Source organism: Trinickia diaoshuihuensis (assembly GCF_003390925.1).
Taxonomy (GTDB): Bacteria; Pseudomonadota; Gammaproteobacteria; order Burkholderiales; family Burkholderiaceae; genus Trinickia; species Trinickia diaoshuihuensis.
This window is the reverse complement of sequence record NZ_QUBS01000089.1, coordinates 173014-230684: the sequence shown is the minus strand read 5'-3', so window position 1 is coordinate 230684 and position 57671 is coordinate 173014. Positions and strand designations below refer to the sequence as shown.

Here is a 57671-nt window from a genome sequence, read left to right as displayed (position 1 = left end):
GCCCGCGCGGGCCCCTCGCTCGCTCCGGCCAAAGCCACGTCGCGCATGAACGCCCCCACCCAAAGTGACTGCATCGCATAGAAAACGCTTTGCGTCAGGCCCGAAAACGCCGCGAGCTTCCAGAACGCGCGGCTCGTCAGGACATGCCAGGTCCCCTTGAACTGATCGAGCACGCGCGCGTTCGAGCCCGCTTCGTGCTTCGAAGGCGCGCCCAACCAAATCGCGGCCGCGGCGGCCGCCGTCAGTACAGCGAGCCCGGCCGCCACGGAGCGCCAACCGGTCACCGACAACAGCCATGCCAGCGGCGCGCCCACGGCGACGCCGCCAAGCCCGCCCGCCGCCATGACGATACCGTTCACGAACGTGAGACGGCCGACGTCGAAATGCTGCGCCGTCGCTTTGAATGCGCCGCCGAGACAGGCCGATACGCCCACGCCGATCAAAAAGCGCCCGGCCATCATGGCGCCAAGGCCGTGCGCCGAACTGAAGCACAGCGCACCGGCCGCCGCAACGAGCATCACGCACGCGGTCACGCGCCGCGCACCGAACCGGTCGAGCATGACGCCGACGGGAATCTGCGCGCCCGCGAAGCCGAGGAAATACAAACTCGTCAGCGTGCCCAAATCGGCGGGCGAGGCGCCCAGGTCACGAATGATGAACGGCGCAAACCCGAGATTGACGCCTCGAAACAGGTACGAGACGAAATAGCCCAGGGAAAACACGGCGAGCAGCCGCAATTGAGTGGAGGTCATGGTCAGCGTCAAAGAACGGGAGTCGTCGTCGGGCTCCATTATTCGTGAGCGCGCGTGCGGGCGCCAACGAGAGATTTTGCACTCCACTGTGAGTAGAATTTGACGGGATGAGCTCCTCCCTGCCTCCCCTCCAAGCCCTGCGTGCCCTTGAAGCAGCCGCCCGCTGCCGCAGCTTCACTCGCGCCGCCGAGGAATTACATTTGACGCATAGCGCCGTCAGTCATCATTTGCGCGCCCTGGAGCAATCGCTCGGCGTCGAGCTCTTTCGCCGCGCGGGTGCGCGAATGATTCCCACGGCCGCGGGCGCCCGCTTGGCCGAGCGCGTACGCGTGAACCTCGACGATTTGCGCGATGCGCTCGATGCGGCCCGCCGCGGGGCGCACGGCGCAAACGGTGCGACGCGGCTCGCACTCAGCGCGATGTCGGATTTTCTGTCGGTATGGCTGATTCCGCGGCTCGGCGACTTTTACGACCGGCATCCGCTCATCGATCTGTCGCTGCGTATGCACGCCGACATCGCGCCGCCCGATCCCTATTCCGTCGATATCGGCATTTGGCACCGCCGCGTCGACGAGCCCGGTTTCGAGATCCGCAAGCTGCTCGACGATCAGGTGATCGCCGTCTGTAGCCCAACACTGCTCGCGCGCTACCCGAACTTCACGATAGAAGACCTGCCGGCGATGCCGCTGCTGCATTTCTCCCGCCGCTCTTGGCGTGACTTTTTCGAAGCAGCCGGGTTGCAGGCGACCGAGCCCGAACGCGGGCCCGTATTCGACGACGCGGGTATGCTGCTGCAAGCAACGCTGAGCGGACAAGGCGCGGCAACGGCGCGGCTACAGCTTGCGCAAGCCTACTTGGCGCGCGGCGAACTCGTGCAACTCGGGCATGTCCGCATTCCGGCTTCGCTCGACTACTTTTTCACGTGGCGCGCGGGCCATCCGCGCGAAGCGGAAATCGAACAGTTCTACCGGTGGGTCAAAGGCCAGCTCGGTCATTGAAGAACGGCTCGCCCCGCGGTTTATCGGCGGGCTGCTCACCGCTTCCTTCGAAATACGCTCCCATCATCGTCTCATTCAATTTTTTTAAAACATAATCTTGGATTTAAACGAACGATCGGCAAAACGAACCGACCATTTTGTTTAGCATTTCGTGTTGCACCGCTTCCGCGTTTTTCGGCCATCCATACCGCGTGACCGCTCGCCGACTGACGCGCCACGGCACGCCGAACATGCCGTTCTGTGCATCCTCGAATACCGCATCGCGCTTAGCTTCTTGCATGTACCGGATGCATTCCACCGCCGTACCGCGCCTTGCAAAATTCGATTTGGCCTCGTACGTTGTAGATCGCCGGGTCGGGACCGCGACAATGCTTATTACATTCGTAGTCGATTCGGCAATCTTTAGGATCGTCTCTCAGAAGTATTAGAACGATCGAGCATTAGAGGGTTCGGCAGTTGTTTCAAGCAGCACTGCACAACTGCGCGGCATTTCGAGAATCACGGGAATAAAGCTTGATACGCGCCGTCGTTCGCGACGCTGCGCGCGCGTTCGCTCGGCGCGTCTCGCGAGCCGTCCGGCTCGATGACCACCCCACTTTCCAGTAAGGTCACACATGAAATCGAACCGTAGCAAAACCGGCCGCCGGCGCGGCCTGCCGGGCCGCCTCGCCGGCCTGGGCGCTTTGACGTTCGGAACGCTGCTGGCGGCCGCTTGCGGCGGCGGCAACGACTCGGGTTCGTCCGCGCCTGTCGCCAACGCCGAACAGCACAGCGCGAAGGCAGCCGATGCGAATCAGCCCTTTACGGATCAGGTCGCTTACTCGATGAACGCCGGCGACAGCCTCGACCCGTCGCAGGTGAACGAAGGTGCGGCCGTCATGCACTACCAATGGAGTTCAGGGTCCACGACGGTCAACTACACGACCACCACGGGGCATTTGACCGCATCCGATGCGAACGGCAACCCCGAGGCGTCGATGTCGTACGTCGCTTATACGGCGCCGAGCACGAACGGCAAGCCACGCCCCGTCACCTTCTTCTATAACGGCGGGCCCGGCTCTTCGTCGGTCTGGCTGCGGCTCGGCTCGTTCGCCCCCACGCGCGTGGCCACGCCCGACCCGCTGCTGACGAATTGGCCCAACTTCCCGCTCGTGAACAATGCGCAAAGTCTGATCGCGACGACGGACATGGTCTTCATCGACCCGCCCGGGACGGGGCTATCGGAAGCCGTGTCGCCCAATACGAACCAATCGTTCTGGGGTTGCGATCAAGACGTGGGCGTCATGCGCGACTTCATTCGCCGCTATATCGCGGCGAACAATCTGAACGGCTCGCCGTTGTACCTGTACGGCGAATCGTACGGCACGCCGCGCACCGACATGCTCGCGCTTTCGCTCGAAACGGCTGGCGTGCCACTGACCGGCATCGTGCTGCAATCGGCGATCCTGAACTACTTCGCCGATGCGACCGAAGCGGTGGCCGTGACTCAATCGACGAGCGGCCTCGCGCTGGCGACCGATACGCTCGTGGGTTACTTCCCGGGCTACGCCGAAGTCGCGGCGTACTTCAACCAAGTCTCGCCCGCGCCCTCGAGCCAGGCGCAATACGCGCAACAGATGCAAAACTTCGTCACGTCGAAGTACAACAGCTTCGGCGCCTACTCTCAATCCTGGACGCTGAGCCAGATCGGCGACCCATACGGCCTCGGCTCGCCGAGGCTGCCGAGCCGATCGACGCTACAGTCGTGGGAATCGGGCTCGAGCCTCACGTATCAAGCGCTGAAGGGGTACTTCAGCACGACGCCGTTCCAGACGACGCTGTTGCCCGGCACGACGATCGGCCGGTATGACGGCCGGGTGTCGCTGCCGAACTCCGATTCGCGCCTGCAAAGCGATGGCGATCCCTCCGACATCCTGATCTCCCAGCCGTTTACGACGACACTGCAAACGCAGTTGCCCAACTACCTCGGATACAGCGCCCCCAATGCCACCTATATGCCGCTGAACGACAGCATCATCGGCTCATGGGACTTTACGCATGCGGGGCAAGCGTTGCCCGACACCATCCCCGACCTATTGGGCGCGCTGCAGTTGAACCCGAGTTTGAGGGTGCTTGCGATCAACGGCTATCACGATCTGGCCACGCCGTTCTTCAATACGGAGAAGCAGCTCGCGCGGCTGCAAACGGTACAGAACCTGAATGCGAATCTGCAAGTCACGTTCTATCAAGGCGGTCACATGGTCTATCTCGACGACACGGCGCGCGGACAATTGCAGTCCGATCTCGTGCATTACTACGGGGGCACGCCGATCCCCTCGGCGCTGACGCTGAGCACGTTGCCGCCGACATGGGCCGACGAGAGCCCGGCCGGCACACCGACCCTCATGGCTCAGTCGTCCAAGCGCTAACGCATGATCGCGGGCACTTTCCGTCACTCACCTTTTGCGAGTCAATCATGTCTCTGATCGAAATCGTACGGCACTCATGCGCGCTGATCGTACTCGGTGCGCTCGCCGCGAGCGCCCACGCGGCGGGATTCCAAGCCGTCGCGCCCGTTAAGCTGCAACAGCGCACGGGCGGCGTCGATGGTCCCTACTTCCCCAAAACGCGCGTAGCGGCCGTCGCACCGACGACCGGCAACGCGCTGCAACAGCAGGCGCAGCAGCGCATCGAAGCGCATCTCGGCGCTAACGGCGTGCTCGCGAACGGTGCCTCGGTCACGAAGACGCAAGCGGCCGGAAGCGGCCTCGGCTATATCGCGCTGCATTTCAAGGAAATCGACTCGGCGCATTCCGGCCGCGTTTCGATGGACGACGTTCGGCGCTATTTGCGGGCCAAGCAAACGCGGCAATGACGCCGTGATGCGGTAAGGGTTCGGACGCCGGCACGAAGCATTGCGTCGTGCCGGCGCGGCGCGCGAGCCCGTTACAAAGTATTTCCAAATATTTCGTCTGTATATTACAATTCGCCTTCGAAGGAAAAACGAAAGAAAACAACGTAGCCACGCACGGAGCCTTACATGAGTTCGGTTTCTTTACCGTCGGGTAACTCGAGTACGCAACCGTCGCCGATCCAACAGGCGGCGCAATCCATCCTAAGCGGCGCGACGGGCTCGACGCTCGACGTGAATACGCTCGTCGCCGCGCTCGTGACCGGCAACACCGCCGGCCGGGCCGCCGCGATCGCACGTCAGCAGCAAACCGATAACGCGATCCTCTCCTCCCTCGGCGCGGTCAAATCGGCCTTGTCCGCGTTGAAGACGTCGCTCGAAGGCTTGGCCGACGGCAGCATTTTTTCGCAGTTCGCGGCCACCACCACGGGCAAGGGCATCGTAGCAACCACGTCGACCGGTGCGGCGGCGGGCTCCTATTCCGTCTACGTCGAACAGTTGGCGAGCGCAAACCAGATCTCGTCGAAGCCGGTCGCGCACGATGCCACGCTCGGCACGGGCACGCTGACGATCGGCGTCGGCGATGCCTCGACGACGATCGATATCGACTCGAACAACAACACGCTCTCGGGCATTGCCGCGGCCATAAACGCGTCGGCGCACAATCCCGGCGTCACGGCGGCAGTGGTCAAGGGCAGCGACGGCGAACACCTCGTGCTCACCTCGAAACAAACGGGCGCCGCCAATACCGTCACGGTATCGGGTACGAACGGCCTGGATGCGGGGCTCGCCACGGCGAATTTCAAGCAAGTCACCACGGCGCAAGACGCGAAGCTCACCGTGAGCGGCAATCCCGTCCCGAGCGCGAGCAATGTCGTCAAAGACGCATTGGGCAATGTCACGCTCGCACTGAGTTCGGCCGCCGTCGGCACCACTCAGACGATCACGGTCGAATCCGACCCGTCGGCGATCACCAAGGCCGTGCAGGGTTTCGCCACCGCTTACAACGCCTGGGTCAGCACGCAAAAGCAGCTCTCGGCTTACGACGCGGCCAGCAACCAAGCCGCCCCCCTGCTCGGCGATTCGATGCTGAACGCCGCGGTGAACGGCTTGAGCCGCATCTTGGCGAGCGGTGTGACAGTCGATGGCAAGACCTACAGCCTAGGCCAGATCGGCCTCGATCTGAAGCACGACGGCACGCTCGACTTTTCGGCATCGAAGCTGCAATCGACGTTGACGTCGAACCCGGGCATCGTATCGTCCGTCTTTAACGCCAAAAACGGGATCGGCCAGCAACTCGACAAAATGCTGGGCGATTACACGCTGACCACCGTCGGGCAGGTCGATAAGCGCACGGCTTCGATCAATGAGGAGTTGAAGTCCCTGACGAAGCAACAAGGCGAGTTGGCCACCTATCAGCAAACGCTGACGGCGCAATACAACGCGCAGTTCACGGCGTTGAACCGGCTGCTCACGTCGCTGAACAACAGCAAGACCTATCTGAACGCGCTGTTCGGCGGCAACGGCGCCGCCGGCACGCTCAACAAGCGCGACTGAACGCCACGGCCCGCTCCGTGGGCCGCCTTCACTCCTGGACGAGAATCGTCACGCGGCGGTTGGCCGCACGAGCGGCCGTATCCTCGCCGAGCACGAGCGGCACGTTGTCCGCGCGGCCCATTGCGGCGAGCCTGTGCGGCTCGATGCCGTTTTCGACGAAGAAGCGCACGACGGCGCCCGCACGCGCGGCCGACAGCTCCCAATTCGACGCGTATTGCGCCGTTGAGATGGGGACGCTATCGCTATGGCCTTCGACTAGGATGTTTTTTGCCGAATGAGCGGCCAGCACTTCGGCGACGCGCTCCAGCACGTCGATCGAACCGGGCAGCAACCGCGCATCGCCCGAATTGAACAGAATCTTCGCGTTGATCGCTATTTCCACGCCCTGCGGCGATTGCGCGACCGTAATGGCATGCTGCTCGCTGAGCGGCTCCAATTGCGCGATCAGCGCCGCTTGCGCGGCCTTGCGGCGCGCATCGGTCATGGCCTGCGTGGCGCTCGCGGCCTGCGTCCGCGTGCTGGCCACCTGTGCTTCCAACGCCTTCGTCTGCAAATCGCGGTCTTTCGCCAATTCGAGAACGTACAGCGCCAGGAAAAACACCATCAGCGTGGTGATCAAGTCCGCGTAGGAAATGAGCCAACGCTCCGAGTGCTCCTCGGCTGCATCGTGCGCGTCGTATCCCGTCTCACCGGCACCGGCGCGCTTGCCGTCCGTCAACGTGCTCATCGGCATTCGCTCCAATCAGTATCCGACATCGTCCGCGAGCGAGCCCATCAAGCCAGCGACTCGGCCGCGCGTTCGCGCACTTCGGCGGCAAGCCGCGTCTCGATCGTCTGCGGCGATTCCTTGCGGGAGATGGCAAGCAAGCCATCCATGTAGAGCCGGCGAAAGCGCAATTCGCTATCGACTTGCGCCTTGATCTTGCCGTACAGCGGCAAGAAGACTAGGTTCGCCAGCGCAAGGCCGTAGAGCGTTGCCGTGAAGGCCGTCGCAATGCCGCTGCCCAATTGCGCCGGCTCCAGCACGTGCCCCGTCACATGAATCAACCCGAGCACGGCGCCAAGAATGCCGAACGTCGGCGCGTAGCCACCGGCCTGCTGCCAAATGCGCGCCGCCGCCATCCGGTTGCGCTCGTAGGCCGCGATCTCGCGATGCAGAGCGTCCTCGAGCACGGCCGTCGATACGCCGTTGGCGAGCAATTCCAAGCCGCGTTTCGCGAATGCGCTGATGCCGGTGGCATCGATCGATTCGAATGCGAGCATCCCGTTCAGCTTGGCCTGGTCGCCCCATTCGAGCAGCGTCGACAAACTATCGCGATCGACTTGCCTGGCCTTCATGAAAGCCAGGTGCAGTTGCTTGATGCCGTCGAAAAAACGCGCCCAAGTATTCTGAATCATGACGGCGCTCAACGTGCCGCCCAGCACGATCACGAACGCCTCACCTTGCAGCAGAGTCGAGAAATGCCCGCCTTCGAGCCAAAATCCCACGCCGATGGCGGCTGCGCCGAATAGCGCGCCGATGACGGTCAGCAGATCCATAAACGGTCTCCAAACGAAATTCTTTTGCGAGCTGGTCTTCGCGGCTCGCGTTTATGCTTCGCGCGTCATGCGGGCCGGCTCTCGGCCCCCCGCCGCTTTCAGATCGCGAATCGTTTGGATGAAGCGCTGCTCGATGTCTTCCACTTCGGCTTGATCGAGCTTCAGATCGCGCCGCATGACCCACGACACTTCGTTCTTTCGCGCTTCGGTCATGACCGAGAACAGCTTATCGACGATGGCCTGATCGCCCGTCGAGGCGGCAAGCTTGGCCAAATCGTAGGTATCGGTCCCGCTGACCGCGTCGAATAGCGTGCGGTGATCGACGAATTCGATGTCCTCGAGCGATTTGACCTCGCCGCCGCGCGCGCGTTTGGTGAAGTAGCTCACGCCTTTTTCCTCGACGTAGTGCAGCACCTTCGTCTTGCGAAAGGCGAACACGTCCTCGGCGATCTCGTCGTGCGACAGTTTGTTCAGCAGCGTCTTGCGCTCGACGCCGATCAGCGCTTCGAGATCGGCAAGTTCGATCAGTTCGAGTTCGCTGTTGATCGCGATGTCGAGATCCTGATCGGCCACCTGTTGAGCACGCTCAGTAATACGCGCCGGATCGAACGTCACCACTTGACGGTTCGATGCCGCATCGCCGCCAAAGCGCGAATTGCCGCTCAAGTGCTCCGCGCGACCCGTGCCCAGCGAAACGAGGTTCAGCTTTTCCATGCGGCCGAGCATCGTCATGACGTGCGGCCGCGAGTGACCCGCGATCGCGCGGCATTTCTTGACGACCTCGGGCAGCGGCACCGCTACTTCGTCGGAGCCGCCGCGACGCATGCGGCCGTCCATCGAGTCTGCATTGTCCACGTTCGCCATCAAGGCAAGCACATGCGCGTACGAGACCACGCCCGGCAAGAAGTCCGCGTGCGTATACGTGGCGAGCAAGTCGTCTTTTTTGCGGCTGCGGCGGATCGTCGTGCGCACGATGTGGCGCAAGAGCGGCGACGCGCGCTCGAGCTCCTCCTCCACCATGCTCGCGTGTACGACCGTCAACTGGCAAAACGACAGCGCCTTCGCCGTGTGCGCACGCGGCTCTGCTTGAAGCAGCACCGCCTCGCCGAAAAACTCGCCCTTGCCGATCGTCGCGAGCACGACCTTCTTGTCGTCGCAGCGCGTCGACAGTTCGACCTTGCCCTCGGTAATGACGTAAAGGACGGCCTCCCCGGCAAAACCTTCGGAATAGATGACTTCACCGGGCGCGGCCGTACGCGTCCACGACGATCGTTGCTGATTCAAGGTAGTTCCCCGTAGCGATTCTTGTTTGCTCTCGGCCGTGTTACCCAACGGGCGAGACAGCGAGCCGCAACCTTCGGCCCATGCCCACGTTTACGACCCTCGCGTCACTATTCTTTAGATTCCGACACCGCTTCGCGCGCTCTTTTTGGATCAGGTAAACGCGCATCGACGCGAGCGCCGCGCAGGTGCAATGATCTGACAGATGCGCGCTCGACCGCCGCAGCGGCCGAGCGCATTCGTTGATGCAGGTCAAAGATTCAGTGGTGCGCGTGCGCCCGCGCCGCGCGCGTACGCGCCGCTTTCTTCGCGGCAGCCGAGCGCGCGCCAGCGCCCTTCGTGTGCGCAGCCTTTTTCGCGGCGGCCGAGCGGCTCGCCGCGGGGCGCTTGGCCGCGGCCGACTTGGCCTGCTTCGATACCGCCTCGTGCGAGGCGCCGCGTCCGCTCTCGCGCTTGAGCACAGCCGTCGTGGTGCGCGAGCGCTTCGCCTTCGTCTCTTTGCTCGGTGACGGGTCGGCCTTGCCCTGCCCCGCGGCTGCATCCTTCTGCGCTTTCTTGCGGGTGGCGTCGCTGGTCGCTCCCTTCTTCGGCGGTTTCAGATCGACGCCGGCACGCCGTGCCTTCGACAGGCCGATTGCGACGGCCTGTTTCGCGGACCGTACGCCGTGCTTGCCCGCGCGCACGTGATCGATTTCCTCTTTGACGAATTCCCCCGCCTGCGTCGACGGGGACTTCCCGGCTCGCTTATCGGCTTGTGCGCGCGCGAGCGTTTTGCGTTCGGGCATGGGGAACCTCCTATGGACAAGTTTCCAGAAGCAAGCTTGCCGCTTGCATGACCTGATTTGTGCAATGGCCATGCCAGCGCGGCTCATCCGGCAAGGCGGCGGTCCCGATAAAAAGCCGCCCGGGCGCTTATCGCGCGCGGGCGGCCTGGCGGCCAACGATGCGTCCCTTTACTGCTGACGCTGAAGCTGACGCTGCTGCAAGTACTGTTTGACGTCGCTCATGGTGACGCGCCCGCTATGGCTCGTATCGATTTCGTTGAAGTGGTTCGCGATGAAGCCGAGCCCGTTCGCTTGCGCCTGCGACTTCGTGATTGCCGCGCCGTTGCTGAGCACGGTGTTCGCGCCCAGGCGCGCATCGAGTCGCGCTTGCGCCTGCCGCTGGAGATCGCTGCCGGTCGAGGGCATGACGGCCGTTGCACGCTTGCTTGGGAAATATGGACCGTCCACGCCGCCGCCGCGGTGGGGCAATTGGACGGGCGCGACCGACTGCAGTGTCGCGGCGTGCGCCGCGCCGGCCAGGACGCCAAGCGCGATCCAAGGGGTAAGGCGTTTTAGCATATCGATAGGTGACATGATCCGCTCACAAGTAAAAGGTAGCCGAAGTCACTAGCGTTCGCCAGTTACTGAGCCGTGCTTTGCGCCGCGGCCAGCGTCGGCGTGCCTGCCGGGGCTTCGTCTTGCCACGGCGGCGGCAGCATCCACAACCCTAGCGCCGTGGGCGCGGGCCGGCCGGCGTAGAAATCAAGCAGATCGGACTTCATTTTCGGACGCCCGTGATCGTCGAGATAGATCATGTGTCCGCCCGGGTAGAACGTCACCTGCAAGTTCGGATTCAAGCCTTGCACGGTCTGCAAACGCGCGAGTTGCTTCTCGGTATTGAAGAACGGCGTGGCCAAATCGTGATACCCGTTCAGCGCCATCACCTTCAACTGCGGGTTGAGCTCGATCGCCGCCAACAAGTCGGGAATCGTATCGGGCAGCGGCTGGCCGTCATGCGAGAAGTCCCAGACGTTGATGATGTTGTCGTTCAGCGGCAAGTAGGTTGCATTCGGCGCCGTATAGCCGAGGTAGGTCGGCATCTGCACCGCGAGCGCCGTCGTGAACGGCTGCGAGATGAGGATGTCCGACGGGTCGCCGTCCGTTTGCAGCCTCGGATCGGAGTTCGGCAGCGAGACACGACCGTCGTAGCGGCCGATCGTCGTTCCCGGCAATAGCGCGATGTTGAAATAGTCCGTACTGAAATAGCCGCTCAACGCCTGCATCGACAAACCGGATGCCCACGTCCACGAGGCCAGCGTCGGCGCGCTCGGCAAGATGGGCGGGCCAAGGAAGTCGGGCACGCCCAACTGGCTCAGCACCCACGACTGCGCGTACTTCTTGAACGCGTGATAGTGCGTGGAGGCGAACAACTCCGACTGGAATGCGAACAGCGCGGGGTCGGGCTGCACGCTCGGTATCGCCAACTGATTGAAGTAAGCGGCGACCGCCGCGTAGCCCGGGTAATAGCCGCTCAATGTATCGGTATCGAGCTTCAGCGCGTTCATATCGATCGTGTTGCCGCTCAAAATCGCCACGGCTTCGATCGCATCGGCGAAGTAGTTCAAGATCGACGACTGCAGCATGATGCCCGTCAACGGAACGCCGGCCGATTCGAGTGAAAGCGCCAGCATATCCGTGCGCGGCGTGCCGTACGATTCGCCGTACAAGTACAGCGGCGCGTTCGTGCGATGGTTGACCGCGATGTAGCGACGGATGAAGTCGCGCATGACGCCGACGTCGGGATCGCTACCCCAGAACTTCTGATTCGTGTTGGGCGCGATCGCCTCCGACAGACCCGTACCCGGCGGATCGATGAAGACCATGTCGGTCGTGTCGATCAAGCTTTGCTCGTTATTGACGAGCGGGAAGTTCGGCCAATTGGTCATCAACGGGTCGGGCGTAGCCACGCGCGTGGGCGCGAACGAGCCGAGCCGCAGCCAGATCGAGGACGATCCGGGACCGCCGTTGTAGAAGAACGTGACGGGTCTCGGCTTGCCGTCCTTGCTCGGCGCCGTATAGGCGACGTAGGACATCGTCGCCTCGGCATTGCCGCCGAGATCGGAGGCCGTCAGGTGACCCGTCGTGGTGGTGTAGTAGACCGTCTTTTTGCCCGACGTCCACGTGTGATGCATGACCGCTGCTTTCTCCGAGACGAGCGACGGATCGAGACTGTCGGTCGCGTTGCCCGAATAGGCGACCGGATCCGTGTAAGGCTGATCGGTCGAGCAGTTTTGCATTTGCGCGTCTTGCGCGTTCGCGACGGGAGACGCTTGCGCCGCCGCCTGCTGCGCATTGGCGCTCGTCACCGCTGACGAGCCGCCGTCGCCGCCGCCGCAGCCGGCCAGCGCCAGCACCGCCGCGGCGATCGAACCGAGCCACAGACCGCCGCGCGTTTGACGCGGCAGCGCCCGGATACCACTCCTATCTCGCTTCTTCATTGTTGTCCTTGGTAGTTGAGTTGCCGTTTCTCGATGACCGCGCCATGGCAAGCCCACCTATTTACGGCGCGCAATGCACGGCGACGGTCGACATTCAGCCCTCTTCTCGATCACGACCAAGAGCCTGACTATCGAACCGCAGAAATAATTACCGCGTTAAACGAACTAACTATGGAGCTTTTTTACTACCGGATTGCGGAAGGGTAATTCGAATGAAAATGTGCCGAAGGCATCGGCGGTAAGAAGCTATTCGCGAATAATAGGCTTGTCAAGGCGCAGCGCACGAAGGGGCCCTTTGATGCCTATACCGCGCGCCTGCACGCTACGTATCGTGGCGGGAACTTTTTTTGTCTTCTCCCCTGTCCGCCAATAGATTGCATGGAGCGACAATTCGTAAGCCAATTGTCAATTAAAACATAAAGGTCGTTCTATTTTATCTTCGGGCGAATGCATCGTTAATTCTGGGCAATCCATAAAATCGCGCCAACGATAAGCGAGGGAAATCGCGGACAAGACGAGGCACGTGCGTTGCGCGTTGCACCTATCGTCAGTACCCCTACTAGAGAGGCCACCATCATGCCCCAACACCCGAACGAGAGTGCCGCATCGCCGAGCCGCGAACGCAACCCTTCGAACCCGCCGCATTCGCCCGGCAGCGGCACGCCGCTGCATACGATCCCGGATGAGCAGGCCGAACGCGTCGTGCCGCGCGACCCGAGGGAAACGCAAGCCCATGAGCCCGGCGCGTCAAGCAAGCCGGGGGGCTCGCCCTACCCGCCTGAAATGGACACGCCCGACCAATCGGGTAAACGCCCCACACCGATTTGATTCGTGGCACGCCGCATCGCCCCTTCTCGGCGTCGCAATAGGTTGGCCTCAGCCTAGCGCGGCGACGCCCTCTTGAACGGAGCGCGCGTCGGTGGGACGCACGACACGCGCAAGCTCGACACCGTCTCGCAAGAAAATCAGCGTGGGCCAAAGCTTGACTTTGAACGAGCGACCGAGAGGCCGCCCCGGGCCGTCCTCGATTTTCATATGCACGAGCGGCGCGGCGCCCGCGAGTCCTTGCGCGATATGCGGCTGCGCACCTTGGCAGTACCCGCACCAATCCGTCCCGAATTCGAGCACCGTGGCGCCCTTTAGCGTATCGACCTCGGCGCGGGTCGGCGCCGTCTTGGCATAACCGTTCTGTTGCGTCATGAGTTCCGCCTCCAACGAAGCAATTCGGACGGGACATGGCGGCCCCGCCATCTTTCGAGCAGGCATTGTGCCGCACAGTGGCGGCATGGCGCTTGCGGCTCGCTCCCCAGTTCACACAGTCGACGTTGGACCTTTCTTTACTGGAGCTGTAGATGAAACTGAAAGATAAACGCGCGCTCATCACGGGCGCCGATTCAGGAATCGGGCAAGCGATCGCCGAAATCTTCGCGCAACACGGCGCCGACGTCGCCATCGTCTACCACACCGACCGCGACGGCGCGGAGCAAACGCGCCGGCGAGTGGAGGCGGCGGGCCGGCGCGCGCTCGTCATACAAGGCGACGTGGGCGATCCGGCCAGTGTCCGGCGCTGTTTCGACGATGCCGTGCGTGAATTGGGCGGCCTCGATATCCTCGTCAACAATGCGGGCGTCGGCGCAAGTTCGGCTCCAGTGGCCGAAATCGAAGACGCGGAGCTCGAGCGCGTGCTGCGCACCGATTTGATGGGCCCGCTTTATTGCTGCCGCGCGTTCGTCAAACTGCGCAAGCAGCACGGCGGCGGCGGACGCATCGTCAACATTTCCTCGGTCGCCCAGCATTTGCCGACGCCGGGCAGCGCGCCCTACGGCATGGCCAAAGCGGGCGTCGGCTCGCTCACGCGCAGTCTCTCGCGCGAAGTGGCCGAAGACAAAATCAACGTCAACAATATCGCCCCGGGATTGATTCAGACGCCGATGACGCAGAGCCGGCTCGACGATCCCGGCAAGCGCGACCAGTCGTTCTCGGTCATTCCGTGGCATCGCGCCGGGCAGCCCGAGGAAATCGCGCGCGTCGCGCTGTTTCTTGCATCCGACGACGGCGATTACGTGACGGGACAAACATGGACGATCGACGGCGGTCTCAGTATGCAATGGGGCGGCGCATGACTCGTCGCCGGGGCACGCGCGATGCTCGATCGAGAGCGGACGCGTCGCGCTTTTTGCGCGGCGCGATCGAACGCGGTTGACCGGAGATCCCTATGAAGAGCTTATTGAACAGCGTCGCCACGCTGGCCGCCGGCGCGGCCGTCATGTATTACCTCGATCCGCAAATGGGCCGCCGGCGCCGCGCGACACTGCGCGACAAACTCCATTCGGGCCAGCGCCAGGCGGCCAGCTTCGCCGGCACCCAGGCGAAGCGCACGGCCGATCAGGCGCGCGGCCTCTATGCGAAGGCGCACGCTCAATCGTCACGGATATTCGACGGGGGTGGCGAGCCGGTCGACGACACCGTCCTCGCCGAACGCGTGCGCGCCCAACTGGGTCGGCTGACGAGCCGCCCCGGCGCCATCGACGTAACCGCGAGCGGCGGCTGCATCGGACTTTCCGGGCACGTGCTGGCGGCCGAGCACACGCCGCTCGTCCAAACCATCAGCGCGATCTCCGGCGTGAGCGAAGTCGACGACCGGCTCGTAGTCCACGATCAGCCCGGCAACGTGCCCGAGCTTCAAGGCGGTGCGCCGCACCCCGCTTAAACGCGCAACGCTGACTCATTTCACTGCCTATCGCCCGCAAGGAGTCTTTCATGCGTTTATTCGCCAGCGATCCGACCACGCCGATCCCGGATCAACCCAGCGTTCCCGATGCGCCCAGCCCGGGCGCACCGGACGACGTACCCGATATCGGCACGCCCGAGCCGGAACCCGACCAGCAGCCGGGCCCAATCGGCGACTGAATCGGCGACTGATAGGCCGCTTGGCCCGCGCTTACGGTCCGTGATGCGTAAAGAACGTGTCGCGCTCCAGCACGACGAGCGCGGCACGCTTATGCGGGAAATCGAACTCCTTGAGCGTATAGCCGCCGAGCCGATGCATGTAAGCAATGTGACGGTCGTTGTCGATGCGCGGCTCGCCGACGATCCGCTGCGTGCGGGGATCGTCGAGAAATAGGTAGTGCAACACGCTGTTGAACCACGCATACAACTTCCCAGGCCCGTGCGCGTCGCGTTCGCCGACGAGCAGATGCAGCCCGCGGTCGAAGTCGTGTGCGTCGTAGAACGGCGCGATGCGATCCTCCTTGGCCCAATACGCCTCGAAATAGGCGAACGGCCGATCGTCGAAAGCGCCGATCAGCGGATGCACGTGCGCATCGGCGCATTGCGCTGCGAGATAAGCCGCATGCTCCTCGCGCGTCCCGCGCAAATCCCAGAACCGAGCGACGCGATCGGCGTTCATCCAACGGTGAAACCGCTCCGTATCCTCGTCGACATCGACGGAACGAAGCGTAAACGTCGAGCCGAGCGCGGGCAGGTATCGCCGATAGACGACGCCCGTGGGTTTCGGCGGACGCGCGGGATGACGCCGCCCTCCCTCCACCACATAACGAAGCGCGGCCCCGCCCGAGGACGGAGCCGTCAGCCACGGTGACGGATGCTGCCAGAACGTCGCGCGCGACACGCACAAGCGTAGCGTATGGCCATCGCGCGTAACCCGGTCGGCCACGCCGTCGCGTACGGCCCGCGTCGCAAACGCGGCGAGCCGTGAATCGACGGTTGCGCTCGTATCGGCATCCGCGGCCGAGTACGTCAACGCAACCGTGGCCGTCTTCCGCTCGCGCTCGGCGCCGAACCACTCGGCCAAGCTCGGCAGCAATGCGGCCGGGTCGCCGGACGCCGGGTACGGTAGGCGGATGAGGTCCGCGCGCTCGTGCGCGGCGTCGGGCATCGCTGCCGGCTCGTTCATCGGATATCCTCCGTTCGTCACCAGTCGTAGCGTGCCGTCGCGACGACGGTACGGCCGTTGCCGTAAAAGCAAGCGGCGTCGCTTTGGCACCCGGTCACGTATCTCCGGTCGAAAAGATTCGTCGCATTGACCGCGAAGCGCCAATTGCGCACGTCGTAATGGATCGCCGCATCGATCAGCGCATAAGCCGGCACTTGCAGCGAATTATCGAATCCGCCCGCCGCGGCGCTCGTGTAGCGCACGCCGGCTCCCAATCCCAAACCGGCGAGCGGCCCCGTATGCCAGGTCCAATCGCCCCACACCGACGCCGTCTCGCGCGGCAACGGAATCGCCACGGGCCACTTGTCGAGCGAGGCATCGTTGGCCTCGACGTTCTTGACATCCTGATAGGCATACGCGGCGGCCACGGTCAGATCGCGCGTGACGTTGCCCACGGCGCTCAGTTCGATACCGCGCGAGCGCACGCGGCCCGTCTGCACGCTGTTCACGTGCGAGGGGTCGTTCGGATCGGGCGTGAGGACGTTGGTTTGGTCGATCTGGTAGATGGCCGCGGTCAGCATCAAGTTTTTCGCCGTCGGCTTCCAGCGCAGCCCCGCTTCGATCTGTTTGCCGCGCGTCGGCGCGAACGGCGTGCCGCCCGCGGTGACGCCGATGACGGGATTGAACGAGGTCGCGTAGCTCACGTACGGCGACAAGCCGTAATCGCCGAGATAGACGAAGCCCACCCGGCCGGAAAATGCCGTGTTGCGCTGGCTCTGGACCGTGCCCGCTACAACGTTTTGCGTACGCGTGCGGCTGATGTCCTCGCGGCCGCCGATCGTCGCCACCACGCGCGGCGTCAGTTTGATCTGGTCTTGCGCGTATATGCCGATGCTATCGAGCGTCGTACGCACGTCGGTGGGCCCGAACGACGTCGGCCCCGAGAAGATCGCCGTCGTCACCGGCGTGTAGACCGGATGATAGAGGTTCAAGCTCGGCGCCAACGCCACCTGTTCGCTATCGGTCGACAACTGCCGGCTATACGAGAATCCGAACAGGACCGTGTGCGCGATCGAGCCCGTATGGAAATAGGCCTGCGCGTTGTTCTCCCAGTCGAAGCGCGTGTAGTTGGGCTGAAAGAGTCCCGCATAGCGCGTGAGCGTAGCCTGGGTCGGATCCGTCGGGTCGAGGCCGCCGCCGTAGGTACCCTCGTTGTTCAGCGACAAGTGGGCATAGCGTGCGGTTTGGCGCAGCGTCCAAACAGCGTCGAGCCGTTTCTCGAACGCATAGCCGATCGACCACTGACGCTTGTCGTAGCGCGCGAACGAGGGATCGCCCGTATAAAGGTCGCGCGAGATCTGGCCGTTCGGGTTGGTCAGAATCGTGCCGGCGGCCGGCAAGAAATTGTCGGAAACATCGGTGCTGTCGTGCAAGTAAGTCGCGGAAACCGTGAGCGACGTGTCTGCATCGGGCCGCCATTGCACCGACGGCGCAAGCATCAGGCGTTGATCGGCCTGGGGACCGGTCGTCATGTTGCCGTCGCGCCCCACGCCGACGAAGCGGTACGTCAGCGCGCCGTCTTTCGTCAGCTTGCCGCCGAGGTCCAGGCCGATCTCTTTGCGCGCGTCGTTGCCCACTTGCACCTCGATCTCGTGGATCGGCTCGGCGGTGGGTTGTTTGGTCCGGATATCGACGAGCGCGCCGGGATCGCCCTGGCCATATAGGACCGAGGTCGGCCCGCGCAGCACCGTCACACTTTCGATCTGGTAGGGATCGACGCGCCAAGCGGCGAGATTGAGCGTATTGGGGGCGGCCAAGCCGTCGATATAGGGATTCGGCGAGAACCCGCGCAGCGCCGTATACCAATCCGACCGCGTGCTCGCGCCGTATGACGAAAAACCGGGCACATAGCGCAGCGCCTCGTTGACCGACAGCGCGCCTTGCGACTCGATTTGCGCCGAGGTCACCACATTGACCGTTTGCGGGATTTCGTCGAGCGGCGTGTCCGTCTTGGTCCCTGTGCTCGTGCGGCGGGCGACGAAACCGCGCACGCTGTCTTGCGCGCTCGATCCTTGCACGCGCACCGTCGGCAATGCGCCCCCCGCCTGCACGCTCGTGCTCGTGCTCGCGGCATGCTCGTCTTGTCCCTGGGCCGACTGCGCGTGCGCATAGCCCTGTACCCCCGCCCATAATGCGGCACTCGCGGCCACCGCAATCGCTCGCCGTTCCTTGCCGTCGAACCACTCCATCGATAACTCCGTTTTTTTCACTGTTTTATGCCGCACGGCAGCCTCGCCGCCACGGCGATCGATTACAGAGCGACAGCCGCCAGACTGTCGCTCGCCCCGTTGTGCGCTTGCGCGCGAATGGCATCGGCCCGCGGTGGCTGCGGTGCCCGTTGCAGCAGCGAAGCGGCGATTTCGTCGGCCCGGCAAGCGAGTACCGACAGCAGCGTGTCGCTGAGTCCGTGGGTGTCTTCGCAGCATCCTTGCAGATAGATGTGCGGCTGAAAGTGCCCGCCCGTCTGCAAGCGGTAGTCGCGCGTCACATCGCAGCGAGCCGGCGAAACGCCGAGCGCATCGGTCAGACCTTCGAGCAAGGCCAGGTGGCCGTCACGCCGGTATCCGGTGGCCAGCACGACGGCGTCGAAGCGTTCGACGCAGCGCTGCGCGCCCTCGCCCGCACGCACGTGCAATTCGATCCCGCTTTCGCGCGCGTTCGTCTCGATCCGCCCGGCCGAGTCGATCGACGCATTCGCGATCAGTCGATGTCGCACATCGGCACGCACGCGCTGCATATAGAAAAGCTCGTAGATCGATTCGATCAGCGGCCGGTCGACCACCGAGTAGTTCGTGCTCCGAAACGTTTCCAACGTGGCTCGCCGCCGATCGTCCGGCTGTGCATAAATGACGTCGGTAAAGGACGGATTGAAGATCTCGTTGACGAACGGGCTGTCGTCGGCGGGCCGCAGCGCGGGACCGCGCATGATCAACGTCGCGTCCACGTTCGGGAAGCGTCGCGTCAAATCGACGAACACCTCCGCGGCGCTCTGGCCGCCGCCGATCACGGCCACGCGCCTGCGTGCCGATCCGTCGCCGATCAACGCGCCGATCGAGGACAGATACGCCGACGAATGTACGAGCGCCGGATCGCGCCGGGCAGCGAGGGACGCGAACGGCGCCGGCACAGCGGGCGCGCCGCCGATACCGATCGACAGCGCGCGTGCGGCCCGCTCGCGGACGCGACCGGCGGCGTCGAGCGAACGCACGCGCACATGCGTCACGACACGGCGGTCTCGCGTATCGAAGACCGGTTCAATGGAGGTCACGTCCTCTCCGTAACCGACCAAATCATCGAAGCCGCGCGCGACCCAACGCAAATAATCGTGAAACTCGATGCGCGTCGGATAAAACTGCTTGAGATTGACGAAGTCCTGCAAGCGCCCCTGTTCGAACAAATAGTTCACGAAGGTGAAGCGGCTCGTCGGATCGCGCAGCATCGCAAGATCTTTCAGAAAGGAAATCTGCATGCGGCTATCGTCGAGCAGCATGCCGCGATGCCAGCCGAATTCCGGCTGGCGTTCGAGGTACGTCGTGCGCAGCAACCCGGCGGCATCGCTTTGCGCCAAGCGCACGGCCAAAGCGAGATTGGATGGGCCGAAGCCGACGCCGATCAGGTCGTACGCATCGTCTCGTGTCGTCATGACGATTCTCCTAGTCAAAATATGTGTCCGTCAGATGGGGCGCGCATCGAAGAACGACTCGCGGATCGTGCGCATCAGCAATGCACGCTTATGCGGAAAATCGAACGGCCGCAGCGCGGCGAAGCCATGCTCGCGCAGATAAGCGATCATGCGAACGTTGTCGTGGCGCGGCTCGCACACGACCGCTTGCGTGCGTGGATCGTCGAGAAAGAGGTAATGCAGGAGCGAAGGCAGCCAGGCGGCCACGCAATGCGCGCCGCGCCAGCGCGTTTGACCGACGAGCATATGCACGCCGCGATCGTGCTCGCCGGGCTCCGCGAACGGCGAGATCCGGTCCTCCTTCGCCCAGTAAGCCTCGAAGTAGCCGAACGGCTCATCGTCGAAGGCACCGATCAACGGGTGCACGTGGGGTGCCGCCAATTGCCGCTCGAGGTACGCGCGATGGGCGTGGAGCCCGCCCGCCTCGCCCCAAAACGCGTTCACGCGAGGCTCGTTCAGCCACTGATGCAGCACCGGCAGGTCGGATTCGATCGATGCCGTGCGCAACGTGAAGCGGTGGCCGAACCTGGGAAGCTCGCGCGTGTAGACGATGCCGTCTCGGTACGGCGGGCGGCGCGGATGGCGGATCATGCCGGTCATCTCGTAGCTGAGTGCCGCGGGGGGCAGCCGGGCCGCACCCGTCAACCACAGATCGGGTTGCTGCGCCCACGTCTCGCGCAGACACTTGCCGCCCATAGTCAATACGCCGCAACGGCGCAACGAATCTAGCGCGCGACGGCCGATATGGGCTGTGTCCACGCTGATGGCGCGGCAAGAACGATCGGCTGCGAATGCCACGCCGAATGCGGCGAGCAAGGCTGCATGCCGCAACTCGCCATGCGCGGTGCTTGCCCACGTGAGATCGACTAACCCGCGCCCAGGCATCCAACGCGCGTGCAACACGAGCGTATCGGCAGCGCCATTGCCTCCCATTGCGCCGGCTCGATGCACGGCGACTGCTTCGTCCGCGCCCGAGGCAACGAGCGCGGGGATGCCCTCCATCCCCGCGTACGCTATCGACAAGTTTGTTTCGGTCAACGTATCGTTTTCGCTCATGGGTGTTCCATTTCAATCGAACCCGCCCGCGCGGCCGCGACGGATTCAAACACGCACGCGGCCGGCGTATCGGCCAACTGTTCGATCGCACGCAAATAGGCGCGCGAAAGCCGGCGCGCGAATGACTCGTCGATCCGCTCATGCGCAAACGAGAAGGCGCCGCGCAAATCGCCTTGCGCGTCCTCCGCGATATCGAGTTCGAGTTCGAACAGCATGCGGCGGCGCACGTCGTTGAATGGCGCGACCTGGAGGCCGCCCCATTGCGTCGGCTCAGCCGCGGCTCGCACATAGTTGAACAGCACCGCCAGCAACGGATGGCCATCGCCGTTTTTGTCACGTGCGGCGCCTAGGATCGCGGTGAGCGGCGCCGCCATATGTTCGTAGGCGTCGAGCGTCGCATCGCGCACCGCCGCCACGACGTCGAGCAGGGTCGCCTCGCGCGCGATCCGTGTGCGCACGATCAGCGTTTCGACGAACAGGCCCATGGCCGTCCGGCTGTGGGCATTGCGGTTCGATGCCAGGACCCCCACGGGTTGATCGCGCACCGCGAGCTCGCGCGCCAAAGCGATGTTCAGCACCGCATGCATGAGCATGGGCAGCGTTGCATTGACGGCTTGCGCGCGGGTTCTCAGCGCGTCCCCCACGCCGCGATCGAGGGCGAAGGCGATACGCGTGGCACCCCAACCCGGCGTCGATGCCTGCGCGGGGCGTGGCGCGCGCCTCGGCAACGGCAACGGAGCGGCGTCGAGTAACTGCGCTCGCCAATAGCGCGCGTCGCGTTCGATCGGTGCCTGAGGGACGAGCGGCGGGGCCGGTACGGCCGATGCGGTGAGCGCTTTCGAAGCAGCGTCCTCCACGGATACCGCGTCGAGTTCGTTCATATAAGCCCGGCGCAATCCGTCGAGCCAAAGGGAGATCGATTGTCCGTCGGCCACCGCGTGATGCACGACGAGCGATAAAACGTGCTCGTCCTCGCCAAGACGGATCAAACGAGCCCGCCAGAGCGGCGCGCCGGTCATTGGGAACGGGCGCAGCGCCTCTTCGTCGGTCGCATGCCGCGCGAGGCGGAGCCGGTCCGGCTCGTCCGCTCGCCCATACAAATCGTCAAACGCGAGCTCGACTGAATTCGAAGCCGATACGACCCGCCGCGGCTGCGCCCCATCGACGATGCCCATCCGCAGTGCGGCGGTGCGTTGCGCCATGCTTTGCAGGGCGCGCTGCAAGGCCGGCCGATCGAGCGGCCCGGTAAGGCGCATTGCAAGCGCGATATGGTGGGAAGCCGTCGTCGGCGCCGCCCGCCAGAGAAACCAAAGTGCCATCTGCGCATTCGAGAGGCGATCGTCCGCGGAGCCCGGCTCGGCCGTATCGGGTTCGGCCTGCCGATGGTGCGATGGCGCCTCTTTCACGCGCCGCGCGTAGGCCGCGAGCGTCGGCGCTTCGAACAGCGCGCGCAGCGGTACCTCCCGGCCCAGCCGTTCGGCCACGCGTGCGGCGACCGCGACGGCTTTCAGCGAATGGCCGCCGGCGGCGAAGAACTCGTCGTTGCGCCCGATGCGATCCGTACCGAGCACGTCGCACCAGATCTGCGCAAGGGCCGTTTCGATGCCGGGCGCAGGCGGCTCGAAGCCGCGTGCGCGTGCCGCCGGCGACGGCAATGCGGCTCGGTCGACCTTGCCGTTCGGGGTGCGCGGCAGGCGCTCCATGACGACGATGTGCGAGGGCACCATGTAATCGGGAACAACGCCGCGTAAGTAGGCGCACAGCGCCTCGCCCTCGATCGCCGGGGCGATCTCGTAGGGTTCGACATACGCCAGGAGCGCCGCATCGGCCCCCGCGCCGCGCACGAGTGCGACCGCATCGCGCACGCTCGCGTGCCCGATCAGCTTCGACTCGATCTCGCCGAGTTCGATGCGCAGTCCGCGCAGCTTCACCTGATGGTCGATCCGACCGAGGAACTCGATGGCGCCGTCGCGCCGGCGGCGCACGAGATCTCCGGTGCGGTATAGACGCGCGCCCGGTTCGCCGTAAGGATCAGGAACGAATCGCTCGGCCGTCAACGCCGCGCGGGCGTGATAGCCCCGTGCAACGCCGAAGCCGCCGAGATAGAGCTCGCCGGCCGCGCCGGCCGGCAACGGCCGCATCCCCTCGTCGAGCACGTGGGCCGTGCGCGCGCCCACGGGCGTGCCGACCGGCAGATAGGCCGACGCCTCGGCGACGGGCGCATCCGCGGCGCCGTCGAGCATCCATAGCAACGGCGTGACCACGGTTTCGGTCGGACCGTAGCCGTTGACGATGCGCACGCCCGGAAACGCCGCGCGCAAGGCAGCGCATGCTTCGAGCGAAGTCGCCTCGCCGCCGACGGTCAACGACCGCAGCGAGGGAGGCGCCCCGTGGCGCGCGGCCCACGCCGCCAGTTGCAACGCATAGCCGGGCACGAACGCGGCGACCGTAATGGACTCGCGTTCAATGACCGCGAGCGTCTCCTGGGCGGACCATAACGCGTCGTCGCTTAGGCGCACCGGTGTGCCCGCCGCGAGCGGCGCCATCCAGCATTCGTGCGCGCCGTCGAAGTTGATCGAGGCGAAATGCAGGACGCGATCGTCATCGCGCATGCCGTACTGTTCGGCAATCGCCGCGCAGTGCATCGCGATCGCACCGTGCTCGACGACCACGCCTTTCGGCACACCGGTGGAGCCCGACGTATAGATCACGTAGGCGGTTTGCCGCGGATGCGGCATCATGCATACCGGCCGATCGCTCTCGTGCCGTGCGTGCTCCTGCCTGTCCGCATCCAATGTCCAAACGCGCACATGCTCGCGCAACGGGAGCGCGCCGGCATGCGCGCGCTGCGTGATCACGAAATCGATTCGCGCATCATCGATGACATGGGCCGTGCGCTCGATCGGATGCGAAGGATCGAGCGGAACGAACGCCCCGCCCGCTTTCAAAATCGCGAGCAGCGCGACGATCAACTGCACGGATCGGCCCAGTGCGATGCCCACGCGCACCTCGGGCCCGACACCGGCCTGCACCAATTGCCGCGCAAGCGCATCGGCGCGCGCCTCGAGTTCGGAGCGCGTCAGACTCATGAACGAATCCGAGACGGCGCACGCCGCCGGCTGCTCGCTAGCCAGCGCCGCAATGCGTGCGTGGATCGGCACGAACGCCGAAACGCGCGTATCGATCGCGGGCGTCGCGCCGTGGCAGGCGTCGATCTCGCGCCAATCGTCGTCCGTTAGCCATTCGATATCGCCGATCGCCACCGACGGCGCGGTTAGCGCATTCGTCAAACACTGCACGTACCGTGCGGCTAAGCGGGCCACCGTCTGCGCGTCGAAGAGGTCTTGCGCGTACACGAATGCCGCGTCGAATGCGCCGTCCTCTCGGGCCTCGAACCCTACCGCCAGGTCGAATTTCGCAAAGCACGAATCGGTGGGTAACGGCGTCGCCTGCGCGCGGCCGAAACGCGGCAGCGGCTGGGCCACGGCGTAGGTCGCCATCATTTGAAACAGCGGGTGATGGCTCGCATCGCGTGCCACGCCCAATGCATCGATGACCTGATCGAGCGGCACGTCTTCATGCGACTGCGCATCGACCAGCGCTTGCTGGACTTGATCGACAAGCGCATCGAAACGCGCACGCGGCGCCACGTCGGCCGACACGACGACGGTATTGACGAAACACCCGATCAAACCGATCGTTTCCACGCGGGATCGATTAGCGGCGGGCACGCCGATCTGAATCCGACGCTCGGAACTCGCGCGCGCCGCCAGCGCGTGCAGCGCGGCAAGCAGGACGGCAAACGGCGTCGCCTGGCGGGCCGCGGCCAGCGAGCGCACGCGCTCGCCTAACGCAGCATCGAGCACGAAATGGTGGCGCGCGCCGCGCGCGTCGCGCTGCTTAGGCCGCGAGCGAGTACCGGGGAGCGAAAGCACGCCCGCCGCCGGATCGAGGCGCTGCCGCCAAAACGCCAGTTGCCGCTCGCCCTCTCCCGCTTCGAGCCAGAGTTTTTGCCACTGAGCATAATCGGCGTATCGAACCGGTAACGGCACGAGCGCCGGCAAATTCGAGGCATCGGCGCTCGACGCCGCGAATGCGTCGTACAGCACCGACAACTCGCCCAGCGCAACGTCGATCGACCAGCCGTCGGCCACAATGTGGTGGATCGTCAGGACGAGCCAATGCAGGCGCGGCGACAGCGCGATCAAATGCGCGCGAAGCAGCGGGCCATGTGCAAGGTCGAACGGCTCGGCCTCTTCGGCGCGAGCGATCTCGGCCGCCGCCTGCTCCGCCGTACGAAACGCCTCGTCATCGCCTCTCGCGTCGCTCATGCGCCAAGGACACGGGGCGCTCGCGGCGACGTACTGTTCGAGACCGCCATCCGCCGATTCGACGAAGCTCGTACGCAACGCATCATGGCGTGCGACCAATGCATCGAATGCACGCCGCAACGCACCGGCGTCGAGTTCGCCGGTGAGCTCGAGCCGCAATGCGATGTGATAGGCCGCGGGCTCGTCGATCAATCGCGCGTGTAGCCAGATTCGTGTCTGTGCGTACGATGCGCCGGACACAGGCGGCGCGATGCCCGAGGGAATCGGCAGCAAGCGAAAGTCAATACCGGCGTCGCTCAGCTTGCCGACGAAACGCGCCCGCTGCGCCGCCGGCAGCCGAGCGAATCGCTCGGCGAGCGAGACTAGATCGGCGCTCGAAGGCATAGACCGCGGCGCTAAGGGATTGGTAGAGATGGAGTTCGTCATTAGTTCGCCTCGAGTTCATCGAGCAACGCGCCGATCGCCTGCACGGCGTCGCCATGCCCGCGCGTTGCTTGCGCGGCTAACTCGGCGTCGATCAGCGCGGCGCAACGCGCGAGCGTGCGCGCTTCGAACAACGTGCGCAGCGGCAAGGCCACGGACCATCGACGATTCGTCCGCGCATGCGCGGCCGCCGCCAATAGCGAATGGCCACCACGCAAGAAGAAATCGTCGTCGCGGCCGATGCGCTCGGCGCGCAGGACTTGCCCCCAGATGGCGGCCAACTCGCGCTCGGTCTCGCTGGCCGGCGCGGCAAATACGGCGTCCGCCACCGATGCGGGCGCGGGCAGCGCGGCCCGGTCGCATTTGCCGTTCGGCGTCACCGGGAGTGCGTCGAGTTCGATCAAACGCGCCGGCACCATGTAGGCCGGCAACTGAGCTTGCAGCCGCGCCAATAGTTCGCCTTGGTCGAGCCGCACCGACCGCGCGCGCGCGACATAGGCGATCAGTTGCTCGTCGCGCACGATGACGACGACATCGTCGATGCCCGGCTGCGTACGCAATACCGCTTCGATTTCGCCCGGCTCGATACGCTGTCCGCGCAGCTTGACTTGGCTGTCGATCCGCCCCAGATACTCGAGCGCACCGTCGGCCCGGCGCGTCACGAGATCGCCCGTGCGATACAGGCGCCCGCCGGCCGCGAACGGATCGGGAACGAAACGCTCGGCCGTCAGCGATGGCCTGCGGTAGTAACCGCGCGCGAGGCCCACGCCGCCGAGGTACAGCTCGCCGATCGCACCGACGGGCACCGGCTGCAACGCCGCGTCGAGCACGTGCAGTTGCGTATTGGCGATCGGCATCCCGATCGGTACGCTCACCGCATCCGCGACCGAGAGCGCGTCCCATGTCCAATGAGACACATCGATGGCGGCCTCGGTCGGTCCGTAGAGGTTATGGATCGCAGCTTGCGGCATCAGCGCGGTTGCCTTGACGGCGAGTTCGCCCGCCAGCGCTTCGCCGCTCGAGACGATCCGAACGAGCGAGCCGCATCGCGACGCCGCGCCGAACGATTCCAGATACCCGAGAAAGGCGGCCAGCATCGACGGCACGAAGTGGATCGTCGTCACACCGAGCGCTTCGATCTCGTCGACGAGGCGTGCGGGTTCGCGATGCGAGCCGGGCGCCGCTAGCGCCAACGTCGCGCCGGCCGAAAGCGGCCAGAGGAACTCCCACACCGAGACGTCGAAACCGAACGGCGTTTTTTGCAGCACGACGTCGCTGGAAGTCAGCGCATAGGCGTCCTGCATCCAGGCGATTCGATTCGCGAGCGCGGCGTGCGTATTGCCCGCGCCCTTCGGACGACCGGTCGAGCCCGACGTGTAGATGAGATACGCGAGCCGCGCTGTCGCTGCCTCGTGCGCGTCTCGTCGATCGCCGGTGGATGCCGCCGCGAGCGATTCCGCTTGCCGAGAGTGCGGCCATGTTTCGAGTTGATCGATGCAATGCACGACCGTACCGCTGCCCGCCGCGGCGGGACTCACACGGTCGAGCAACCCGCGCTGCGTGACGATGCACGCGGGCCGTGCATCTTCAAGCATGTAGGCGATGCGCGCGGCCGGATAGTCCGGGTCGATCGGCAACCAAGCGGCGCCGGCTTTCATGACGCCGAGCAGCGCGACGACCGTTTCGGCCGAGCGATTCAGGCATAGCGCGATCGGTGCATCGAGCGTCGCTCCGGCCTCGCGCAACGACACCGCCACGCGATCCGCGCGCGCGTCGAGTTCCGCGTAGGTCATACGCCGTGGGCCGGCATCGCCCGGCATGTGCTCGGCGCGCCAAAGCAATGCGGTCGCGTCCGGCTGCAATGCCGCCTGGCGCTCGAACTGACGATGCAGCGGTGCCCGTTGCGGTTCGAGCCATTCGCGTGACGTCGCGTTCCAACGCGCGAGTTGTGCGATGTCGCCGCGCGTGGCGATGGATACGCTCCCAAGCGGCGCGCCCGCATCGGCGATAAAGGACGTTAGGCATCGCATCAACGCGCGATGCAGCGCTTGGACGCGCTCGTCCGTCAGCTTGGCACGGTCGAATCCATAGTCGATCGATAGCTGCTCGCCGGCTTGCACGACGAGCGTCACGGCGAAGTCCGTCGCGTCGACGTTGCGCAGCTCCGAAAAACGCAGCGCGTCGTCATCGCGTCGCGCCCAGGCTTCATCGACGGGATAGTTTTCGAACACGATCAGCGTATCGAACAACGCGGCGGCGTTGCGGCCGGCCCAGCGTTGAATCTCGAACAAGGGCGTGTGCGCATGTTCGGCGCAGGCGGCGCTCTCGCGCTGCAACGCCGCAAGCCAATCGGCGATAGCGACGTTCGGCGAGGGCGTCGCAACGACCGGGAGCGTATTGATGAACAAGCCGAGGACGGCGTCCACCTCATGCAACGCGTCCGGCCGGCCCGCCACCGTCGCGCCGAACGCGACCGTATGCTGGTGCGTCATGCGCTGAAGCGTCACGGCCCACGCGCCTTGCAGCACCGTGTTCACCGTCACGTGCAGACGCCGGGCGCAAGCGACGAGCGCTTCTGTCGTGGCGGCGTCCAATCGCGCATGCCACCTGCCATACGCGCTCCGGACACGCGCACTCGGCACAGGCGCCACGAGCGTCGGGCCCTCCAAACGCGCCAGGCGTTCGAGCCAGAACGCACGGTCGCCCTCCTCGTCGCGCGCGCCGAGCCAAGCAATGAAGTCGCGATAGCGCGTGCCTTGCCGCGCACGGAAGACGGGTGCCTGCTGTCCTTGCGCGTACTCGTTCAGTACTTCGGCGAACAGCCTCGCCGTGCTCCATCCGTCGAGCAGCAGATGATGGCGCGTCCAAACGAGCCGCCACGTCCGCTCCGATAGGCGTATCAGCGTGAGCCGCATGAGCGGCGCTTCGGACAAGACGAAGCCGCGAGCGCGGTCCGCCATCAGCCACTGCTCGACATCGGCTTCGCGCGTATTGCACGTATCGCGCCAATCGAGCGCTGCGACCGGCAGCACCGCGCGGCGGTGCACGACCTGTAACGGCGGGTCGATGTCCGCCAAGAAGCTCGTGCGCAAAATGTCATGCCGAGCGATCGCGCGTTCGAACGCCGCGGTGAGCCGCTCGAGGTCGGGTGCATCGAGCGTCGCCACGAGCTGATTGACATAAATCGCTTGCTCGGGAGCCAGCAACGACTGAAACAAGATACCCTGCTGCATCGGCGAGAGCGGATAGATATCGTCGACGGTACGCCAATCGAGACGCGCCGCATCGATCGCCGCCTGCGTAAGTCCCGCGCGCCGAGCGAGGGGGAAATCGCCCGGCGTCGCACCGCCGCCTTCGGCCGCTACACGAGCGCGGCAAGCCTGAGCGAGCGATGCCAGCGCATCTTCGAAACGCCGGACCAACGCGGCGATGCGCTCGTCGTCGAACACCTCCGCGCTATAGACCCAGTGCACACGCAGCACACGCGCCTCGTCGACGAAGGCGTGGACGGCCAGCGCATTGGTCATGGGGCCGGCCGGATCGCGCTCGCAACCGACGCCGCCGAAGCGCGCGGAAAAGCTCTCGCCGCGCATGGCCTCGAAGCGGCCCAGGTAGTTGAACGTCACGCGTGGCTTGGGCAGCGCCGCCAATTGCGCGCGCGTCGCTTCGTCGCCAAGATAGCGCAGCACGCCGAAACCCAACCCGCGGTTCGGCACCGCACGCATCGTGTCCTTAACGGCGGTCAGCGTTTCGACCAATGTGGAACCGATCGGCAGTGCCACCGGATAGTGACTCGTCAACCATCCGAGCGTGCGGCTTGCATCGACGTCGTCGAACAACGCCTCGCGGCCGTGGCCCTCGAGTTCGACCAAGCAAACACCATTCGCCCCATCCGCGCCGTCGCCGCCGAGCGCATCGGCCAACGCCGCGAGCAGCAAGTCTTGCGTCTGCGTGCGCCAAGCGAGGTTGGCGTCGGTCAACAGCGACTGGGTCAGTTGCGGCGTCAAGGCCCGAACGATCGTCCGCGCGGTGGCGTTCGCGGGCGGCGCGGCCTGCACCGACCGCCCCACGAACGCCCCACCCGTGCCGGCCACGGCGAGCCAGTATGACCGCTCTTGCTCGAAGGTCGAGGCAGCCTGCCGCAAGCGCGCGGCCCAGGACGGTGCGGTGGCCGAAGCAGGTGCCGGCAATCTCGGGGCGATGCCCGTGAGGGCGGCCTCGTACGCGGTTTGCAAATCCTCGAGGACGATGCGCCACGAGACGCCGTCGACGATCAAATGATGGAGCGCAACGAACACACGCGCCGTGCCGTCCGGCAACGTCGCTACGAGCGCACGCGCGAGCGGACCGCGCGTCAGGTCTATCGTCCGTTGGAGTGCGTCGAAACGCGCCAGCGCGTCGTCGCGGTCGCGCGCGTCTTGTACCGAAAGCGGCAATAGCTCGAAGGCCCGATCGCCGCACATGGCATGCCACCCGCCGTCCTTTCGAGTGGACTTGGCGAACCGCAACCGAAACACGTCATGGTGCGTCAACACAATGCCGAGCGCCTCGGCAAAAGCGTCGACGTCGAACATCCCCTGGGGCTCCAACTCGATGGCCTGATTCCAATGATGGGGGTTCGGCACATCGAGCGCGAAGAATCGATGCTGCGCGGGCGTGAGCGCCACGCTTTGCGCGGACGCACTCCCGTCGGCCGGTCGCTGCGCGTTCGCGTCGAGACCGCCGGTCTCGCGCGCGGCCACCTCCGCCAGTCGCGCAAGCGTCGGATGGTCGAAGAGTTGCTTCGGCGTAAAGCGGATCCCCGCTTTGCGCGAACGCGCGATGACCTGCAACGCGACGATCGAATCGCCGCCCAGCGAGAAGAAATTCTCGTCGCGTCCCACGCGATCGAGACGCAGGACATCTTTCCACACTTGTGCGAGCGCGTTCTCGAGGCCGTCCCGCGGCTCATCGACCGAGTGTGCGCGGGCGAGATCCGCGGTCTTCGCGAGGTCGCGCAAGCGCGCCCGATCGGCCTTGCCGTTGGCCGTCACCGGCAACGTATCCAGCACGACGACCGATGCGGGAACCATATAGTCGGGCAAGCGTTCGGCCAAGCGCGCGCGCAGTTGCGCGCCGTCGGGCCCGCCGCGTTGCAGCCGCGCCACGCGATCGAGCGTCGCGAACGAGACCAGGCGCATGCCGCGCTCGTCTTGCACGGCCAGCGTTTCCGCTTGTACGACCGTTTCGATTGCCGCGAGCGCCGCGCTGACTTCGCCGGGCTCGACGCGATAGCCGCGAATCTTGACCTGATCGTCGAGACGGCCGGCCCATTCGATGACGCCGTCCGCCCGAATCCGCGCACGATCGCCGGTACGGTACAGCCGCTCGCCCGCGGGACCGGCCGGATCCGGCACGAACCGCTCGGCCGTGGCCGCGGGACGCGAAACATAACCGCGCGCGAGTCCGGGACCGCCAAGGAACAATTCACCGTAACCGCCCACGGGTACCGGGGCGCCCAGCGAATCGAGCACGCAAGCCCGGACATTGGGCAGCGGGCGTCCCGTCGCGACGAACACGCGCGCGGGCTCAGCCTCGCGCGCCCGGAATTCGAACGTGAGCGCGCCGACCGACGCTTCGGTAGGCCCGTAATGATTGACGATGCGGCATGTGCTCTTGAGTTCCGCGATCCGCATCGCCAGTGCTTGCGGCAACGGCTCGCCGCCGAGGACGAGCGCATGAGCCGGAAGTACGTCGGCCGGATGCGTTGCTTCCAGCAACGCACGCAAGTGGCTCGGCACGATTTTGAGTACTCCGACATTGCGGCTACGCATAGCCTGCGCGAAACGGTCGGGATCGAATGCACAGCCCGGCGAGAGCAAATGCAAAGTACGTCCCGCGCACAGCGCGCCGAACAGGGTCGTATGCCCCAGGTCGGCGGCGACGGTCGATGTCATCGCCATGCTCGCGCCGGGCGCGAACTCGAGCGTGGCGAGCATGCCTTGCGCGTAGTCCGCAAGGGCGCGGTGCGAGACGATCACGCCCTTCGGTGCTCCGGTGGATCCCGACGTAAAGATCAGGTAAGCCGCTTGATCCGCGTGGCGCGCAACGACACCGGTAAGGCTCCGCGGCGCCTCTTGAACTTGCGTCGATTCGAGTTCCGATAGGCGCGTCGATGCGACCGATAAGCCGTGCCACGAAGGTGCGGGGTCGGCAACGATCAAGCACCGAGGCGAACAAGCGGCCAGGCACTGCGCCACGCGCGATACCGGGGCCGCCGGATCGAGCGGCACGGCCGTCGCGCCGGCCTTCATCACGCCCAGCAGCGAGACGACGAAATCCACCGATCGCTCGATGCCGAGCGCGACCGCGCATTCGGCGCCGATGCCGCGTGCGCGCAAAGCGTGCGCCACGTTCGACGAAACGGCATCGAGCGCGGCGAACGTCAGTTCGCGCGCGTCGTCCGAAACGGCCACCCGGTCGGGCGTGCGCGCGGCATGATGAGAGAATGCTTCGAGGACGTCCGAAAATTCAAACACCTCCGAGCGCCCCAGCGCGACGGCAGCCGAAGGCTCGCGATGGCTGGCCAGCTCGCAGACGGCAGCCGAAGGCTCGCGCACCGCGTGTTCGACGAGCGCTGCGAAACTCTCGAGCCAGCCTCGGCCCGTATCGTCGTCGATGCAATCGGTCGCCCACGCGGCCACGAATTCGATGCCGAGCGGATCGTCGGTGAAATCCACCGCGAAGTCGAAGCGCGCCGCGCCGTCGGGCCCGGGGGTCAAGCGCGCCGTCGCGCCCGGCAAGTCCACACGCTCGCCGTACAAGAATTGCTGAGCGAACTTCACACGCAGCCATTCCGCCCCGCGTCGAACCGGCGGCGCGACCGCGTCCAGCACTTCATCGAACGGCACGTCGCTATGTTCGTAGGCGCCGAGCGTCGCCTCTCGCACTTGAGCGAGCAGCGCCGAAAATGCCGCTTGCGGCGCTACGCGAGCCCGCACTGCCACGGTGTTCACGAACAGCCCGACCAGCGCCGCCAAATCGCTTTCGCGCCGAGTCGCCACGGGCGCCGCCACCACGACATCGGTCGTGCCCGTCAGTCGATAGAGCCATGCATGCAACGCCGCGAGCAGCACGATAAAAACGGAGCTATGCGTTTCGCGCGCGAGCGAGCGGATCGTACGGGAGACGGTGGGACTCAATCGCCGAGTCGCCCGCATGCCACGCAGCGTTCGCTCGGCCGGCACCGCGCGATCGACCGGCAACGCCAGGGCGCCGGGCGCTTCGGCCAACGCGCCTCGCCAATACGCGAGTTGATTCTCCCGCGCCCCTTCGTCGAGCCAGCGCATCTGCCGGCGCGCGAATTCGGCATAACGCAACGGCAACGCGGGCCATGCCGGCTCGCGCCCCTCGCGCACCGCGGTATACGCCTCGGCGAGTTCGTCGAACGCGATGCGCGAGGACCAGCCGTCGCCGATCGCATGGTGCAGCGTCAACATCAGACAATGGCGCTGCTCGTCCACAGTGACGAGCGCGGCCCGCAACAGCGGGCCGCCCGAAAGGTCGAACGGCGCCTCGGCCCATTGCCGGGCTAATTGGCCGGCGCGCGCCTCGCGCTCGGCGGGATCGACGGCGCGCAGATCGAACGACTCGAGCGGCAGTTGCACGTTCGCGTGAACCCGCTGTACGACGTTGCCCTCGTCGTCCTCGGCAAGCGTCGTGCGCCATGCGTCGTGCCGCCGCACGAGGGCGGCCAGCGCGCGCGAGAGCGCTTGCGCATCCACCCGCCCTTCGACGTGCCAGTGCGCGGCGATGTGATAGGCGTGAGCGGCGTCGCCGATCCGTGCCACTACCCAGAAGCGGCGCTGCGCGAGCGACGCCGGATACTGCGCGTAGGGTGCTTGAATATCGATGACTCGGCTGTCTCCGCTTGCTTCGCCGTTGCCGGCTCGTTCATCCGGAACCAACCGCTCCCCCTTTAGCGCGTCGCCTGCGCGCGAAGCCACGAGCGCAGCCACCTGCTCGAGCGGGTTATCGTCGAATAGCACGCCAAGCGGCACATGCACGCCCCACTCGGCGCGTATCGCGCTTTGCATTTGCATGACGCCGATCGAATCGCCGCCACGCAGGAAGAATCGATCGTCCAACCCGATCGCCGGCCCGCCCACGATGGCGTGCCAGATCCGCGCCAGCGCGCAAGCCGTCGCGTCGCTCGGCGCGCGATGCGGGGCGGCCGGGGACCGAGCGCCCGCGAGTGCGAGCAGTGCTTGCCGATCGAGCTTGCCGCTCAGCGCACGCGGGAGCGCATCGAGCACGAGCATGCGCGCGGGAATCCACGCTTGCGGGATGTGCCGCGCGAGATGATCGCGCAATTGCGTTTCGTCGATCGCCGTACCGGCCGAAACGAATGCGAGCAGGCGCACGCCGCCGTTCGACTTGTCCGCCAGGACAGCCGCGTCACGAACCTCGGCATGCGCGAGCAATGCTTGTTCGATCTCGCCCGGCTCGACCCGTATGCCACGTACTTGCACCTGATCGTCGAGACGGCCGAGATAATCGAATGCGCCGTCATCGCGCAGACGCGCCAGATCGCCGGTGCGATAGACGCGCGCACCGGCGTTGCCATGCGCATCGGGGATAAAACGTTCGGCCGTCAACGCGGGCCGCCCGTGATAGCCGCGCGCCAAGCAGGCGCCACCTAGTAGCAATTCGCCGGCCGCCCCTTCGCCGTCGCCGCGTACCGACAAACGCGCCGAGCGCGGCCCGATCGTGCGCCCGATCGGCAACGCCGCCGCGCCGCCTCGCTCGAGGACGTCGCTCGGCTCGACCGGCCATAGCATCGGTGAGATCACCGTTTCCGTCGGCCCGTAGCCGTTGATGAATCGGACGCCGGGGAACGCGGCTCGTACCCGTTCGAACCGGTCGCTTGCCATCGCCTCGCCGCCGAATGCGAGCACGCGCAGCGCGGGCGGCGCGCCGCCCTCCACCGCCGCCCGCGCAACCTCTTGTAAATACGCCGGCGGAAACGCGGCGATCGCCACGCCTTCGCGCTCAATCAGCCGCAGTGCGGCGCGGGGTTCGAGCGGACCGGCCCCCGTGACGACGATGCTCGCGCCGGCCGCCAACGGCGCCAGCCAATACTCGTGCGCGAGATCGAAGCCCACCGCCGCGAAATGCAAGACCCGATCCGTTTCATGCATCGGATAGGCACGGACAACCGCATCGCAGTGCGCCGCGAGCGGACCGTGTTCGACGACGACCGCCTTCGGCGTGCCGGTCGAACCCGACGTGTAAATCAGGTAAGCGGCGGCTTGCGGATGAGTAGGTTCGAGATCGAGCGGCACCACGCTCGTATCGAGCGCCGCGTCGACATCGACGCAGACGAGCCCCGCTAACGCCGGCGCTCGACCACGCGCGCTCACGAGGGCGATGCGAGCGCCGGCATCGCGCGCCATCCATTCGAGGCGCGCGGCCGGCAGGCTCGGATCGAGCGGCACAAAGGCACCGCCCGCTTTGAGCACGGCCAGCAAAGCGACGATGAGATCGCACGAGCGCTCGATACACACGCCCACGCGCGTTTCGATCCCGACGCCATGCCTGCGCAAGACGGCAGCCAGGCGCGCGGCGCGCAAGTCGAGTTCGCCGCGGGTAAGCCGGACCGTCTCCGGTTCGAACGACGCGAGCGCGGGCGCATCGGGTTCGAGGCGCGCGAGGCGTTGCAAGCGATGGTGCAATGCGGTCGGGAAAGTCGTCATGGGCATCGGATCCCTCTATTGGTCCATTGCGCCGCTGCGAGCCGCGGATATCGACGAACCGATGGGAATCGTCGCGCACGGCGTTTTGCGGCAGCTTCAACCCAATGACGTTTCTCGATCGAAAATTTTTAGAGGCAATGCACTGCTCACCCGTCGATCTCGACGCCTGTGCTCGAACCCGCTAAAACTTTCGAACGCTCAATCGTCTATCGATGGACACCCTGCGCGTGACGTCTTCGTCCCAACTTGCTAGCCATCGATGACTACCCATTCCATTTCGCCGACCCTCGCGGCCCCGCCTTCGTCGCGGCCCGCCACGCAACTGCTGCTGACGTTGCTGCGCCGATCGCGCGGAACGTTCGCCTTCGCGCTGCTCGCCTCCGTCGCCAACGGCGCGGCAAGTGTGCTGCTCGTCGCGACGCTCGAACGCGCGCTCGCCTCGTCCGCCTCCGCTACGCAGCGCCTGGCCTTGGCCTTCGCCGCTTGCGCCTGCGCCGCGCTTGCCTCGCGCATTGCGTCGGGGATGCTCTTCGCCCGTTTATCGCAGGACACGATCGGCCATCTTCGCGCCCATGTCGCCGGGCATGTGGCCCGCGCCGAGTTGCGCGAGTTGGAGCGGATCGGCGCGGCGCCCGTCCAATCGATCCTGACCGACGACGCCACGAACGTCTCGATGCTCTTCTTCGCGTTGCCCAACGTGGTGATGCACGGTTCGATCGTCGCCGGCTGCCTCGCTTACCTCGCCTACTTATCCTGGCCGGTCTGTCTACTCGCGCTCGGCGCGATCGCGATCGGCTCGCTCGGCTACCGCTTCGGCGACGCACGGGCACTGGCCGCGCTCGAAACGGCCGGCCATGCGCAAGATCGACTGTTCGATCATTTGGGTGCGTTATTCGCGGGCGCGAAGGAATTGCGGTTGCATCGCGAACGGGGCCGTCGCTTTCTCGACGAAAAATTAGGCAAGGCCATCGACGAGGTCCGTCACGCGCGGCGCCGCGCTTTCACGGCCTATGCGGCCGGGGTCGGCTGGATCATCTTCTTGTTCTACGTGTTCCTCGGGATCGCGGCCTTCATGCCTGCGTTCGGCGCGCATGCCGATGTCCGCGAGGCGGCCAGCTACGTCATCGTGTTTCTGTTCATGCTGGTGCCGCTCGACGGCCTGCTGAACAACATCCCCACGCTGAACGCCGCTCGGCTCTCGCTCGCACGCATCGAAGGCGTATTGGCAGGCTTCGACTCGGCGCACCGGCCCGCCGAAGACGCGCTCGCCATTGACGGCTTGGCCGCTTCAGCGTCCTTCCAGCGCTTGGCGCTGCGCAACGTGACCCATTCCTATCTGCATGAGCGCGAGGAGCGGCTGTTTCGCCTCGGTCCGATCGACTTGACTTTCACGCCGGGCGAGATCGTGTTCATCGTCGGCGGCAACGGGAGCGGCAAGACAACGCTCGCCAAGCTTATCGCGGGTTTATACGAACCCGAGACCGGCATCATCGAAGTCGACGGCGGCCGTGTCGATGCGGCTGCGCGAGCCGCTTATCGGGAGCGCTTCTCGGCCGTCTTCAACGACTTTCATTTGTTCGATACGCTGCTCGGCATCGCCGATCGCGACGATGCGCGCGACGCCGAGGTCGATGCCCGGGCCAACGCATTGCTGGCGAAGCTCGCGCTCGATCACAAGGTCCGCGTCGAGCGCGGCGCGTTTTCGACACGCGCGCTCTCGACCGGACAACGCAAACGGCTCGCGCTCGTGGTGGCCTACCTCGAAGACCGGCCGTTCTATCTATTCGACGAATGGGCCGCCGATCAAGACCCGTCATTCAAGGCGGTGTTCTACGAACAGTTGCTGCCTGAATTGAGGGCACGCGGGAAAACGGTCGTCGTCGTCACACACGACGACCGCTATTTCGGTCACGCCGACCGCATCGTCAAGCTCGAGAACGGCACCATCGTCAGCGAGACTCGGCCTTGACGGGCGAGCCCGCGGGGGCCGGCAGTGCCGATAATGCGTCGGTCAGCATGTTCGCGAGTCGCAATGCCGACATCGGCCCGCCGAAACCCCAGACATTGCGTTCGATGAGCCCTACGCGGCCGCTGCGTCGCGCGGGTACGTAACGCCATACGGGCGAGGCCAGCTTCTCGGCAAGCGTCGTCTCGGGCCCCGTCGCGCTGACGAGCAAAACGCTCGAATCGGCGCGGCCCAGCAAGTCTTCGGAGTTGACGTAGCGCGTGCCCTCGCGCGTCGTCTCGGCGGGCCACAGATCGATCCCGAGTTCGCGCGCCACACCGCCCGCCATGCTGTTGCCCGTATAGGCCCAGTAGCGATCGGCCAGTCCGAGTTCTTGCAGCAGGACAAACGACTCGCCGCTTCGTCCCGCGGCCGCCAAGCGTTGGCGGTCGCGCGCCAAGCCCTCGTCGAGTGCTCGCTCGAGCGCCTGCGCACGCGCCGCGCGCTGGGTGAGGCAGCCGATCGTGTCGAAGATCCGGCGCGACCATTGGAGTTGGCTGGCCTGCGCGCCGGCCAGCGGCGCATCCGGGTTGAAACGGAACAAGACAGTGGGCGCGATCGATTGCAATGCGTCGAAGATCGAAGCATGCCGGAATCCCACGCCGATGATGAGATCGGGCGCAAGCGCAGCGATCGCTTCAAGGCTCGGCTCTTGCCGCGTGCCGACGTCGGGTACGGTGCTCAAACGCTTGGCGTCGTAGCCGATCCAGGCCGGGTAGTAGGCCGTATCGACCATCCCCACCGGCGTGACATCGAGCGCGGCCAGATCTTCCGCGAACATGAATTCGAGGACGACGATTCGCATGGGCCGCGCGGGCAGCGAGCGGCTTGCCTGCGCGATCGTCGGATTATCGGCGATGGCCCCGCATATCCCGCGAGTCGATGGCGCATCGTTTGGGCCGACGGCGACCCGCTGCGTTCCGTGTTGGACCGACACGTTCGCGAAGGTCGCGAGCTTGGCCGCGCTCGCCGCGTCAGGCAAGCCGAACCCCAAGCAAGCGAGCGCGGCTGCCATGACGCGCAAGCGAAGCCGCACTCGCCGCCTGTGCCGTGCATTCAATCGGCCGCCGCCTGCTCGGCAATCTGTTCGTCGTTCATCGTCAACAACAAGGGGCAACTTCCGCACAGTTGTCGTTCTCCAGGGATCTCATAGCGCAAACAGCAAACGCGGCGTGCGCGAAACGGTGTGGGTAAGAGTGCGGACCGAGGCGTCATCGCGCGCACGCTACCATGCAGCGGATGACGTTCTGAGGCGAACATCCACTGCGCATCGAGCGCTGCCTGTTCGCTCGCTTCGTCGCTCCGATACGCATCGAGCAGCGCGTCGAGTAGATTTCCCGCGTTGCTCCACAACACGCGCGGCGCCATCGGCACAAGAGCGCTGAGAATCTCCACGACGATTTGCAGATGCTCATACACGAACGAGCGATACCGGCGCGCGGGGTCGGTTGTCGGCGCGTCAAGCGCGTCGCGCGGCAAGTACAACGCGTCCGGCATGCCGTCGCATAGTGCGACCGAGCAGCGCTCGGCCGCCATCCCGAGCGGGCGTCCCAACGTCAATGCGGCCGCGATCGCCGCGGGCGCCGCCAACCGAAAATAGAACTTGCTCCATTGAGACAATAGCGCTCGCCCATGAAGCGACGGCTCGCCGCCATATCGCCGCACCATCGCGTCGAGCATCCGATCGCGCTCCGCGGCCAACTGATCCACGCGCACATAGACGAGCTTGTCGTCGCGATGACGGGCGGTCTCGGCCCCGCCGATCCATACGCGCTCCAGCAGCGGCAATAGCGGCGAGCCTTCGACGAGCGCCGCGAAAGCTTGCGGCTCGGCCGCACTCATCGCCCCGCTCCCGCGCGTTCGCGCCGTGCTTGCACGACCAGTAAAACCAGCAGATAGGGCGCGCCGATCATCGCGGTCAGTGCGCCCGCTGGCACCTCGCGTGGGGCGACGATAGTGCGCGCGCCGATGTCCGCGGCGGCCGTGATCAGCCCGCCGAGCGCAACGGCCAACAAAAGCCGCGAGCGATGAGAACGCGCGCCGAGCAGTGACGCCGCATGCGGCGCCATCAAACCGACGAATCCGATGGGCCCCACGACCGCCACCGCCGCGCAGGCGAGCAGCGTCGCGCAAACGAGCGCACCCATGCGCAGCCACGACGTCGGCACCCCGAGCGCCGCCGCTTGGTCGTCGCCTAACGCGAGAAGATCGAGCGGCCGTGCGAGCAGAGCGGCAAAGACGATGGCCAACACGCCCCATGGCAACAACGAGAGCGCATCGGTGAGCCCACGCCCGTAGGTTCCACCGGCAAGCCAAACGACGAAACGCGCCGGCTGCAGGCTGGCTTGGGCGATCAGCCACTGCGCGAGCGTCGTGGCGAGCGTGCCGAGGACGAGCCCCGACAACGCGACCGGAAGCGGCGCGTAACGCGTGCGCCGATTGAGCGCGAGGACGAGCGCAAGTGTTGCCATCGCGCCCGTCAGCGAGGCGGCGAACGTGCCGAGGTGTCCGATACGGTCGTCGAGGGCCATGGCGATGAGCACCGCGAGCGACGCGCCCTGCGTCACGCCGAGCACCTCGGGCCCCGCGAGCGGATTGCGCACGACGCTTTGCATAAGGACGCCGCTCGCGGCAAGCAGCGCGCCCGCGAGCAGCGCGCATGCGGCGCGGGGCAGCCTCAACAGGAGCAGCGTGCGCGCGAACGCGTCATGCCCGGCGACGCCGGCCCACCATCGGGCCGGCGCCAAGAAGACCGGACCGCTCGCACCGGCCACCGCGAGCACGGCTACGCCGAGCAGCATCAGTGCAAGCAGAGCAAGCGGTATCGGGATGGGAGGAATGCGCCGCGCCCAGCGCTCGATGAACGCCGGCGCGATGAGTGCGCCGCCCTGCGCCGCGCCCACGCCGGGCGGCCGGCCCAGCCCGTCGCGCACGATCAAGGCGAGCATGAGAGGCGCGCCGACGAGCGCGACGGCGACCCCGGTTGAAAGCGTACCGTCCAAATCGAGCGCAAGCACGGCCGCGTCGGTCACCGATACGAGGAGCGCACCGGCCAAAGCCGAGCATAGCGACAGCCGCGCGACGCGCACCGCGCGCAGACCGGGCCAGCGCCGCACGAGGTTCGGCGCGACGAGACCGACGTACGCCATCGGCCCGGCGATGGCGACGGCCACGCTCGTGCAACCCACCGCCGCGACAAGCGCGCCGAACCGTACCGCATCGACGCGTACACCCAGCATCGTTGCGGTACGTTCGCCGAGCGATAAGACATCGAGCGAGCGCACGACTGGCGGCAACACCGCGAGCGGTAGCGCGAGCCAAACCAGTGCGGACATGAGCCCCTGTGCGCCGGGCTGATAAAGACTCCCGCTGGACCACAGCGCGACGCCGGCGATACTTTGCTCCGACCATGCGAGCGCGAGCGTCGTCATCGCCGAAAACAGCAGCGCGCAGACGCTGCCCGCCAGCAAGAGCCGCAGCGCAGTGGCACGCCAGCCCCCCGCCGCAACCGCGACCACGCCGGCAGCTACGAGTCCCGCGCCGAACAGCACGAGCGGCGTCGCGATGCCCGCCAAGGCGGGCCAGAGCATGACGAGCAGCAGCCCGAATTGGGCCCCGCCCGTCACGCCGAGGACGTCGGGCGAGGCGAGGTCGTTGCGGGCGAGCGCTTGGAACACCGCTCCGGCCAAGCCGAACGATGCGCCGGCTGCCAGGGCGGCGAGCACTCGGGGCCCGTGCAGTTCGAACAACATCACGCGCGCGAGCGCCAAGGCATCGCCGGGCACGCCACCCGCAGTGCGCGGCGTGACGCCGGCCGTCCAATAGCGCGCGAGATCGGGCGCCAGCCGAACGATACTGACGACGACAAGCAGCGCGGCGAGCGACAACATCGCTATATAGGCGCGCTCGTCCGGCGCGCGGGGGGCTCCGACCGCGACGGCACGAAACGGCGTTCGCGCGTTCATACCGCCATCTCCGCTCTCGCCGCGGCGTGCGCGGGAACGCACAGCGGCACGCCCGTTTGCGGGTGCTCGAGGCGCAACATCGGCACGTCGAAAGCCGCTTCGAGATACGCCGGCTGCATGATCGCGTCGGGCGCGCCCTGCGCGACGATACGGCCCGCGCGCATGAGAACGATTTCGTCGCTGAACGCCGCGGCTTGATTCAAATCATGCAAGACCCATACGATCGTCAAACCGCGTTCGCGGTTCAGACGCCGCAATTGGCCGAGCACCTCGAGTTGATGGCGGATATCGAGGTAAGTCGTCGGCTCGTCGAGCAAGACGATGGGCGCGCCTTGTGCGAGCGCCATCGCAATCCACGCGCGTTGCCGTTCGCCCCCCGACAGCGCCGCGAGATCGCGTGCACCGTACTCCTCCAGCCCCGTCGCGACCAACGCCTCGTCCACGGCGGCCGTATCTTCGCGCGTGGGCCCGCGCAGCCACTTTGCGTACGCGAACCGGCCGTACGCCACGAGTTCGCGCACCGTCAACCCCGCGGGTACCTCGTTGAACTGAGACAGCATCGCGAGCGTACGCGCCAGATCGCGGCGCCGGTACGATCCGAGCGGCTTGCCCGCGACCTCGACGTGGCCGCCGAGCGCGGCCTGCAATCCGGCGAGCGTACGCAGCAGCGTGCTTTTGCCGCAACCGTTGGGCCCGCATAGCGCCGTCACGCGACGCTCGGGCAGCGCAATATCGAGTCCCTCGACGACGGCCCGCCCGCCATAGCCCGCGCTCAGCGCGCGCGCCGCGATGGCCGCGCGCGTCATGCGCCGGCCCCCACGGAAGCCGCCGCAGAAATCGGGCTTGCGAGCGCGCGAACCGCGTGCGCCGCCGCGGCATGCTCGGCCTCGCTCGCGCGATGATTGCGCGCCATGGCGACGACGACCTTGCGCGGCCCGGCAAATGGCGTACGCGCATGGGCGCACAGCATGTTGTCGAGCATGAGGACATCGCCTTCGGCCCAAGGGAATACGATCAGCTTCTCGTCCAACACCGCACGGATCTGCGCGAGCGCATCGGATTCGAGCGGCGCACCGTCGCCGTAAAAGACGTTGCGCGGCACGTTCTCGACGCCGACGGTTTCGATCAACGCCTCCTGCACGGGCACATCTAGCGCCGACAAGTGAAACAGGTGCGCCTGATTGAACCAGACGAGCTCGCCCGTATGCGGATGAACCGCCACGGCTTGGCATCGCTCGCGCGTGCGCAGGAGCCATTGTCCGTCCGTGTCCTCGCGCCATTCGCATTCGATCCCGCGCTGATCGCACACGCGTTGCACACTAGCTCGATCGTCGGTCCCGAACGCACGTTGCCATGGCAGATCGACGCCCTGCCCGAAATTGCGGACGTACAACAGCTCGCGCCGCGCGAACCGCTCCACGAGCGCGGGATCGAGCGCGCGCAAGATGGCCCGGCTATCGGCAATCGGAGTCTCGCCGCCGGCGCGTGCCGCCGTGACGCAATGAAACCAGATCCTGAGCGGCCACTCGCGCGTGTAAGACTGCTCGTTGTGCAGCGGGATCGCGCGGTGCGACGGGTATTCGGTAGACGTGTAGACCGCGCCGTGCACGCGGCTGCGCGGCGTCGAGGCGAAGGAATAATCGACGAGCGGCGCGCCGAACGACGCGGCGAAGTACTCGAAACCGTCGACCGAAGGCGGGCCGAAGCCGGTCAAATGGACGGCGCCGGTACGCTCGAGGCATGCGCCGATCGCATCGCGCAGCACGCCGGCCGCGCTGTCGAGCGATAAGGAACCGGGCTCGCGCGGCGAAATGAGAGTCGGCAATCCGGGCTCGATCCGCAAATCGCCGATGCTAGGAACGCTTGATGTCATAAACCCTCCCCGATGGGGCTCAGGTCCGCGCTCATGCTTCGTGCGCGGCCGCATCCATATGCCGGCGCAGGCTGGCCGGCCGCATATCGGTCCAGACGGTCTCGATATAGGCGAGACAAGCGGCCTTGGGGCCGCGCACGCCGACCTCGCGCCAACCGGCCGGCACGGGCCGGAACGTCGGCCAAATGGAGTACTGCTCTTCATCGTTGATGACGACCGAGTATTCGATATCGTCGTCGTTCGCGGGAGTGGACGAATTCATGGCTTTTCGCGCTTCAGGAAACGTTGAGGGAGAGAACCGGGCGAAACCACCTCGCACCGAACCGGCACGAACGGGTGCGCCCATTCAATTGACGTTCGACGCCCGTCTTTTTTTAGACGCCGCTGGACGATTGCCGATGCCCTCGACGCAATCGGCGCAGTGCCGTGCCGCATCGCGGACCATGAAATGCACCAAGGTTTGCGACACGCCGAGCGCGCGCGCCGTTTCCTGCAACGTCTCCTCGCGCAGGCGGACTCGCTCGAAGGCACAGCGCGTACGCTCGGGCAGTTGCGAGAGTGCATTGAACGCGCTGCGTAGCGCGTCGCGCGTCAAGAGCGCCGCTTCGGGCGAAGGCTCGGGGGACGCGACGTCGAGGCCCTCTTCCTCGCAGGCATACCAAACGTTTTCGAGCGACTGCCGCCGGCACGCATCGATCGAGGCGTTGCGCACCATACGCATGACGTAGGCGAGCGGCTGACGAATTTCGTCCTGATTGCGAAATCCCGCCAGCTTGATGAAAACGTCATGGACGACATCCTCGGCGCGGCTGACGCATCCCACGAACGAGCGGGCGAATTGGATCAGCGAAGCGCGGTGCGAGACGAGCGCATCGAGCAGCGCTCCCTTGCATCGCACCGCCGCAGGGCACGCATCGCAGCCCTCTTCGGCCGAGCGAAGGGCGCTCGCTCGAGTGCCGGCAGGCCAGTTGAGGTGCGTCTCGGCCCATGCGTTGGACATCGGTTCCTCCATTGGTCGTCTGGTTGAATGGTCGGAACTTTAACGTAAACGCGAATCATTCTCAATATTATTCAAATCTACTTTGCCGCGCGATGCTGCTTGCTCCTCGTCAAAAAACACTGTATAAATTTACCTGTTCATTTATACAGTACAGGCTCTGTATGGAACGGCTCATCCGACTGGCGAATGATGACGACCGGCAAGCGCTTCAATGGCTCACGACTCATGCGGGCCAGGTGCGCGTGGCCGACGCGGCGCGGCACCTAGCGCACTCGGGCCGCCCGGTCTACGTGTCCGCGTTGTGCCGCTATTTGGGGGTGTGGCCGCCGGCGCCGCGCTCGCCGGTTCGCGCGACCCAAGACTGTGCGCTGGCCGACCGGCATCTGGCGCAGATACGGCGTATCCTCGCCGGCGCCAAGCGAGCGAGCGCCCCGGCTGTCGAACCCGGCTGAATCCTCAGCGCGACGGCGATTGTGGAAAAACGAGGATCAGCACGATCCGAAGAAAGGTCCAAGCGAAGGCGAGCGCGATAAAGACCGCGGCAGCCGCGATGCGCGGCGTCCAATGCAACTGCCATGGCCCACGCCAAGACCAAGCGGCGTGCCGCACGCGAATGCGAACCCACCGCACCGCTCCGACACATGATTCGATCAGCGCGGCCTTGCGCAACGTGTCCGACATACGCGCCTCGCAATAAGCTATTCGCGCTGATTATTCGCAGCGCATTTCGCAAAATCAAGAATGTGATCGCCATCGGCGCGCAATTCGCAGCGCGTTTTGCGAATGCTATCGCTTCGATCCCAAACTCGAAGAAGCAGCGCGGACGCCAACGCGAGCGAGCGCACCGGAGCCGGCTTCGTGCACTAAGCTCTTCACAATAGTTTTGATCGGGGCCGTGCGGCGGCCCATAAGATTCAAGCAGCGCGGGGCCGCCGGCGCGGCGTTGCCTCCTCCCCTCTTATTCACATAATTTGGAGTCCTAACTATGCGGGCATTGCAACGCTATGTCGCCGAGTTGGTCGGCACTTTTTGGCTAGTCTTGTGCGGCTGTGGCAGTGCGCTCATCGCGGCGAACTTTCATGCGTCCGCCGATAGCGGCGGTATTGGGCTCGTAGGCGTGTCGCTCGCATTCGGTCTTGCGGTGGCGACGATGATTTACGCGATCGGTCCCGTCTCGGGCGGCCATATGAATCCGGCCGTCACCATCGGGCTGACCGTGGCGGGACGCTTCGAGACCAAGCACGTCGTGCCCTACGTGGCCGCGCAAGTGATCGGCGCGACCGCCGCCGCCTTCGTGCTCAAGTTCATCGTGAGCGGCGCGCCCGGTTTCGATGCCGCCGCGAGCGGATTCGCATCGAACGGCTTCGGCGAACATTCGCCCGGTCACTATACGATGCAGGCGGCCTTCCTATGCGAAGCGGTGATGACCGCGTTTTTCGTCTTCGTCGTGCTGGGGGCCACCGACAAGCGCGCCCCAGCCGGTTTCGCCGGGCTCGTCATCGGCCTGTGCCTTACCCTCATTCACCTCGTGACGATTCCCGTCACCGGCACTTCGGTCAATGCCGCCCGCTCGACGGGCCCCGCGCTCGTCGCCGGCGGCGCGGCGCTCGATCAACTTTGGCTGTTCTGGCTGGCGCCGGTGGTGGGCGCCGTCGTCGCGGCCGTAATCTATCCGCTCATCGTCAGCGAATCCGATACAACACCGCGCGCCCGGAGTGCGGCACTCGGCAGCGACGAGCAAGGCGTCGCCGCACGCGGAGATTGACAGTCGCGCGCCGATACGCCATCCTTAGCCGCATGAACTGCCGCCAACTGCCCATCGCCATCATTATTCCCGCCATTCCGAGAATGGTGGGTTAGCGCGCATAAGCAGCAGTCACGAAAACCCGCCCAATAGGCGGGTTTTTTTATTTCCGCCTTGGGCTTCCTTGCCATACCACGCGACACAAGGAGCCTGACATGCAGACCTCGCTCGACCCGCACGCCGTCGATTGCACACAAAGCCCGGGCACGCCGGCCGACTACCTGCAAATGATTTTGACCGCCCGCGTCTACGACGTCGCGCGGCAAACCGACCTGCAGCATGCCCCGCGTCTATCGGCCCGGCTCGGCAACGCGCTGTATCTCAAGCGCGAGGACCAGCAAAGCGTGTTCTCCTTCAAGCTGCGCGGCGCCTACAACAAGATGGCGCACCTCTCGCGCGAAGCGCTGGAGCGCGGCGTGATTACGGCGTCGGCCGGCAATCACGCACAAGGCGTCGCGCTATCGGCGGCCAAGCTCGGCGTGCGCGCGGTCATCGTCGTGCCGGAAACAGCGCCGCGCGTGAAGGTCGACGCCGTGCGCGCCCATGGCGGGCCGACGGTCGAAGTGGTGCTCGCCGGCGAATCGTATAGCGAGGCCTACGCGCACGGGCGGCGCCTGCAGCATCAGCAAGATCTCACGTTCATCCCCGCCTTCGACGATCCGTACGTCATCGCGGGACAAGGCACCGTTGCGATGGAGATCGCTCGGCAACACCAAGGACCCATCCACGCGATCTTCGTGCCGATCGGCGGCGGCAGTCTCGCCGCCGGCGTCGCCGCTTACATGAAGGCCGTGCGGCCCGACGTGCGTATCGTCGGCGTCCAAACCGAGGATTCGTGCGCCATGGCGCAATCGCTGGCCGCCGGACGGCGCGTCGAACTCGACGAGGTGGGACTATTCTCCGACGGCACCGCGGTCAAACTCGTCGGCGAGGAAACCTTCCGCCTGTGCAGCGCCTATCTCGACGAAGTCATCACAGTCGATACCGACGCGCTGTGCGCGGCAATCAAGGATGTCTTCCAAGACACGCGCAGCTTGCTCGAGCCGGCCGGCGCGATGGCCGTTGCGGGCGCGAAGCGTTATGCGCAACGCACCGGCATCGCCGGCGAAACGCTCGTCGCGCTGACCTCGGGCGCCAATATGAATTTCGATCGCATGCGTTTCGTGGCCGAGCGGGCCGAAGTGGGCGAAGCGCGCGAAGCCCTGTTCGCCGTCACCCTGCCCGAGCGCCACGGCAGCTTCAAGCGCTTTTGCGAGCTCGTCGGCGAGCGGCAAGTCACCGAGTTCAACTATCGCATCGCCCATGCCGACCGCGCCCATTTGTTCGTCGGCGTGCAGACCGAGCACCGCGGCGAATCGGCGCGCCTTGCCGGCGCCTTCGAGGCCGGCGGCTTCCCGACGGTCGATTTGACCGGCGACGAGCTCGCCAAACAACACGTGCGTTATATGGTCGGGGGCCGCTCGCCGCTTGCGCGCGAGGAGCGGCTCTTTCGCTTCGAGTTTCCCGAGCGGCCGGGCGCGCTAATGAAGTTCCTCTCGTCGATGGCGCCGCACTGGAACATTAGCCTGTTTCACTATCGCAACCAGGGCGCCGATCAAAGCTCGATCCTCGTCGGGATGCAGGCGCCGGCCGAACAGCGCGATGAGTTCGCGCGTTTTCTGTCCTCGCTCGGCTATCCGCATCGAGAAGAAACGGAAAACCGTGCATACCGCATGTTCCTTTCCTGAAGGGCTAACGCAATGGCTCGCGTAGAAAATCGACGAACGCGCGCAATTTCAGCGGCTGATAGTCCCGCTTCGGGAAGTAGATATAAAACCGGATCGGCGGCGGCGCGTACGCTTCGAGGACCGGCACGAGCCGCCGCGCGGCCAGATCGTCCGCGATCGCCGCCTCGAATTGCTGTGCGAGGCCGAGCCCCGCCCGCGCCGATTCCCGGCACAGGTCGTCGTCGATGAATACGAGCCGGCCTTTGACATCGAGCTGCAACGCCTTGCCGCGTTCGCTGAACTGCCACGGGTAGATGCGCCCCGAGCCGGGCAGGCGGAAACGAATGCAATCGTGCCGGGCAAGATCGGCCAAGGTCTTGGGGACACCATGACGCTCGAGGTATGACGGCGCGCCGACCACCGCTCGGCGCAGTCCGCGATCGAGCGGCAAGGCGATCATGTCTTGCGCGAGATGGCGTCCGGGACGAATCCCCGCATCGAAGCCGCCGCCCACCACGTCGGCCAGCGTATCGTCCGTGTAGAGCTCGAGGTCGACACGCGGATAACGCGCGAGAAACTCGGGCAGACGCGGCTTCACGAACAGCGTATTGGCGAGCCGCGAGAGGTTGATCCTTAGCAGCCCCGACGGCTGGGCATCGCCTTCGCGCAGCCGCTGCATTGCGGCTTCGATGCGGGCCAGCGACGGATCGACGTGCTCGAGCAAAAAGCGCCCCGCTTCGCTGAGCGAGACGGTGCGGCTCGTTCGATTGAACAGCGCGACGCCCAGGCGAGCTTCGAGCGCATGGACGCTTTGCGATACGGCCGACGCGCTGATGCCGAGCCGGTCGGCCGCCGCGCGGAAGCTGCCCGCCTCCGCCACCGCGCGAAACGCAGTGAGCCCGCCGAGCGGCTCGGGTTTTATCGTTAAGTTTTTCTTCATGGCGCATCAACCATAACAGACTTTTTCTTACGCTGTGGAAGCGCTAGATTGACGGACGTCTCGACCTTTTTTGAAAGGCCCGCTCATGTCATCAGTCTCTGCCTTGGATCACCCCACCGCCGCTCCTGACGCCTCGCAAGCCGGCATCATCGATCGCCCCGCGATGGTCTCGCGGCTCGACGATGCGCTCGATGCAGCCATCGACGAGCGCCGCATCGTGGGCGGCGTCGTGCTCGTTGCCCACCGCGGCGAACCCGTTTATGCGCGCGCGGCCGGATTCGCCGATCGAGAAGCGGGACTACCGATGCAAATCGATAGCCGCTTTCGGCTCGCCTCGGTCACCAAGCCGATCGTGGCACTGGCCACGCTAGCCCTCGCCGAGCGCGGCGCGCTTTCGCTCGACGATCCGCTCACGCGATGGCTGCCCTCGTTCACGCCGCGCTGCGATGACGGCGCAGAGCCCGTCATCACGGTCCATCATTTACTGACGCATACGGCCGGCCTCGATTACGGCTTTCGCACTGAGCCCGGCTCGACGCAGGGCCTCTACCATCGCCTGGGCATCTCCGACGGCCTCGATCTCGTCGACTTCGACCTCGACGAAAACGTGCGTCGCATCGCGCAAGCGCCGCTCGGCTTTGCGCCGGGCACCGCGCATCGCTATTCGGTCGCCTACGACGTGCTCGGTGCCGTGATCGAACGCGTGACCGGGCAGTCGTTGCCTGCGGCGATCGAGACCCTCGTCACCGGTCCGCTCGGCATGCGCAGCGCCGCGTTCGGCGTGCCGCCGGGTACGCCGCTCGTCGTGCCCTACGTCGACGCCCAGCCCGAGCCGCGGCGCATGAGCGGCGATACTGCGGCGCGCTTGCCGCGGGAAATCGGTCATTGCGTGAAATTTTCGCCCCAGCGCGCGTATGCGGCACATGCGTTCCCTTCGGGCGGAGCGGGCATGATCGGCAGCGCACCCGATGTCTTGACGTTGTTCGAGACGATTCGCCGGGGCGGCGCACCAATCGTCGAATCAGCGACGATCGCTCGCATGATGCAGCCTCATGTGCGCGCGCAAGCGCAGACCGTGGGGCCGGGCTGGGGGTTCGGTTACGGCTGGGCGGTACTCGAAGATCCCGCGCTAGACTGCACGCCCCAAAGCAAGGGCACGATTCAATGGGGCGGTGTCTACGGCCACAGTTGGTTCGTCGATCCGTCGGCCGAACTCACCGTCGTCGCATTGACGAATGCGGCGTTCGAAGGGATGTGCGGTCCCTTCACGCTGCATGTGCGCGACGCCGTTTACGGCGCGTGCGCCGCCTCCCCGGCAAGGTGAAAAACGCTCACGGCCGATTCGAGCGATTGGGTCTGTTGGCGCAATCCCATCGACGCGGCTGCCGATTGTTCGACGAGCGCGGCATTACGTTGCGTGATCTCCGAGACCTGCCCGACGGCCTCGTTGATCTGCGCGATCTGCGCGCTCTGCCCGCGGCTGGCCAGCACGATCTCGTCGAGCGTCGCCGTGAGCCGGGTCACGAATTGCTCGACCGTGTTCATCGTTTCCCCAGCCCGGCTCGCCGTTTGCGTCGCCGCCGTGACCGTGTCGAGCGAAGTTTCGACGAGATCCTTGATCTCCCTGGCCGCGCCCGCCGCGCGTTGCGCTAGGTTGCGCACCTCGGTGGCGACGACCGCGAAACCGCGGCCGTACTGGCCGGCGCGCGCGGCCTCGACCGAGGCGTTCAGTGCGATGATGTTCGTTTGGAAGGCGATGCCGTCGATCATCGAGGTGATCTCGGCGATCTTGCGCGAGTGATCGCGCACCTGCGCCATCACTTCCACCGTTCGTTGCACTTCGCGCGCCGCGCTTTCCGCCGATTCGGCCGTCTCGTGGCCCGTCGCATTCGCACGCTCCGCCCCGATCGCATTGCGCTCGGCGGTTTCGGTGATCTCCGCGAGGCTCGCCGTCGTCTGCTCGATGGCGCTCGCCTGCTCGTCGGTGCGGTTGGCGAGATCGGCGGTACCGTTCGCGAACTCCTGCGTCGCGCGCTCGATGACGTCGATCGAGACTTTCGCGTCGATCAAAATACCGATCAGCTTCGCATTCATCTGATTGAGCATGCGCGCGAGCCGCCTGGCCTGCGCGTCGCCGCGCTCGGGAAAGAGCGCTTGGATATGGCCGCAGAGCACATCGCGAGCACTATCGTTGAGCGCCTTGAGCGGCGCGAGCACTTCGCGCATCAGATAAAGGCCCGTCACGGCCGCCGTGGCGACGCCGAGCCCGGCCAGCACCGCACCGAGCGTTTGCGCCGACAGGCCCGGCACGAACGAATGCGTCGTCGCGGCGAATTGCAATCCGAACAGCGCCATCAAGAGCGCCATGACGCCCCACACGCGCAGCGCGACGGGCAACCTCATGACGCGATCGACGGCGCCGCGCGCGCCCGTTCGCCTCACCTCGCCGCCCGACAGTCGCATGCGCCCATCGTTAGGATTTCTAAGTATCTCGTAGAGCGACTCGGCCTCGTCGACTTGCTCGTCCGTGGGCTTCGTGCGCACGGCCATGTACCCGACCTTTCTGCCGTGTTCGAATACGGGCGTGACGTTGGCCACGACCCAATAGGCCTGGCCGTTCTTGCGCTGGTTTTTCAGCAGGCCGGTCCACGGCTGATCGTGCTCGATCGTATGCCACAGGTCGCGGAATACCTCGCGCGGCATGTCCGGATGGCGGACGATGCTTTGCGGCTGCCCCGTCAGTTCTTCGCGCGTATAGCCGCTGCTCTTGATGAATGCTTCGTTGACGTAGACGATGCGCCCCGTCGTATCGATGCGGGAGATCGTCACGTCCCGTGCGGACAAGTGATAATCCCCGCCCGCCGTGTGCTGGTTCTCGGTCATGATCATGGACGGTTCGATTAACCCTCCCACGATACGAAAACAGGCGCTGCGTCAGTTTGACGTACGTCAAGCCGACGCGCGGCGGGCGTGGGCAAACGTTAAACCGTGGGATCGAACCGACGCGGCGCGGCTCAGGCCGCGCGGGGGCGCACCGGCGAACGCGCCGGTCAGCGCGGGAGGCGGTAAAAGAAGAAGACCGTGCTGCCGGCGAAGATGCCGAACAGCGAAAGGCCCATTGCCATGGCGAGATCCATGATGGCTCCGGAACGGTTTGCGGTTGACGCTTCAGCGGACGGCGGCGACAGCGGCGGCCCGGTGCGACACGGGTCGCGCCACGGCTGAAAAAGACAAAATATCCGCAGGCGAAGCCATTATGCGCCTGGGCGCCTGCCCTCGGAAGCGGCAATTTCCCCACCAGGGTTTTTCCCGACGCGATCCCGAGGCACAATCGCATGTCGCCCGCGGCCATGGTGCGGGCTTTCCAAGCATCGAGCGCCACCTTTTGAACCTCATCGAATACCGTCCATCATGACCGATTCCTTGCCGCCCGCCCTCGTCGATATCGCGTACGGCGCCTCGCGCCTTCAGCTTGCACCGCAATTGGGCGGACGACTGCTCAGTTGGCGCATCGGCGACGACCTCATCATCCATTGGCCCGAGGCGCCCGATTGGAGCAACGTGCCTCGCGTGCGCGGCGGCAATCCGCTGTTATTCCCGTTCCTCGGGCGGCATCGCGTCGATGGCCGCCTCGGCGAGTGGCGCGACGCGCAAGGCGTCGTACGCACGCTGCCCGTGCACGGCTTCGCGCGCGATTTGCCGTTCGCCTGCGAGGTGGATGCCGACGGCCGCGGCGTGCGCATGACGCTGACCGACACCGAGGCGACGCGCGCGCAGTATCCGTTCGCGTTCCGCTTCGAAGCGTCGTACCGGCTGGTCGATACGCACACGCTCGACGTGACGCTGAGCACCACGAATTTGAGCGATACGCCGCTACCCTATTACGCCGGACACCACTTCTATTTCGCATTGCCGCACACGCTGCGCGGCGAAACCACGCTCGCGTTGCCGCCCACCGAACGCCGCCGTCAACTCGAGGACGGTTCGATCAGTGCCCCGGAGCCGGGTGCCGCGCGCTATGCGCTCAGCGATCCGCTGATTCACGATCGCTTTCACTGCCTGCAAGGCATTCCGGAGGCGCCGGTTCGGCTCGAGTGTCCGGCGCTGCGCCGGCGCATCGAGATCGACCTCGACCGCGAAGGCTCGGTGCCCTGGTACGCGGTCACGACCTGGACCGAAGCCGACGGCTCCGATTTTTACTGCGTCGAGCCTTGGCTCGGGCTGCCCGACGCGATTCATAACGGGCTCGGCCTGCGCTGGCTGGAGCCCGGCCGCGTCGAGACGGCGTCGCTTGCGATGCGGGTCACCGGACTCGACTGACCGGTCCGCGCTCGCGAGCGCCGGTCCGATTTGCCGCATTTACGCACATTCGTACGCTGAGCGCCGTTACAATCGGGCGTTTGTCCGCCGCGTCGCCATTTCGGCGCGGCGGCGCGTTTGAAAGCGTCAAGCGAGGTTCAATGTTGCGCAAAACAATGATGCGGCTCGCGTGCGTGCCGCTGGGGGCGGTGCTGGCCGCATGCGGGTCGGCGCCGGTCGGGCCTGGGTATTATCGCGTCGAGCGCGGCGACACGGTCAGCAAGATCGCGCGCGCGAATCACGAGTCGGTTCAAAGCATCGTCCGCTGGAACAATTTGACGAATCCCGATTCGATCGAAGTAGGTCAAGTGCTGCGCGTTGCGCCGCCGGGCTCGAAAGCGGCGGCGGGCGCCCCGGTTCGTACGGCCCCGGGCACGGCTTCGGCCTCGCCCGGGACCAGCAACGCAACGAGCACCGGCGCGGCGCCAGGCGCGGCCGCGCCCGCCAACGGGATCTCGCTCATATGGCCCACCACGGGCAAGCTCGTGCACGGGTTCGACGGCGTCAACTACAAAGGCATCGACATCGCCAACACGGCGGGCACGCCGATCGTTGCGGCCGCACCGGGTACGGTCGTCTATGCGGGCAACGGCTTACGTGGATACGGCAACTTGCTCATCGTCAAACACGAGGGCGATTTCCTAACAGCGTATGCGCACAATCGAACGCTGTTCGTGAAGGAAGGCGAGCGCGTGACGCAAGGTCAGAAGATCGCGGAGATGGGCGATACGGACAACGACCGCGTCGCCCTTCACTTCGAATTGCGCTACGGCGGACGATCGATCGACCCTTCACGCTATCTGCCGTCGCGTTAAAGTAAAGGCCAATGCGCCGCTCCGCAAAAAAAGAGGCCCGGACGAGCCGGGCCAACGGGGGTTCGGCGCAGTGAGGCAAAGGACCGGTTCGCCATGCGCCGATTACAAATTTACCGATTTCGCAATACATGCACAATCGGTTTATTGCAAAAAGAGCGGCAATTGGCACATAGTGCAGAGATAATGTCATAGAAATAGGGCCTCGCTCGGCAATTGGCCGTCATGTCGTTAGTGAAAACCCGAGTCAGCCAGCGGGAAAGGCCAACCGACAGGGGATGAAGAGCGATATCTTCAATTACGGTTCGTCGGGTGATTAGCCGCCTATCACCTGACATAATCGATCGATTCGCAATTGTTCTGTATTTTTGTCGATTTTTTTCGATGAATTGATTGGGTCGACCGAAGATAAGAGGATTGAAGGAGACACGGCATGCTTGCCCGCACCAACAGCTATGAATCGCTCGTCGCCGGCTTTACATGGCGCATCCCCGAGCACTACAACATCGGCGTCGACGCCTGCGATAAATGGGCCGACGGCACCCACCGCCCCGCCCTCGTCTACGAACGGCGCGACGGCATGGTGCTGCGCTACAGCTTCGACGAGCTCAAGGCGCTTTCGAATCAACTGGCCCATAGCTTCGCGCGGCACGGCGTGACGCGCGGCGAACGCGTAGGCATCTTCTTGCCGCAAGCGCCCGAGACGGCGCTCGCGCATCTGGCCGCCTATAAGCTCGGCGCAATCGCCGTGCCCTTGTTCGCGCTGTTCGGTGTCGAGGCTTTGCAGTACCGCCTGGCCGATAGCGGCGCCGTCGCGCTCGTCACCGATACGGCCGGCTTGCAAAAGATCGAACAGATTCGCGCTTCGCTGCCGCAGTTGAAGACGATCTACTGCATCGACGGCGAGCACGAGACCTTGCGAGCGGCCGGTGCGCTGCCGCTGTGGTCATCGCTCGAACATGAGGTGCGCGTGCTCGAACCCGTGGATACGCGCGCCGACGACCCCGCCGTCATCATCTATACCTCGGGCACCACAGGCAAGCCGAAGGGTGCGCTGCACGCCCATCGCGTGCTGCTCGGGCATCTGCCGGGCGTCGAGATGCCGCAAGCGTTCTTCCCGGAGAACGCGCGGCTCATGTGGACGCCGGCCGACTGGGCGTGGATCGGCGGGCTGCTCGACGTGCTGCTGCCCGCCTGGCACCACGGCATTCCCGTGCTGGCCCGCCGCTTCGAGAAGTTCGACGCCGACGCCGCGTTCGACTTGATGGCACGGCACCAAGTCTCGCATGCGTTCTTGCCGCCCACGGCGCTCAAAATGCTGCGCACGGTCGAGCGTCCCCGCGAGCGGCATAACCTCTCGCTCGTCGCGGTATCGAGCGGCGGCGAATCGCTCGGCGAGGAATTGATCGAATGGGGGCGCGACGCCCTCGGCGTCACGCTCAACGAGTTCTATGGGCAGACGGAATGCAATGTCGTCGTCAGTTCGTGCGCCGCGCTGTTCGAGCCGCGCATCGGCTCGATCGGCAAGGCGGTGCCGGGCCATCGCGTCGAGATCGTCGACGATGCGGGCCGCGTCTTACCGATCGGCACCGAAGGCAATATCGGCATCCGCGCACCCGACCCGGTCATGTTCCTCGGGTACTGGCGCAATCTCGAGGCAACGCGAGAAAAATTCGCGGGCGACTATCTCGTCACGGGCGACATCGGCGTCATGGATGCCGACGGCTTCATTCGCTTCGTCGGACGCAACGACGACGTCATCACGAGCGCCGGCTATCGGATCGGCCCCGGACCGATCGAGGACTGTCTGCTCGGGCATCCGGCCGTGCGCATGGCCGCCGTGGTCGGCGTGCCTGACGCGACGCGCACGGAAATCGTCAAAGCGTTCATCGTCCTGAACGCCGGGTACGAACCCAGCGACACGCTCGTCAGCGAGATTCAAGATCACGTGCGCACCCGGCTGGCGGCGCACGAATACCCGCGCGCCGTCGCCTTCGTCGATAGCCTGCCGATGACCGCCACGGGCAAGATCGTGCGGCGCGACTTGCGCGCACTCGGTTGAACGCACGCTAGCGAATTGGCGGCCGCGCCGAGTGGCTCGCGCGTACGTTATGCCATGCGGCGCAACACGCGATCGTGCAAAACGAAGTGATGGTAGAGCGCCGCCAAAACATGCAGGCCGATCAGCACGAGCATGCCCCATGCGAGGAGCCGATGCGCATCGCCGAGGGTGTGACCGAGTGCCGAGCCTTTGGCCGAGAGCGCGGGCAAATCGATGCCGGCGAGCGTCACCTGCCAGCCGCGCGAGGAGGCGTTGGCCCACCCCATGAGGGGCTGGACGATAAGGAGCAGATAAAGCAGACCATGCGTCAAATAGGCCACGCCGCGCGTGAAGGGCGTGCCTTCGACGACATCGGGTTCCTTGCGCGCGATGCGCCACAACACGCGCACGATCATGACCGCGATGATGAACGCACCCAAGTCCAGGTGCACGACGATGAGGCCCTCGGGCCGCGTGCCGCGATGAATCTCCGGCATCGTCCATGCGACGACGTACTGCGCGACGAGCAACAGCACGATGAGCCAATGAAGCAAGCGGGCAAACGGGTCGTATTTCGAAACGGCAACGGCGCCTGACATGATCACCTCGTGACTGGACTGAATCGAAAGGGCGCGGCGATTGTAACGCGGCACCGCGGGGCGGCGGCGCGGGCCGATGCCGCGATGGTTTATAGTGACGACCCCGAGCATGAACCCTGCCATCGCCATGACCTCCCCCGAGCGCCCCGCCGAAACCGGCCAACCCGGCCAAAGCCCGCTGTACCTCAAGTTGCTCGCCGAAACGGCGCAGATCGCCTGGCCCGAGCTGGAGCGTTTTTTCGCGCGCGGCATGCTGCTGCGCGTCGCACGGGACATGGACCTCGTCACGGTCGCCGCGGCGATTGCCGAGGACGACGCCGCGCAGGTGACGCAATGGCTTTCCGCCGGCCTCGTCGAGCGAATGCAAGCGGAAACCGCGGCCGATTTCGCCTCGCGCGATCCGAAGCTTTGGGCTGTCGTCGTCTCGCCGTGGGTTTGCGTGCAAGAGCGCGACTAGCGCGCCGCCTCGCGCCTGGCGCCTCCATTTCGCACGCATTGTCCTAGTATGTAGATGCGCGAGTTCACGAAATCGCGAAAGGAGGCTGCCATGGACGCTGAATCGATCGCCGGCCTGGTCGGGTTAGGTGTCGGACTGCTCGTGCTGCTTGCACTGACGATTTTCGAATCACGCTCGTACAAACGCGAGCACAACGGCGAAGGCATGATTCATCACTGGCTGGCCGAGCACCATATGCTGAACTGGCATCGAACCAGGCACTGAGGCCTGCCGGTTTTTACTTTTGTTGCCGAGCCGGCGTGCCGCGCCGGCCCGCTCCGCGCGAACACCGCGCGGCGGTCAAGTATGCGCGAATTTTCGCAACGCCTCTTGCTCCACGGCAAACGTCGCGGGCAATTCGTCATGCAAAAAATCCACCCACGTGCGGATCTTCGCATCGAGATACTGCCGCGACGGATAGAGCGCGTAGATGTTGAGCGGCATCGATGTGTACTCAGGCAATATCCAGACTAATTCCCCGGTTTCGAGCCAGCGCATCGCCGCGTAGGTCGGCAACACGGCGATGCCCATTCCCTCGCGGACAGCAACCGCCATCGAGTCGGCGCCATTGACTTGGAACGTCGGCGAAGTCACGGTGATCGTCTCCGTGC

At 65.4% G+C, this 57671-nt stretch carries 44 protein-coding genes (2 of these 44 only partly in view); 18 read left to right on the top strand and 26 right to left on the bottom strand.

The window, feature by feature from the left end; translation table 11 throughout:
* Nucleotides 1-752: the 5' portion of an MFS transporter gene (locus DXT59_RS28155; protein WP_116141588.1), read on the bottom strand. The gene continues 484 nt to the left of window position 1, outside the view; the window shows 752 of its 1236 coding nt (coding positions 1-752); it begins with the start codon at nt 750-752; its stop codon lies beyond the left edge, outside the window.
* Nucleotides 753-859: 107 nt separating this feature from the next.
* Here DXT59_RS28155 and DXT59_RS28150 point away from each other — a divergent pair, with 107 nt between their 5' ends.
* The 4 genes from DXT59_RS28150 (at nt 860) to fliD (ending at nt 6197) form a co-directional block, all read left to right on the top strand.
* A complete protein-coding gene (locus DXT59_RS28150; RefSeq protein WP_116141500.1) occupies nt 860-1750 on the top strand; it encodes a LysR substrate-binding domain-containing protein in 891 nt (296 codons plus the stop codon).
* Between the two features lie 614 nt (nt 1751-2364).
* Nucleotides 2365-4158, top strand: coding sequence for a S10 family serine carboxypeptidase-like protein (locus DXT59_RS28145; protein WP_116141498.1), 1794 nt, complete (start codon nt 2365-2367; stop codon nt 4156-4158).
* A gap of 47 nt (nt 4159-4205) precedes the next feature.
* The gene (locus DXT59_RS28140) at nt 4206-4604 is read left to right on the top strand and encodes a 2-oxoglutarate dehydrogenase (RefSeq protein WP_116141496.1); all 399 of its coding nucleotides are present in this window, start codon (nt 4206-4208) and stop codon (nt 4602-4604) included.
* A 165-nt stretch (nt 4605-4769) separates the two neighbouring features.
* A complete protein-coding gene (gene fliD, locus DXT59_RS28135) occupies nt 4770-6197 on the top strand; it encodes a flagellar filament capping protein FliD (protein ID WP_116141494.1) in 1428 nt (475 codons plus the stop codon).
* A gap of 28 nt (nt 6198-6225) precedes the next feature.
* Here the strand turns inward: fliD and DXT59_RS28130 are convergent, their stop codons facing one another.
* From DXT59_RS28130 to DXT59_RS28105, 6 genes are all read right to left on the bottom strand, one after another.
* Nucleotides 6226-6924: an OmpA family protein gene (locus tag DXT59_RS28130; RefSeq protein ID WP_116141586.1), complete on the bottom strand. Its 699-nt coding sequence runs from the start codon at nt 6922-6924 to the stop codon at nt 6226-6228.
* Nucleotides 6925-6971: 47 nt separating this feature from the next.
* Nucleotides 6972-7736 carry a flagellar motor protein gene (locus tag DXT59_RS28125; protein ID WP_116141492.1) on the bottom strand — a complete coding sequence of 255 codons (765 nt, stop codon included), beginning with the start codon at nt 7734-7736 and terminating at the stop codon, nt 6972-6974.
* A 51-nt stretch (nt 7737-7787) separates the two neighbouring features.
* Entirely contained in the window at nt 7788-9020 is a 1233-nt protein-coding gene (locus DXT59_RS28120) for a Crp/Fnr family transcriptional regulator (protein ID WP_116141490.1), read from the bottom strand.
* Nucleotides 9021-9277: 257 nt separating this feature from the next.
* On the bottom strand, nt 9278-9802 hold the full coding sequence (locus DXT59_RS28115) for a DUF6496 domain-containing protein (RefSeq protein WP_116141488.1): 525 nt from the start codon (nt 9800-9802) through the stop codon (nt 9278-9280).
* A gap of 168 nt (nt 9803-9970) precedes the next feature.
* A complete protein-coding gene (locus tag DXT59_RS28110) occupies nt 9971-10375 on the bottom strand; it encodes a 2-oxoglutarate dehydrogenase (protein ID WP_116141486.1) in 405 nt (134 codons plus the stop codon).
* Between the two features lie 47 nt (nt 10376-10422).
* Complete coding sequence (locus DXT59_RS28105) at nt 10423-12279, bottom strand: S10 family serine carboxypeptidase-like protein (RefSeq protein WP_116141484.1); 1857 nt, start codon at nt 12277-12279, stop codon at nt 10423-10425.
* Nucleotides 12280-12855: 576 nt separating this feature from the next.
* Between DXT59_RS28105 and DXT59_RS28100 the strand changes: the two genes are divergently transcribed.
* On the top strand, nt 12856-13107 hold the full coding sequence (locus DXT59_RS28100; protein WP_116141482.1) for a hypothetical protein: 252 nt from the start codon (nt 12856-12858) through the stop codon (nt 13105-13107).
* Nucleotides 13108-13155: 48 nt separating this feature from the next.
* On the opposite strand, the gene DXT59_RS28095 is transcribed toward DXT59_RS28100, so the two are convergent.
* The gene (locus DXT59_RS28095; protein WP_116141480.1) at nt 13156-13479 is read right to left on the bottom strand and encodes a thioredoxin family protein; all 324 of its coding nucleotides are present in this window, start codon (nt 13477-13479) and stop codon (nt 13156-13158) included.
* 152 nt (nt 13480-13631) lie between these two features.
* On the opposite strand from DXT59_RS28095, the gene DXT59_RS28090 reads away from it, so the two are divergent.
* The 3 genes from DXT59_RS28090 (at nt 13632) to DXT59_RS30890 (ending at nt 15189) form a co-directional block, all read left to right on the top strand.
* The gene (locus DXT59_RS28090) at nt 13632-14402 is read left to right on the top strand and encodes an SDR family NAD(P)-dependent oxidoreductase (RefSeq protein WP_116141478.1); all 771 of its coding nucleotides are present in this window, start codon (nt 13632-13634) and stop codon (nt 14400-14402) included.
* Between the two features lie 92 nt (nt 14403-14494).
* Nucleotides 14495-14989, top strand: a complete 495-nt coding sequence (locus DXT59_RS28085) for a BON domain-containing protein (protein ID WP_116141476.1) — start codon at nt 14495-14497, stop codon at nt 14987-14989.
* A gap of 50 nt (nt 14990-15039) precedes the next feature.
* Nucleotides 15040-15189: a hypothetical protein gene (locus tag DXT59_RS30890; RefSeq protein ID WP_162878283.1), complete on the top strand. Its 150-nt coding sequence runs from the start codon at nt 15040-15042 to the stop codon at nt 15187-15189.
* 31 nt (nt 15190-15220) lie between these two features.
* Here DXT59_RS30890 and DXT59_RS28080 read toward each other — a convergent pair whose 3' ends face one another.
* From DXT59_RS28080 to DXT59_RS28055, 6 genes are all read right to left on the bottom strand, one after another.
* Nucleotides 15221-16195 (bottom strand): GNAT family N-acetyltransferase, encoded by a 975-nt coding sequence (locus DXT59_RS28080; RefSeq protein WP_116141474.1) that lies wholly within the window; start codon nt 16193-16195, stop codon nt 15221-15223.
* A 17-nt stretch (nt 16196-16212) separates the two neighbouring features.
* Nucleotides 16213-18423: a TonB-dependent siderophore receptor gene (locus tag DXT59_RS28075; protein WP_116141584.1), complete on the bottom strand. Its 2211-nt coding sequence runs from the start codon at nt 18421-18423 to the stop codon at nt 16213-16215.
* Nucleotides 18424-18485: 62 nt separating this feature from the next.
* On the bottom strand, nt 18486-19877 hold the full coding sequence (locus DXT59_RS28070) for a lysine N(6)-hydroxylase/L-ornithine N(5)-oxygenase family protein (RefSeq protein WP_116141472.1): 1392 nt from the start codon (nt 19875-19877) through the stop codon (nt 18486-18488).
* Between the two features lie 30 nt (nt 19878-19907).
* Nucleotides 19908-20972 (bottom strand): GNAT family N-acetyltransferase, encoded by a 1065-nt coding sequence (locus DXT59_RS28065; protein WP_240324714.1) that lies wholly within the window; start codon nt 20970-20972, stop codon nt 19908-19910.
* Nucleotides 20969-25687 carry a non-ribosomal peptide synthetase gene (locus DXT59_RS28060; protein WP_162878282.1) on the bottom strand — a complete coding sequence of 1573 codons (4719 nt, stop codon included), beginning with the start codon at nt 25685-25687 and terminating at the stop codon, nt 20969-20971. Before DXT59_RS28060 ends, DXT59_RS28065 begins: the two co-directional genes overlap by 4 nt.
* 41 nt (nt 25688-25728) lie before the next feature.
* Nucleotides 25729-35460 carry a non-ribosomal peptide synthetase gene (locus tag DXT59_RS28055; RefSeq protein WP_116141580.1) on the bottom strand — a complete coding sequence of 3244 codons (9732 nt, stop codon included), beginning with the start codon at nt 35458-35460 and terminating at the stop codon, nt 25729-25731.
* A gap of 259 nt (nt 35461-35719) precedes the next feature.
* On the opposite strand from DXT59_RS28055, the gene DXT59_RS28050 reads away from it, so the two are divergent.
* A complete protein-coding gene (locus DXT59_RS28050; RefSeq protein ID WP_116141468.1) occupies nt 35720-37429 on the top strand; it encodes a cyclic peptide export ABC transporter in 1710 nt (569 codons plus the stop codon).
* On the opposite strand, the gene DXT59_RS28045 is transcribed toward DXT59_RS28050, so the two are convergent.
* From DXT59_RS28045 to DXT59_RS28015, 7 genes are all read right to left on the bottom strand, one after another.
* Nucleotides 37410-38480, bottom strand: coding sequence for an ABC transporter substrate-binding protein (locus tag DXT59_RS28045; protein WP_116141466.1), 1071 nt, complete (start codon nt 38478-38480; stop codon nt 37410-37412). The genes DXT59_RS28050 and DXT59_RS28045 overlap by 20 nt on opposite strands.
* A 41-nt stretch (nt 38481-38521) precedes the next feature.
* Nucleotides 38522-39307 carry a siderophore-iron reductase FhuF gene (fhuF, locus tag DXT59_RS28040; RefSeq protein ID WP_116141463.1) on the bottom strand — a complete coding sequence of 262 codons (786 nt, stop codon included), beginning with the start codon at nt 39305-39307 and terminating at the stop codon, nt 38522-38524.
* The gene (locus DXT59_RS28035; protein ID WP_116141460.1) at nt 39304-41430 is read right to left on the bottom strand and encodes an iron chelate uptake ABC transporter family permease subunit; all 2127 of its coding nucleotides are present in this window, start codon (nt 41428-41430) and stop codon (nt 39304-39306) included. The genes fhuF and DXT59_RS28035 overlap by 4 nt, the downstream gene beginning before the upstream one ends.
* Nucleotides 41427-42236, bottom strand: a complete 810-nt coding sequence (locus tag DXT59_RS28030) for an ABC transporter ATP-binding protein (RefSeq protein ID WP_116141458.1) — start codon at nt 42234-42236, stop codon at nt 41427-41429. Before DXT59_RS28030 ends, DXT59_RS28035 begins: the two co-directional genes overlap by 4 nt.
* Nucleotides 42233-43303, bottom strand: coding sequence for a TauD/TfdA family dioxygenase (locus DXT59_RS28025; RefSeq protein WP_116141456.1), 1071 nt, complete (start codon nt 43301-43303; stop codon nt 42233-42235). The genes DXT59_RS28030 and DXT59_RS28025 overlap by 4 nt, the downstream gene beginning before the upstream one ends.
* 31 nt (nt 43304-43334) lie before the next feature.
* Entirely contained in the window at nt 43335-43565 is a 231-nt protein-coding gene (locus DXT59_RS28020) for an MbtH family protein (protein ID WP_116141454.1), read from the bottom strand.
* 84 nt (nt 43566-43649) lie between these two features.
* The gene (locus DXT59_RS28015; protein WP_240324713.1) at nt 43650-44303 is read right to left on the bottom strand and encodes an RNA polymerase factor sigma-70; all 654 of its coding nucleotides are present in this window, start codon (nt 44301-44303) and stop codon (nt 43650-43652) included.
* Nucleotides 44304-44464: 161 nt separating this feature from the next.
* Between DXT59_RS28015 and DXT59_RS28010 the strand changes: the two genes are divergently transcribed.
* On the top strand, nt 44465-44755 hold the full coding sequence (locus tag DXT59_RS28010) for a CppA family protein (protein ID WP_116141450.1): 291 nt from the start codon (nt 44465-44467) through the stop codon (nt 44753-44755).
* 4 nt (nt 44756-44759) lie between these two features.
* On the opposite strand, the gene DXT59_RS28005 is transcribed toward DXT59_RS28010, so the two are convergent.
* Entirely contained in the window at nt 44760-44984 is a 225-nt protein-coding gene (locus DXT59_RS28005) for a hypothetical protein (RefSeq protein ID WP_116141448.1), read from the bottom strand.
* Between the two features lie 304 nt (nt 44985-45288).
* On the opposite strand from DXT59_RS28005, the gene aqpZ reads away from it, so the two are divergent.
* Nucleotides 45289-46068 (top strand): aquaporin Z, encoded by a 780-nt coding sequence (gene aqpZ, locus DXT59_RS28000; protein WP_116141446.1) that lies wholly within the window; start codon nt 45289-45291, stop codon nt 46066-46068.
* Nucleotides 46069-46262: 194 nt separating this feature from the next.
* A complete protein-coding gene (ilvA, locus tag DXT59_RS27995; RefSeq protein WP_116141444.1) occupies nt 46263-47834 on the top strand; it encodes a threonine ammonia-lyase, biosynthetic in 1572 nt (523 codons plus the stop codon).
* 4 nt (nt 47835-47838) lie between these two features.
* Here ilvA and DXT59_RS27990 read toward each other — a convergent pair whose 3' ends face one another.
* Nucleotides 47839-48753 (bottom strand): LysR family transcriptional regulator, encoded by a 915-nt coding sequence (locus DXT59_RS27990; RefSeq protein WP_116141442.1) that lies wholly within the window; start codon nt 48751-48753, stop codon nt 47839-47841.
* Between the two features lie 85 nt (nt 48754-48838).
* Between DXT59_RS27990 and DXT59_RS27985 the strand changes: the two genes are divergently transcribed.
* Nucleotides 48839-50077, top strand: a complete 1239-nt coding sequence (locus DXT59_RS27985) for a serine hydrolase domain-containing protein (protein WP_116141440.1) — start codon at nt 48839-48841, stop codon at nt 50075-50077.
* Here the strand turns inward: DXT59_RS27985 and DXT59_RS27980 are convergent.
* Nucleotides 50044-51642, bottom strand: a complete 1599-nt coding sequence (locus DXT59_RS27980; RefSeq protein ID WP_116141438.1) for a methyl-accepting chemotaxis protein — start codon at nt 51640-51642, stop codon at nt 50044-50046. The two genes, DXT59_RS27985 and DXT59_RS27980, sit on opposite strands and share 34 nt — an antisense overlap.
* 522 nt (nt 51643-52164) lie before the next feature.
* Between DXT59_RS27980 and DXT59_RS27975 the strand changes: the two genes are divergently transcribed.
* The 3 genes from DXT59_RS27975 to DXT59_RS27965 all read left to right on the top strand — a co-directional run bounded on the left by DXT59_RS27975 (nt 52165) and on the right by DXT59_RS27965 (nt 55986).
* Entirely contained in the window at nt 52165-53073 is a 909-nt protein-coding gene (locus tag DXT59_RS27975) for an aldose epimerase family protein (protein WP_116141436.1), read from the top strand.
* Between the two features lie 140 nt (nt 53074-53213).
* Complete coding sequence (locus DXT59_RS27970) at nt 53214-53927, top strand: peptidoglycan DD-metalloendopeptidase family protein (RefSeq protein WP_116141434.1); 714 nt, start codon at nt 53214-53216, stop codon at nt 53925-53927.
* A 430-nt stretch (nt 53928-54357) separates the two neighbouring features.
* Nucleotides 54358-55986, top strand: coding sequence for an acyl-CoA synthetase (locus DXT59_RS27965; RefSeq protein WP_116141432.1), 1629 nt, complete (start codon nt 54358-54360; stop codon nt 55984-55986).
* Nucleotides 55987-56033: 47 nt separating this feature from the next.
* Here DXT59_RS27965 and DXT59_RS27960 read toward each other — a convergent pair whose 3' ends face one another.
* The gene (locus DXT59_RS27960) at nt 56034-56564 is read right to left on the bottom strand and encodes a cytochrome b (protein WP_116141578.1); all 531 of its coding nucleotides are present in this window, start codon (nt 56562-56564) and stop codon (nt 56034-56036) included.
* A 127-nt stretch (nt 56565-56691) separates the two neighbouring features.
* Between DXT59_RS27960 and DXT59_RS27955 the strand changes: the two genes are divergently transcribed.
* Together DXT59_RS27955 and DXT59_RS27950 are read left to right on the top strand one after the other, a co-directional pair.
* A complete protein-coding gene (locus tag DXT59_RS27955) occupies nt 56692-57021 on the top strand; it encodes a DUF2288 domain-containing protein (RefSeq protein ID WP_116141430.1) in 330 nt (109 codons plus the stop codon).
* Nucleotides 57022-57111: 90 nt separating this feature from the next.
* Entirely contained in the window at nt 57112-57285 is a 174-nt protein-coding gene (locus DXT59_RS27950; RefSeq protein WP_162878281.1) for a hypothetical protein, read from the top strand.
* A 75-nt stretch (nt 57286-57360) separates the two neighbouring features.
* On the opposite strand, the gene DXT59_RS27945 is transcribed toward DXT59_RS27950, so the two are convergent.
* Nucleotides 57361-57671, bottom strand: partial view of a LysR family transcriptional regulator gene (locus DXT59_RS27945; RefSeq protein ID WP_116141426.1) — the end only. Its footprint extends 628 nt past the window's final position; only the last 311 of its 939 coding nucleotides appear in the window; its start codon lies off the right edge, out of view; its stop codon occupies nt 57361-57363.

What these genes read in the sequence shown, in the direction of transcription:
- fliD (WP_116141494.1), top strand. Translation starts at nt 4,770, where the DNA reads ATGAGTTCGGTTTCTTTACCGTCGGGTAACTCGAGTACGCAACCGTCG.
- DXT59_RS28145 (WP_116141498.1), top strand. Translation starts at nt 2,365, where the DNA reads ATGAAATCGAACCGTAGCAAAACCGGCCGCCGGCGCGGCCTGCCGGGC.
- DXT59_RS27950 (WP_162878281.1), top strand. Translation starts at nt 57,112, where the DNA reads ATGGACGCTGAATCGATCGCCGGCCTGGTCGGGTTAGGTGTCGGACTG.
- DXT59_RS28070 (WP_116141472.1), bottom strand. Translation starts at nt 19,877, where the DNA reads ATGACGACACGAGACGATGCGTACGACCTGATCGGCGTCGGCTTCGGC.
- DXT59_RS27960 (WP_116141578.1), bottom strand. Translation starts at nt 56,564, where the DNA reads ATGTCAGGCGCCGTTGCCGTTTCGAAATACGACCCGTTTGCCCGCTTG.
- DXT59_RS28095 (WP_116141480.1), bottom strand. Translation starts at nt 13,479, where the DNA reads ATGACGCAACAGAACGGTTATGCCAAGACGGCGCCGACCCGCGCCGAG.
- DXT59_RS28115 (WP_116141488.1), bottom strand. Translation starts at nt 9,802, where the DNA reads ATGCCCGAACGCAAAACGCTCGCGCGCGCACAAGCCGATAAGCGAGCC.
- DXT59_RS28100 (WP_116141482.1), top strand. Translation starts at nt 12,856, where the DNA reads ATGCCCCAACACCCGAACGAGAGTGCCGCATCGCCGAGCCGCGAACGC.
- DXT59_RS27980 (WP_116141438.1), bottom strand. Translation starts at nt 51,642, where the DNA reads ATGATCATGACCGAGAACCAGCACACGGCGGGCGGGGATTATCACTTG.
- DXT59_RS28020 (WP_116141454.1), bottom strand. Translation starts at nt 43,565, where the DNA reads ATGAATTCGTCCACTCCCGCGAACGACGACGATATCGAATACTCGGTC.
- DXT59_RS28065 (WP_240324714.1), bottom strand. Translation starts at nt 20,972, where the DNA reads ATGAGCGAAAACGATACGTTGACCGAAACAAACTTGTCGATAGCGTAC.
- DXT59_RS28005 (WP_116141448.1), bottom strand. Translation starts at nt 44,984, where the DNA reads ATGTCGGACACGTTGCGCAAGGCCGCGCTGATCGAATCATGTGTCGGA.
- DXT59_RS28015 (WP_240324713.1), bottom strand. Translation starts at nt 44,303, where the DNA reads ATGTCCAACGCATGGGCCGAGACGCACCTCAACTGGCCTGCCGGCACT.
- DXT59_RS28010 (WP_116141450.1), top strand. Translation starts at nt 44,465, where the DNA reads ATGGAACGGCTCATCCGACTGGCGAATGATGACGACCGGCAAGCGCTT.
- DXT59_RS28080 (WP_116141474.1), bottom strand. Translation starts at nt 16,195, where the DNA reads ATGAACGAGCCGGCAGCGATGCCCGACGCCGCGCACGAGCGCGCGGAC.
- ilvA (WP_116141444.1), top strand. Translation starts at nt 46,263, where the DNA reads ATGCAGACCTCGCTCGACCCGCACGCCGTCGATTGCACACAAAGCCCG.
- DXT59_RS28110 (WP_116141486.1), bottom strand. Translation starts at nt 10,375, where the DNA reads ATGTCACCTATCGATATGCTAAAACGCCTTACCCCTTGGATCGCGCTT.
- DXT59_RS28150 (WP_116141500.1), top strand. Translation starts at nt 860, where the DNA reads ATGAGCTCCTCCCTGCCTCCCCTCCAAGCCCTGCGTGCCCTTGAAGCA.
- DXT59_RS27975 (WP_116141436.1), top strand. Translation starts at nt 52,165, where the DNA reads ATGACCGATTCCTTGCCGCCCGCCCTCGTCGATATCGCGTACGGCGCC.
- DXT59_RS28035 (WP_116141460.1), bottom strand. Translation starts at nt 41,430, where the DNA reads ATGAACGCGCGAACGCCGTTTCGTGCCGTCGCGGTCGGAGCCCCCCGC.
- aqpZ (WP_116141446.1), top strand. Translation starts at nt 45,289, where the DNA reads ATGCGGGCATTGCAACGCTATGTCGCCGAGTTGGTCGGCACTTTTTGG.
- DXT59_RS30890 (WP_162878283.1), top strand. Translation starts at nt 15,040, where the DNA reads ATGCGTTTATTCGCCAGCGATCCGACCACGCCGATCCCGGATCAACCC.
- DXT59_RS28075 (WP_116141584.1), bottom strand. Translation starts at nt 18,423, where the DNA reads ATGGAGTGGTTCGACGGCAAGGAACGGCGAGCGATTGCGGTGGCCGCG.
- DXT59_RS28090 (WP_116141478.1), top strand. Translation starts at nt 13,632, where the DNA reads ATGAAACTGAAAGATAAACGCGCGCTCATCACGGGCGCCGATTCAGGA.
- DXT59_RS28060 (WP_162878282.1), bottom strand. Translation starts at nt 25,687, where the DNA reads ATGCCTTCGAGCGCCGATCTAGTCTCGCTCGCCGAGCGATTCGCTCGG.
- DXT59_RS28105 (WP_116141484.1), bottom strand. Translation starts at nt 12,279, where the DNA reads ATGAAGAAGCGAGATAGGAGTGGTATCCGGGCGCTGCCGCGTCAAACG.
- DXT59_RS28050 (WP_116141468.1), top strand. Translation starts at nt 35,720, where the DNA reads ATGACTACCCATTCCATTTCGCCGACCCTCGCGGCCCCGCCTTCGTCG.
- DXT59_RS28140 (WP_116141496.1), top strand. Translation starts at nt 4,206, where the DNA reads ATGTCTCTGATCGAAATCGTACGGCACTCATGCGCGCTGATCGTACTC.
- DXT59_RS28030 (WP_116141458.1), bottom strand. Translation starts at nt 42,236, where the DNA reads ATGACGCGCGCGGCCATCGCGGCGCGCGCGCTGAGCGCGGGCTATGGC.
- DXT59_RS27970 (WP_116141434.1), top strand. Translation starts at nt 53,214, where the DNA reads ATGTTGCGCAAAACAATGATGCGGCTCGCGTGCGTGCCGCTGGGGGCG.
- DXT59_RS27955 (WP_116141430.1), top strand. Translation starts at nt 56,692, where the DNA reads ATGACCTCCCCCGAGCGCCCCGCCGAAACCGGCCAACCCGGCCAAAGC.
- DXT59_RS28055 (WP_116141580.1), bottom strand. Translation starts at nt 35,460, where the DNA reads ATGACGACTTTCCCGACCGCATTGCACCATCGCTTGCAACGCCTCGCG.
- DXT59_RS27965 (WP_116141432.1), top strand. Translation starts at nt 54,358, where the DNA reads ATGCTTGCCCGCACCAACAGCTATGAATCGCTCGTCGCCGGCTTTACA.
- DXT59_RS28025 (WP_116141456.1), bottom strand. Translation starts at nt 43,303, where the DNA reads ATGACATCAAGCGTTCCTAGCATCGGCGATTTGCGGATCGAGCCCGGA.
- DXT59_RS28045 (WP_116141466.1), bottom strand. Translation starts at nt 38,480, where the DNA reads ATGGCAGCCGCGCTCGCTTGCTTGGGGTTCGGCTTGCCTGACGCGGCG.
- DXT59_RS28125 (WP_116141492.1), bottom strand. Translation starts at nt 7,736, where the DNA reads ATGGATCTGCTGACCGTCATCGGCGCGCTATTCGGCGCAGCCGCCATC.
- DXT59_RS28085 (WP_116141476.1), top strand. Translation starts at nt 14,495, where the DNA reads ATGAAGAGCTTATTGAACAGCGTCGCCACGCTGGCCGCCGGCGCGGCC.
- fhuF (WP_116141463.1), bottom strand. Translation starts at nt 39,307, where the DNA reads ATGAGTGCGGCCGAGCCGCAAGCTTTCGCGGCGCTCGTCGAAGGCTCG.
- DXT59_RS27990 (WP_116141442.1), bottom strand. Translation starts at nt 48,753, where the DNA reads ATGAAGAAAAACTTAACGATAAAACCCGAGCCGCTCGGCGGGCTCACT.
- DXT59_RS28130 (WP_116141586.1), bottom strand. Translation starts at nt 6,924, where the DNA reads ATGAGCACGTTGACGGACGGCAAGCGCGCCGGTGCCGGTGAGACGGGA.
- DXT59_RS27985 (WP_116141440.1), top strand. Translation starts at nt 48,839, where the DNA reads ATGTCATCAGTCTCTGCCTTGGATCACCCCACCGCCGCTCCTGACGCC.